General features: G+C 73.6%; 58 protein-coding genes and 1 riboswitch (2 of these 59 only partly in view). Of the genes, 26 read left to right on the top strand and 32 right to left on the bottom strand.

Translation table 11 applies throughout. From position 1 onward, the window contains the following. Positions 1-175, top strand: the 3' portion of a protein-coding gene (locus J4557_RS22950; protein ID WP_208268776.1) for an arginine deiminase. It extends 1,049 nt beyond the left edge of the window; only the last 175 of its 1,224 coding nucleotides appear in the window; its start codon lies beyond the left edge, outside the window; the stop codon is at positions 173-175. Positions 176-307: 132 nt separating this feature from the next. Here J4557_RS22950 and J4557_RS22955 read toward each other — a convergent pair whose 3' ends face one another. From J4557_RS22955 to J4557_RS22970, 4 genes are all read right to left on the bottom strand, one after another. Then, positions 308-853, bottom strand: a complete 546-nt coding sequence (locus J4557_RS22955) for an ATP-binding protein (RefSeq protein WP_307800142.1) — start codon at positions 851-853, stop codon at positions 308-310. Between the two features lie 398 nt (positions 854-1,251). Beyond that, complete coding sequence (locus J4557_RS22960) at positions 1,252-3,135, bottom strand: sensor histidine kinase (protein ID WP_208268777.1); 1,884 nt, start codon at positions 3,133-3,135, stop codon at positions 1,252-1,254. Positions 3,136-3,311: 176 nt separating this feature from the next. Beyond that, complete coding sequence (locus J4557_RS22965) at positions 3,312-4,682, bottom strand: purine-cytosine permease family protein (RefSeq protein WP_208268778.1); 1,371 nt, start codon at positions 4,680-4,682, stop codon at positions 3,312-3,314. Continuing rightward, positions 4,675-4,792: riboswitch (TPP riboswitch) on the bottom strand. (Overlaps the previous gene by 8 nt.) Positions 4,793-4,868: 76 nt before the next feature. Continuing rightward, positions 4,869-5,201, bottom strand: coding sequence for a rhodanese-like domain-containing protein (locus J4557_RS22970; protein ID WP_372442516.1), 333 nt, complete (start codon positions 5,199-5,201; stop codon positions 4,869-4,871). A gap of 49 nt (positions 5,202-5,250) precedes the next feature. Here J4557_RS22970 and J4557_RS22975 point away from each other — a divergent pair, with 49 nt between their 5' ends. Continuing rightward, complete coding sequence (locus J4557_RS22975; protein ID WP_208268779.1) at positions 5,251-5,712, top strand: SSI family serine proteinase inhibitor; 462 nt, start codon at positions 5,251-5,253, stop codon at positions 5,710-5,712. Positions 5,713-5,726: 14 nt separating this feature from the next. Here the strand turns inward: J4557_RS22975 and J4557_RS22980 are convergent, their stop codons facing one another. Continuing rightward, a complete protein-coding gene (locus J4557_RS22980) occupies positions 5,727-6,590 on the bottom strand; it encodes an Fpg/Nei family DNA glycosylase (RefSeq protein ID WP_208268780.1) in 864 nt (287 codons plus the stop codon). A 428-nt stretch (positions 6,591-7,018) separates the two neighbouring features. On the opposite strand from J4557_RS22980, the gene J4557_RS22985 reads away from it, so the two are divergent. The 3 genes from J4557_RS22985 to J4557_RS22995 are packed head-to-tail and all read left to right on the top strand — an operon-like array spanning position 7,019 to position 10,568. Further along, a complete protein-coding gene (locus J4557_RS22985) occupies positions 7,019-7,225 on the top strand; it encodes a heavy-metal-associated domain-containing protein (RefSeq protein WP_190851256.1) in 207 nt (68 codons plus the stop codon). Positions 7,226-7,273: 48 nt separating this feature from the next. Continuing rightward, positions 7,274-8,215: a DUF8832 domain-containing protein gene (locus J4557_RS22990; protein WP_208268781.1), complete on the top strand. Its 942-nt coding sequence runs from the start codon at positions 7,274-7,276 to the stop codon at positions 8,213-8,215. 31 nt (positions 8,216-8,246) lie between these two features. After that, the gene (locus tag J4557_RS22995) at positions 8,247-10,568 is read left to right on the top strand and encodes a heavy metal translocating P-type ATPase (protein WP_208268782.1); all 2,322 of its coding nucleotides are present in this window, start codon (positions 8,247-8,249) and stop codon (positions 10,566-10,568) included. A 99-nt stretch (positions 10,569-10,667) separates the two neighbouring features. Here the strand turns inward: J4557_RS22995 and J4557_RS23000 are convergent, their stop codons facing one another. The 3 genes from J4557_RS23000 to J4557_RS23010 all read right to left on the bottom strand — a co-directional run bounded on the left by J4557_RS23000 (position 10,668) and on the right by J4557_RS23010 (position 14,218). After that, positions 10,668-11,276, bottom strand: coding sequence for a TenA family protein (locus tag J4557_RS23000; protein WP_208268784.1), 609 nt, complete (start codon positions 11,274-11,276; stop codon positions 10,668-10,670). 237 nt (positions 11,277-11,513) lie between these two features. Beyond that, positions 11,514-13,670, bottom strand: a complete 2,157-nt coding sequence (locus J4557_RS23005; RefSeq protein WP_208268785.1) for a bifunctional polysaccharide deacetylase/glycosyltransferase family 2 protein — start codon at positions 13,668-13,670, stop codon at positions 11,514-11,516. A 2-nt stretch (positions 13,671-13,672) separates the two neighbouring features. After that, the gene (locus J4557_RS23010) at positions 13,673-14,218 is read right to left on the bottom strand and encodes a hypothetical protein (protein ID WP_208268786.1); all 546 of its coding nucleotides are present in this window, start codon (positions 14,216-14,218) and stop codon (positions 13,673-13,675) included. Between the two features lie 223 nt (positions 14,219-14,441). Here J4557_RS23010 and J4557_RS23015 point away from each other — a divergent pair, with 223 nt between their 5' ends. Genes J4557_RS23015 through J4557_RS23025 form a run of 3 tightly spaced genes read left to right on the top strand, consistent with a single transcriptional unit; the run spans position 14,442 to position 16,290 of the window. Next, positions 14,442-15,110, top strand: coding sequence for an RNA polymerase sigma factor (locus J4557_RS23015; protein ID WP_307800143.1), 669 nt, complete (start codon positions 14,442-14,444; stop codon positions 15,108-15,110). Then, entirely contained in the window at positions 15,107-15,850 is a 744-nt protein-coding gene (locus J4557_RS23020; RefSeq protein ID WP_208268789.1) for a hypothetical protein, read from the top strand. The genes J4557_RS23015 and J4557_RS23020 overlap by 4 nt, the downstream gene beginning before the upstream one ends. Positions 15,851-15,897: 47 nt before the next feature. Continuing rightward, positions 15,898-16,290 carry an OsmC family protein gene (locus J4557_RS23025; protein WP_208268790.1) on the top strand — a complete coding sequence of 131 codons (393 nt, stop codon included), beginning with the start codon at positions 15,898-15,900 and terminating at the stop codon, positions 16,288-16,290. On the opposite strand, the gene J4557_RS23030 is transcribed toward J4557_RS23025, so the two are convergent. Beyond that, positions 16,255-16,659, bottom strand: coding sequence for a phosphoribosyl-AMP cyclohydrolase (locus tag J4557_RS23030; RefSeq protein WP_206700012.1), 405 nt, complete (start codon positions 16,657-16,659; stop codon positions 16,255-16,257). The genes J4557_RS23025 and J4557_RS23030 overlap by 36 nt on opposite strands. A gap of 202 nt (positions 16,660-16,861) precedes the next feature. Here J4557_RS23030 and J4557_RS23035 point away from each other — a divergent pair, with 202 nt between their 5' ends. The 4 genes from J4557_RS23035 (at position 16,862) to J4557_RS23050 (ending at position 20,335) form a co-directional block, all read left to right on the top strand. Beyond that, on the top strand, positions 16,862-17,320 hold the full coding sequence (locus tag J4557_RS23035; RefSeq protein WP_208268792.1) for an ATP-binding protein: 459 nt from the start codon (positions 16,862-16,864) through the stop codon (positions 17,318-17,320). Between the two features lie 88 nt (positions 17,321-17,408). Next, positions 17,409-18,185 carry an ATP-grasp domain-containing protein gene (locus J4557_RS23040; protein ID WP_208268794.1) on the top strand — a complete coding sequence of 259 codons (777 nt, stop codon included), beginning with the start codon at positions 17,409-17,411 and terminating at the stop codon, positions 18,183-18,185. A 94-nt stretch (positions 18,186-18,279) separates the two neighbouring features. Then, positions 18,280-18,852, top strand: a complete 573-nt coding sequence (locus J4557_RS23045; protein ID WP_208268795.1) for an NADPH-dependent FMN reductase — start codon at positions 18,280-18,282, stop codon at positions 18,850-18,852. A 1-nt stretch (position 18,853) separates the two neighbouring features. Continuing rightward, positions 18,854-20,335 carry a DHA2 family efflux MFS transporter permease subunit gene (locus tag J4557_RS23050; protein WP_307800144.1) on the top strand — a complete coding sequence of 494 codons (1,482 nt, stop codon included), beginning with the start codon at positions 18,854-18,856 and terminating at the stop codon, positions 20,333-20,335. A 90-nt stretch (positions 20,336-20,425) separates the two neighbouring features. Here J4557_RS23050 and J4557_RS23055 read toward each other — a convergent pair whose 3' ends face one another. The 4 genes from J4557_RS23055 to J4557_RS23070 all read right to left on the bottom strand — a co-directional run bounded on the left by J4557_RS23055 (position 20,426) and on the right by J4557_RS23070 (position 24,524). Continuing rightward, positions 20,426-21,775 (bottom strand): FAD-binding oxidoreductase, encoded by a 1,350-nt coding sequence (locus J4557_RS23055; protein WP_208268796.1) that lies wholly within the window; start codon positions 21,773-21,775, stop codon positions 20,426-20,428. A 108-nt stretch (positions 21,776-21,883) separates the two neighbouring features. Continuing rightward, positions 21,884-22,690 carry an SDR family NAD(P)-dependent oxidoreductase gene (locus J4557_RS23060; protein WP_208268797.1) on the bottom strand — a complete coding sequence of 269 codons (807 nt, stop codon included), beginning with the start codon at positions 22,688-22,690 and terminating at the stop codon, positions 21,884-21,886. A gap of 110 nt (positions 22,691-22,800) precedes the next feature. Beyond that, on the bottom strand, positions 22,801-23,907 hold the full coding sequence (locus J4557_RS23065; protein WP_208268798.1) for an epoxide hydrolase family protein: 1,107 nt from the start codon (positions 23,905-23,907) through the stop codon (positions 22,801-22,803). Positions 23,908-23,930: 23 nt separating this feature from the next. Beyond that, a complete protein-coding gene (locus J4557_RS23070; RefSeq protein ID WP_208268799.1) occupies positions 23,931-24,524 on the bottom strand; it encodes a TetR family transcriptional regulator in 594 nt (197 codons plus the stop codon). Between the two features lie 107 nt (positions 24,525-24,631). On the opposite strand from J4557_RS23070, the gene J4557_RS23075 reads away from it, so the two are divergent. Then, positions 24,632-24,892: a putative antibiotic biosynthesis monooxygenase gene (locus J4557_RS23075; RefSeq protein WP_208268800.1), complete on the top strand. Its 261-nt coding sequence runs from the start codon at positions 24,632-24,634 to the stop codon at positions 24,890-24,892. Positions 24,893-24,898: 6 nt separating this feature from the next. Here J4557_RS23075 and J4557_RS23080 read toward each other — a convergent pair whose 3' ends face one another. Then, positions 24,899-25,813 (bottom strand): LysR family transcriptional regulator, encoded by a 915-nt coding sequence (locus tag J4557_RS23080; protein ID WP_208268801.1) that lies wholly within the window; start codon positions 25,811-25,813, stop codon positions 24,899-24,901. 117 nt (positions 25,814-25,930) lie between these two features. Here J4557_RS23080 and J4557_RS23085 point away from each other — a divergent pair, with 117 nt between their 5' ends. Continuing rightward, positions 25,931-26,434: a hypothetical protein gene (locus J4557_RS23085; RefSeq protein ID WP_208268802.1), complete on the top strand. Its 504-nt coding sequence runs from the start codon at positions 25,931-25,933 to the stop codon at positions 26,432-26,434. Continuing rightward, positions 26,427-28,103, top strand: coding sequence for a multicopper oxidase family protein (locus J4557_RS23090; protein WP_208268803.1), 1,677 nt, complete (start codon positions 26,427-26,429; stop codon positions 28,101-28,103). The genes J4557_RS23085 and J4557_RS23090 overlap by 8 nt, the downstream gene beginning before the upstream one ends. A gap of 4 nt (positions 28,104-28,107) precedes the next feature. Here the strand turns inward: J4557_RS23090 and J4557_RS23095 are convergent, their stop codons facing one another. Further along, positions 28,108-28,557, bottom strand: a complete 450-nt coding sequence (locus J4557_RS23095; RefSeq protein WP_208268804.1) for a MarR family winged helix-turn-helix transcriptional regulator — start codon at positions 28,555-28,557, stop codon at positions 28,108-28,110. A gap of 85 nt (positions 28,558-28,642) precedes the next feature. Between J4557_RS23095 and J4557_RS23100 the strand changes: the two genes are divergently transcribed. Further along, positions 28,643-30,073: an MFS transporter gene (locus J4557_RS23100; protein WP_208268805.1), complete on the top strand. Its 1,431-nt coding sequence runs from the start codon at positions 28,643-28,645 to the stop codon at positions 30,071-30,073. On the opposite strand, the gene J4557_RS23105 is transcribed toward J4557_RS23100, so the two are convergent. Together J4557_RS23105 and J4557_RS23110 are read right to left on the bottom strand one after the other, a co-directional pair. Continuing rightward, positions 30,063-31,658 (bottom strand): class I adenylate-forming enzyme family protein, encoded by a 1,596-nt coding sequence (locus J4557_RS23105; RefSeq protein WP_208268806.1) that lies wholly within the window; start codon positions 31,656-31,658, stop codon positions 30,063-30,065. The two genes, J4557_RS23100 and J4557_RS23105, sit on opposite strands and share 11 nt — an antisense overlap. Before the next feature lie 72 nt (positions 31,659-31,730). Continuing rightward, entirely contained in the window at positions 31,731-32,234 is a 504-nt protein-coding gene (locus J4557_RS23110) for a DinB family protein (RefSeq protein ID WP_208268807.1), read from the bottom strand. A gap of 216 nt (positions 32,235-32,450) precedes the next feature. Here J4557_RS23110 and J4557_RS23115 point away from each other — a divergent pair, with 216 nt between their 5' ends. Genes J4557_RS23115 through J4557_RS23125 form a run of 3 tightly spaced genes read left to right on the top strand, consistent with a single transcriptional unit; the run spans position 32,451 to position 35,557 of the window. Then, on the top strand, positions 32,451-33,329 hold the full coding sequence (locus J4557_RS23115; RefSeq protein ID WP_208268808.1) for a VOC family protein: 879 nt from the start codon (positions 32,451-32,453) through the stop codon (positions 33,327-33,329). 3 nt (positions 33,330-33,332) lie between these two features. Further along, positions 33,333-34,571: a carboxylesterase/lipase family protein gene (locus J4557_RS23120; protein ID WP_208268809.1), complete on the top strand. Its 1,239-nt coding sequence runs from the start codon at positions 33,333-33,335 to the stop codon at positions 34,569-34,571. Positions 34,572-34,576: 5 nt separating this feature from the next. Then, positions 34,577-35,557, top strand: a complete 981-nt coding sequence (locus J4557_RS23125) for an Lrp/AsnC family transcriptional regulator (protein ID WP_208268810.1) — start codon at positions 34,577-34,579, stop codon at positions 35,555-35,557. Positions 35,558-35,647: 90 nt separating this feature from the next. Here the strand turns inward: J4557_RS23125 and J4557_RS23130 are convergent, their stop codons facing one another. From J4557_RS23130 to J4557_RS23150, 6 genes are all read right to left on the bottom strand, one after another. Beyond that, positions 35,648-36,379, bottom strand: coding sequence for a dienelactone hydrolase family protein (locus tag J4557_RS23130; protein WP_208268811.1), 732 nt, complete (start codon positions 36,377-36,379; stop codon positions 35,648-35,650). 260 nt (positions 36,380-36,639) lie between these two features. Then, a complete protein-coding gene (locus J4557_RS23135) occupies positions 36,640-38,100 on the bottom strand; it encodes an FG-GAP-like repeat-containing protein (RefSeq protein ID WP_208268812.1) in 1,461 nt (486 codons plus the stop codon). Between the two features lie 243 nt (positions 38,101-38,343). Continuing rightward, entirely contained in the window at positions 38,344-39,078 is a 735-nt protein-coding gene (locus tag J4557_RS23140) for a histidine phosphatase family protein (RefSeq protein WP_307800145.1), read from the bottom strand. Continuing rightward, a complete protein-coding gene (locus J4557_RS51030) occupies positions 39,075-39,209 on the bottom strand; it encodes a hypothetical protein (RefSeq protein ID WP_279576143.1) in 135 nt (44 codons plus the stop codon). Before J4557_RS51030 ends, J4557_RS23140 begins: the two co-directional genes overlap by 4 nt. Before the next feature lie 41 nt (positions 39,210-39,250). Continuing rightward, positions 39,251-39,862: a glyoxalase gene (locus J4557_RS23145; protein WP_208268813.1), complete on the bottom strand. Its 612-nt coding sequence runs from the start codon at positions 39,860-39,862 to the stop codon at positions 39,251-39,253. 236 nt (positions 39,863-40,098) lie between these two features. Continuing rightward, positions 40,099-40,707: a TetR/AcrR family transcriptional regulator gene (locus tag J4557_RS23150; protein ID WP_208268814.1), complete on the bottom strand. Its 609-nt coding sequence runs from the start codon at positions 40,705-40,707 to the stop codon at positions 40,099-40,101. Positions 40,708-40,888: 181 nt separating this feature from the next. On the opposite strand from J4557_RS23150, the gene J4557_RS23155 reads away from it, so the two are divergent. The 5 genes from J4557_RS23155 (at position 40,889) to J4557_RS23175 (ending at position 45,869) form a co-directional block, all read left to right on the top strand. Next, positions 40,889-41,908 carry a hypothetical protein gene (locus J4557_RS23155; protein ID WP_208268815.1) on the top strand — a complete coding sequence of 340 codons (1,020 nt, stop codon included), beginning with the start codon at positions 40,889-40,891 and terminating at the stop codon, positions 41,906-41,908. 98 nt (positions 41,909-42,006) lie between these two features. Then, positions 42,007-42,417, top strand: a complete 411-nt coding sequence (locus J4557_RS23160) for a hypothetical protein (protein WP_208268816.1) — start codon at positions 42,007-42,009, stop codon at positions 42,415-42,417. Next, complete coding sequence (locus J4557_RS23165; protein ID WP_208268817.1) at positions 42,414-43,625, top strand: sensor histidine kinase; 1,212 nt, start codon at positions 42,414-42,416, stop codon at positions 43,623-43,625. Before J4557_RS23160 ends, J4557_RS23165 begins: the two co-directional genes overlap by 4 nt. Further along, positions 43,625-44,278, top strand: a complete 654-nt coding sequence (locus J4557_RS23170) for a response regulator transcription factor (protein ID WP_208268818.1) — start codon at positions 43,625-43,627, stop codon at positions 44,276-44,278. The genes J4557_RS23165 and J4557_RS23170 overlap by 1 nt, the downstream gene beginning before the upstream one ends. Positions 44,279-44,321: 43 nt before the next feature. Next, positions 44,322-45,869: a carboxylesterase/lipase family protein gene (locus J4557_RS23175; RefSeq protein ID WP_208268819.1), complete on the top strand. Its 1,548-nt coding sequence runs from the start codon at positions 44,322-44,324 to the stop codon at positions 45,867-45,869. A gap of 66 nt (positions 45,870-45,935) precedes the next feature. Here J4557_RS23175 and J4557_RS23180 read toward each other — a convergent pair whose 3' ends face one another. From J4557_RS23180 to J4557_RS23190, 3 genes are read right to left on the bottom strand one after another with little or no spacing between them, the layout of a single operon-like run. Beyond that, a complete protein-coding gene (locus J4557_RS23180; RefSeq protein WP_208268820.1) occupies positions 45,936-46,142 on the bottom strand; it encodes a 4-oxalocrotonate tautomerase family protein in 207 nt (68 codons plus the stop codon). 27 nt (positions 46,143-46,169) lie between these two features. Continuing rightward, the gene (locus tag J4557_RS23185) at positions 46,170-47,075 is read right to left on the bottom strand and encodes an SDR family NAD(P)-dependent oxidoreductase (RefSeq protein WP_208268821.1); all 906 of its coding nucleotides are present in this window, start codon (positions 47,073-47,075) and stop codon (positions 46,170-46,172) included. Beyond that, complete coding sequence (locus J4557_RS23190) at positions 47,075-47,809, bottom strand: SDR family oxidoreductase (protein WP_208268822.1); 735 nt, start codon at positions 47,807-47,809, stop codon at positions 47,075-47,077. The genes J4557_RS23185 and J4557_RS23190 overlap by 1 nt, the downstream gene beginning before the upstream one ends. 110 nt (positions 47,810-47,919) lie before the next feature. Between J4557_RS23190 and J4557_RS23195 the strand changes: the two genes are divergently transcribed. Continuing rightward, positions 47,920-48,624, top strand: coding sequence for a TetR/AcrR family transcriptional regulator (locus tag J4557_RS23195; protein ID WP_208268823.1), 705 nt, complete (start codon positions 47,920-47,922; stop codon positions 48,622-48,624). Between the two features lie 102 nt (positions 48,625-48,726). Here the strand turns inward: J4557_RS23195 and J4557_RS23200 are convergent, their stop codons facing one another. From J4557_RS23200 to J4557_RS23220, 6 genes are all read right to left on the bottom strand, one after another. Then, a complete protein-coding gene (locus J4557_RS23200; protein ID WP_208268824.1) occupies positions 48,727-49,878 on the bottom strand; it encodes a TolB family protein in 1,152 nt (383 codons plus the stop codon). Next, a complete protein-coding gene (locus tag J4557_RS23205) occupies positions 49,875-50,372 on the bottom strand; it encodes an RNA polymerase sigma factor (protein WP_208268825.1) in 498 nt (165 codons plus the stop codon). Before J4557_RS23205 ends, J4557_RS23200 begins: the two co-directional genes overlap by 4 nt. A gap of 165 nt (positions 50,373-50,537) precedes the next feature. After that, a complete protein-coding gene (locus J4557_RS23210; protein ID WP_208268826.1) occupies positions 50,538-52,130 on the bottom strand; it encodes an MFS transporter in 1,593 nt (530 codons plus the stop codon). Between the two features lie 325 nt (positions 52,131-52,455). Then, entirely contained in the window at positions 52,456-52,923 is a 468-nt protein-coding gene (locus J4557_RS23215) for an FAD-dependent oxidoreductase (protein ID WP_307800146.1), read from the bottom strand. Next, positions 52,920-53,162 carry an FAD-dependent oxidoreductase gene (locus tag J4557_RS51035; RefSeq protein WP_307800147.1) on the bottom strand — a complete coding sequence of 81 codons (243 nt, stop codon included), beginning with the start codon at positions 53,160-53,162 and terminating at the stop codon, positions 52,920-52,922. The genes J4557_RS23215 and J4557_RS51035 overlap by 4 nt, the downstream gene beginning before the upstream one ends. A gap of 268 nt (positions 53,163-53,430) precedes the next feature. Next, a complete protein-coding gene (locus J4557_RS23220; protein ID WP_208268827.1) occupies positions 53,431-54,555 on the bottom strand; it encodes a hypothetical protein in 1,125 nt (374 codons plus the stop codon). Positions 54,556-54,849: 294 nt separating this feature from the next. Between J4557_RS23220 and J4557_RS23225 the strand changes: the two genes are divergently transcribed. Continuing rightward, positions 54,850-55,443, top strand: partial view of an FAD-binding oxidoreductase gene (locus J4557_RS23225; RefSeq protein ID WP_208268828.1) — the beginning only. Its footprint extends 747 nt past the window's final position; only the first 594 of its 1,341 coding nucleotides appear in the window; it begins with the start codon at positions 54,850-54,852; its stop codon lies beyond the right edge, outside the window.

Below are 55,443 nucleotides of genomic sequence, written 5' to 3' on the forward strand. Positions count from 1 at the left end.
CAACACGCTCGCGGTCGCGCCCCGGCTGTGCGTGGCGTACGAGCGCAACATCGAGACGAACGCGCAGCTGGAGGCGTCGGGGATCGAGGTCATCCGGATCAGCGGCAGCGAGCTCGGCACCGGGCGGGGCGGCCCGCGCTGCATGTCCTGCCCGATCCTCCGCGACGCCCCCTGACGGGGCCCCGTGACGTCGAAAGGCCCCGGCGATGCCGGGGCCTTTCCCACGTTGGACGCTCGGGCGGTGTCGACGGGGGCACGACAGCGCCCGAGCTTGTTGAGGACCATACAAGGTGCGGCAGTGGTCCTTCTAGGCGGGGTATGCCCTACTTGGGGCCACCTCATTCCTCGTTCCGTTGTAGAAGCCTTCATTCGGTTCGTCCATGAGGTCCGGAAAGTCGGCGAGATCGGGCACGACGGTGTCGGAGTGCGCGGGCGAGACCGCGCCCTCGCCGCCGTTCGAGCGCGGCGTGCGCAGCACGGCCCACACGGTGGTGGCGCCGTCCTCGTGCCGGACGCCCCAGCCCTCCGACAGGGCCTCGACGATGCCGAGCCCGCGGCCGCCGAGCGAGGACAGCGTGCCCGGGCCGCGGCGCGGCTCGGTCATCGCGCCCCCGTCGCTGACCTCGAGCTCCAGGACGTCGCCGCGGCGCAGCCAGCAGACCCGGACCTGCCCGGAGGGCAGCGGCCTGGCATGCCTCAGGGCGTTGCTGATCAGCTCGCTGACGATGACGCTGGCATCGTCGACGACCGACTCGAAGACCCCCGAGGCGACCAGCTCGGAGCTGAGGCGCTTGCGGGCGACCGCGACGCTGGACGGCGCGTGCGGCAGCAGTACGACGCTCGACGCCCTCACCTCCCCGTGGTTCCGCTGTCTCGGACCAGCCCCGTCGCCGCTCTTCCAGTACGACCGAAATGCCCTGATGGCCTGGACCGGAAACCTGAGCGATTCAGTTTGCCACCTGCACAACGAGTCACCGGCCGTTCGGTCACGGTGATCACCCCCGTATGCGGCGTCGGAACCCGGTGCGGGACGGTGATCCCGTCACCAACGGCGACCAACCAAGGATCTATCCAGCCGGAGGACGGGTTACTCCTCGCGCGCGCGTTTCGTCCGTCACACCCGGTGGCCACCGCACTTTCCCGCACGGAGCAACAGTGCCACCGGCCAAGATCGCTCAAACCGCGGGCCACACCGGACTCACCCGGCCGCAGCCGGAGCGCTGTCCTCACGGTAAGTGACCGACCGGGCGGTCATTCGGCCGGCAGGACCAGCCGCATGCAGGTGCCCGGCCCGCCGCCCGTGCGGGGATGCGCGGAGATCGCCCCGCCCTGCGCCTCGGTCAGCCGCTTCACGATGTAGAGCCCGAGCCCGATGCCGCCGAACCGGCGCCGGTCCCCCGCCTCGCCCTGCACGAACCGCTCGAAGATCCGCTCGTGGTCGCCCGGCCGGATGCCGATCCCCTCGTCCTCGACCGCCACCGCGATCCCCGCCGGGCTCGCCTTCGCGCGGACCCGGACCGTCCCGCCGTCCGGGCTGTACTTGAACGCGTTCTCCAGCAGCTGCCCGAGCACGATGTCGGTCGCCATCGCGTCGCCCCGGCAGCGCGGCAGGTCCGGCTCGATCTCCAGCTCCACCCGGTGCAGCGGCGACAGCGACCGGAACCCCGCGACGACGCCCTCCAGCACCCGGGCCAGGTCGAACGGCTCCACCGTCACGGCCAGCTCGTCGGCGCCCGCGCGGGAGCCGAGCAGCAGGTGCTCCACCAGCCGGGCGAGCGACTGGGCGCGCTCGGCGATCGTCGCGACGGCGGCGCGGCGGTCGATGTCGGACAGCTCGTCCCACCGGTTGACCAGCGTCGACGCGAAGCCCTGCACGACCGTGATCGGGGTGCGCAGCTCGTGGCTGGTGGTGGCGAGGAACAGGTCCTTCGCCTCCTCCAGGGCCTTGGCCTCCGTCACGTCGCGGAAGTCGACGACCAGCTCGCCGGTCTCCTCGATCTCCGCGGCCAGCACGTTCAGCCAGACCCCGGACTCCAGCGGGAACGTCAGCATCTCGCCGAGCGCGGGCATGTCGAACGGCAGCGGCCGGCCGATCGCGTCCTCCGGCGGGACGCCGGTGAGGGCGTGCGCGGCCGGGTTCCACTGCCGGACGACGAGGTCGTGGTCCAGCACCGCGATGCCGTCCGCGCTGGAGTCGATCACCGCGCGCTCGTGCGCCCGCTGCCGGACGACCTCCGCGTACGCGACGGCGTTGCCGACCGCCACGCCGGCGTGCCCGGCGAGCAGCTCCAGCAGCTCCAGCTCGGTGTGCCCGATCTTGCGCCCGGAGAACAGCGCGTACAGCGCCCCGTACGGGCGGTTCTGCAGGTAGGACAGGCCGAGCGCGACGGTGTGCAGGCCGGGCAGCTCGGACCAGATCAGGTCGCCGAGCCGCTGCTCGCCGGTCGCGAGCTTGACCGTCTTGCCGGACCGCAGCAGCTCCCCGACCAGGCTCGGGCGCAGCTCGGCGGTCGTCCCGCGCATGTGCTCCGGCAGCCCCGACGTGCTGACCAGCCGCAGCCGCTGCCCCTCGATCCGGACGAACCCGCCCGCGTCCGCGCCCGTCAGCTCGATCAGCGCGGTCGTGATCCGGTCGAGCACGACGGCGAGGTCCAGCTCGGCGTTCAGGTCGGCGACGATGTCGTTGAGCCGCCGGACGAGCCGGGCCCGCTCCGTCATGTGGTGCTGGACGATCTCGTCGTCCTCCGCCGGGTGGTACACCCCGACCCAGCCGAGCGGGGTCCCGGCCGGGTCCTTCAGCAGGCTCGTGTCGATCCGCACGTCGATCAGCCGGCCGTCCCGGTGGAACCGGCGGGTCGCGATCGAGATCTGCCCGCCCTCCTTCTCGGACTCGCCCTCGCCGGCGCGCCGGGTGAGCAGCCGCTCCTGGACGGCGTTGTGCTCGGCCTTCAGCTCGTCCGGGACGATCGGCGGGACGCGCCCGACCATCTCCTCGGCGCTCCAGCCGAACATCCGCTCGGCGGCCGGGTTCCACACGGTGACGCGGTGCTTCTGGTCGACGGCCACGATCGCGTCGGCGGCGCTCTCGATGACGGCGCGCGCTATCGGGTCGTGGACGTGCTGCACGTCCTTCATCGTGCCACCGGAGCCCGGTGCGGCGCCGGGCAACCGGCGCCGAAAAGTTCCCACCAGGCGGCCCCCGCTCAGGGAGGAACGCCACTTCAGCGACCCGGGGACCTCGGGATCGGCCATCTCCGTCGTGCCTTTCGGGCGGGGCGCCGCGCATCCGCCGGCGCGCGGCTGCGGCAACCCTACCGTCGGGTAATACCGGGGCGGCGGGCGGCGCCCGCCCAGCCGATCAGCAGCGTCGCGGCCCCCGCGACGAGGAAGGAGAGCAGCGACGCGCTCATCCAGCTCTCCGGGGTGAAGTGCAGCGCGTCCCGCACGTGCTGCCACAGGTCCGTCCACCAGCCGATCGTCCCGGGGTTGATCAGCTGGTAGGCGACGATGCCGACCGCCCAGGCCGCGATCATGGCCCACCGGGACGGCGCGGTGCGGCTCGCGTCCCAGCCGCCGGCGCGGCCCCGTCCCAGGAAGAAGTCCGCCGCGAGCACGCCCAGCATCGGGACGAACACCGACCCGATCAGCGACAGGAAGCCCGCGTAGTCGTTGATGTCCAGCACCAGCGCGAGCACGGTGATCCCCGCGCCGAGCGCGACCGACAGGACGCGGCGGTCGGCGCGCGGCACCAGGTTCTGGATCGACACGGCGGTGGAGTACACGTTCGCGAACGACTGGTCGGCCTCCCGCAGCACGAACACCGCGAAGAACACCGCGCCCAGCGCGACGTGCAGGAACGGGTCGAACACCTTGGCCGTGTCGCCGCCCACGAGCGCCAGGGCCAGCAGCCCCAGCACGTACGCGACGATCTGGGTGACCGAGTACCCGACCGACGCCGCGCCGAAGGCGCCGCGCGCGCTCTTCGCGTGCCGCGTGTAGTCGGCGGCGACCGGCACCCACGAGATCGACACCGCCAGCGCCGCGTCCGCGCCGATCCAGAACCCGTGCCACGACCCGTGGTTCAGGTCCGGCAGCGGCTGCCGGACGAGCTGCACGTAGAAGTAGACCAGCGCGACGATCACCGCGACCGTCACGTACCGGCGCAGCAGCCGCACCGACCCGAGCGGCCAGATCGTCAGCACCGTCGTGAGGACACCGGCCGCGACCACGTAGCCCCAGCGCGGCACCCCGTCCCACAGCTCGCGCGCCGCGTCCGCGATCACGATCAGCTCGAACGTGCCCCAGCCGATCAGCTGCGCGATGTTCAGCACCGTCGGCACGTACGACAGCCGCGCGCCGAACAGCCCGCGCAGCAGCACCATCGCCGGCTGGCCCGTCCGGGCGCCCGGCGCGGCGGCGAGGCCGAGCATCAGCCCGCCCAGCACGGTGCCGACGATCATCGCGACGATGCCCGCCGCGATCGCCAGCGTCGGCGTCCCGGCGGCATCGGGCGCGAGGACGGTGTAGGCGCCGGAGAAGGCCAGCAGGCTGACCCCGAGGTTCGCCCAGAACGCGCTCTGGTCCCAGAAGCCGAGCACCTTCGGGGCCGGCTCGTCGAGCGTGTACGGGACCTCGGCCCGCGGGCTCTCGTGCGCGAGGGTCTTCTCGACGTCGGACGTCACGGGACACGCTCCCTACGCCGGCATTACCCGGACAGGTTCATGCGGTCGGCGACGCCAGGAAGGCCGCCCTCTCAGCCCGGCTCATGGCCCGAGCTCCCGCGGTTATCGGTCGGCACCGATCGTACAACCGCCCGCAACCCCGACAAAGGGGGTGATGTCTCCCCGGCCGTGCCGGGGGGCGGCCGGTCAGGCCACGTAGGGCTCGCCGTCCCCGCCGTTCTCCATCGGCCGGCCCGCCTCGGCCCAGCCCTTCATCCCGCCGTCCACGTTCTTCGCCAGCCAGCCCGCCTGGTTCAGCGCGACCGTCACCTGCGCCGACCGCGCCCCCGACCGGCAGATCACGAAGATCTCGCGGTCCCGCGGGATCTCCCCGGCCCGGTCGCCCAGCTGACCCATCGGAATGTGGACGGCGTCGGGCGCGTGCCCCGCGTCCCACTCGTTCTGTTCGCGCACGTCGAGCAGGTAGCCGCCCTGCGGAACGTCGGCGGCGACCACCGCCGGAACCTCGTCCCCGAAAATCATCACACCCCCATGGAACCGCGCGGAGCCCCGCCGCGTCGAATCATGCATGCGGTATCGGACGCTCATCCTCGCCTCGTCCGGGCTCGCCATGATCTTCTCACTGGCCGCCTGCGGCGACGAACACGCCAGGACCCTTCCCGCCGAGCGGCCCTCGGGCACCGCCACGGTGCGGCCCTCGAATTCCCCGGCCGACGACCTCACCATCCAGGTCAAGGCATCGGCCCAGGCTCCTGCCACGACCTACAGGCTGACCTGCGACCCGGCCGGCGGCGACCACCCGAAGGCCGCCGACGCCTGCGCCGCCCTCGCCAAGGCCAAGGACCCCTTCGCGCCCGTCCCCAAGGACCGGATGTGCACCGACATCTACGGCGGCCCCGAGGTCGCCACGGTGAAGGGCACCTGGCAGGGCAGGCCCGTCGACACGACCTTCAAGCGCAACGACGGCTGCCAGCTGCACCGCTGGAGCGAGATCGCCCCGGTCTTCGGCGCCGTCCCCAAGGTCCGCTGACCGCCCGCCGCGGATCATTTGAGCAGGCGGGACAGGCGGCGGTCGGCCAGGGGCTTGCCGCCGGTCTGGCAGGTGGGGCAGTACTGGAGGGCCGAGTCGGCGAACGACACCTCGCGGATCGTGTCGCCGCACACCGGGCATTTCTCGCCCTTGCGGCCGTGCACGCGGAGGCCGGTCTTCTTCTCGCCCTTGAGGTCCTGCGCTTCGAGGCCGCGCGAGCGCTCCACCGCGTCGCGCAGGGTCGTGACGATCGCCTCGTGGAGGGTCGCGACATCGTCGTCGGTGAGCGTCGCGGCGATCTTGAACGGGGACATCTTCGCCACGTGCAGCACCTCGTCGGAGTAGGCGTTGCCGATGCCGGCGATGACGCTCTGGTCGCGGAGCAGGCCCTTGATCTGCGTGCGCTTGCCCGCGACGATCTCGCGCAGCCGGTCGGCGGTGAACGACCCGTCCAGCGGGTCGGGGCCGAGGCCCGCCACGCCGGGCACGTCGTCCGGGTCGCGGACGACGTAGACCGCGAGCCCCTTCTTCGTCCCGGCCTCGGTGAGGTCGAAGCCGGAGCCGTCGTCCAGGTGGACGCGGAGTGCGAGCGGGTTCTTCCCGCCGGGGCGGGCGGGCCTCGTCGGCACCTCGTCGCGCCACCGGAGCCAGCCGGCGCGGGCCAGGTGGACGACCAGGTGGATGCCGTCGACGTCCAGGTCGAGGAACTTGCCGTGCCGGGCGGCACCGGTGACGGTGAGCCCGCCCAGCGCGGTGACCGGTGGGTCATAGGTCTTCAGCGCGGAGATCGCGAGGACGTCGACGCGCGCGACGGCATGGCCCACGACGCGCTCCCGCAGGAACGCCGCCAGCGCCTCCACCTCGGGCAACTCGGGCATCGGACCTCCACTCGCCGACCGTGACCCCTCCAAGGTAAACGCTCCGGCAGCCGTGCGGCGGACCTGCGCAAGAGGGCTGCTCCGGGGCGCGGAACGCGAGAGCATCGACGGGTGCGGCGTCCCGCGCCCGGCGGCGCGCCGTGGTTGCCCACAGGGCTGGGGAAGGTTGTGGAAAACCTTGTGCATGGCGCGCGGTTCGGCGCGCCGGCGGGGCGATCCGCGGTGAATACCTCCACGAATGTCGACAGATCGCCGCGCCGCGGCCCGCGGGGTCCTCTGGACAGGGTGTGGATAACTCCGCGCGGAGGGCTGTGACCCGGATCTCGAAATAACCCCTAGGGGGTACGGGTTGTGCGGGGCGTCGGCGTTATGGCAGCATGAGGCCACGGAGATACCCCCAGGGGGTACATGATGAGGGAGGACGAGAGATGAGCACCGCCACCTACACCGTCACCGGGATGACCTGCGGCCACTGCGTCGCCTCCGTGACCGAGGAGGTCGAGCAGGTCGCCGGCGTGACCGCCGTCGACGTCGACCTCAAGACCGGCCAGGTGACCGTCACCAGCGAGGCCCCCGTCGACGACGCCCTGATCAAGAGCGCCGTCGAGGAGGCGGGATACGCCCTGCAGGCCTGAGGCCTGCCGCCCTGCGAACCAGGGCCGAGACGAGTGGAGTGAAGGACGATGAACACCGCGACCAAGCTGGGCGCCTACGTGGCGGCGCTGGCCGTCGTCTTCGGCGGGGCCGCCGCGATCGGCACCGCGACCGGCCCGGTCGGCGAGGCCGACGACGGCGGTCATGGCGGGCACGGCTCGCACGGGTCCCACGGCGGGACGCCGGCGGGCGCGGCCGTCCCCGGCGGGCTGCAGGTCAGCCAGGGCGGCTACACCCTGCACCCGCAGACGGCCGACGTGCGGCCGGGCGTGCGGACCGACTTCCGGTTCACCATCGACGGTCCGGACGGCAGGCCCGTGACCAGGTTCACGCCGCTGCACGGCAAGCGGCTGCACCTGATCATCGCCCGCCGGGACCTGTCCGGCTTCCAGCACCTGCACCCGACCGAGGTCGGCGGCGGCGTGTGGGCGGTCGCGGTCGTCCTGCCGAAGGCCGGCGCGTACCGGTTCTTCACCGACGTCCAGCCGGAGGGCGCCAAGGAGGCGCTGACGCTGGGCGTCGACGTCGCCGCCGCGGGCGACTTCCAGCCCGTCCCGCTGCCGCGGCCCGAGCAGGTCGCGAAGGTGGACGGCTACGAGGTGAGGCTCGCCGGGGCGCTGGCCCCCGGCGCGTCGAGCAGGCTGACGCTGTCGGTGAGCAAGGACGGCAGGCCGGTCACGGACCTGGAGCCGTACCTGGAGGCCTACGGGCACCTGGTCGCGCTGCGGCAGGGCGACCTGGCCTACCTGCACGTCCACCCGGACGGCGAGCCGGGCGACGGCAGGACGAAGCCGGGACCCGACATCACCTTCTACGCCGAGGCCCCCAGCGCGGGGACGTACCGGCTCTACCTGGACTTCCAGCACGGCGGCAAGGTCCGCACGGCGGAGTTCACCGTGACGGCGGGGCCGTCGTCCGCGCCGGTCGAGCAGGGCGGCCAGGGCGAGGGCCACGGCGAGCACACCCACTGACATCCCGTACGGTCGAAGCGAAGGAGGAGCGATGACCACCGGCGCCGTGCCAGAAGCGGAATCCGGGCGGATCGAGCTGGCGATCGGCGGGATGACGTGCGCGTCGTGCGCCAACCGCATCGAGCGCAAGCTGAACAAGCTCGAGGGCGTCACCGCCACGGTCAACTACGCCACCGAGAAGGCCAGGGTCGAGTACCCCGCAGGGGTGTCTCCGGAGGACCTGGTCGCCACGGTGGAGGCGGCCGGCTACACCGCCGAGCTGCCCGCCCCGCCCAAGGGCGAGGACGCGCGGGGCGAGCAGGACGAGCCCGATGACGGGCTGCGCACGCTGCGGCAGCGGCTGATCATGTCGGTCGTGCTCGCGGTCCCGGTGATCGCGATGGCGATGGTCCCGGCGCTGCAGTTCGACAACTGGCAGTGGCTGTCGCTGACGCTGGCGTCGCCGGTCGTCGTCTACGCGGGCTGGCCGTTCCACAAGGCCGCGTGGACGAACCTGCGGCACGGCGCCGCGACGATGGACACGCTGGTGTCCGTCGGGACCCTCGCCGCGTTCGGCTGGTCGCTGTGGGCGCTGTTCTTCGGCACCGCGGGCGAGACCGGCCTCAAGCACGGGTTCGAGTTCTCCATGACCCGCTCGGACGGGTCGATGAACATCTACTTGGAGGCCGCGTCCGGCGTCATCGCGTTCATCCTGGCGGGCCGCTACTTCGAGGCGCGCTCCAAGCGCCGCGCGGGCGCCGCCCTCAAGGCGCTGCTGGAGCTGGGCGCCAAGGAGGTCTCGGTCGTCCGGGACGGCCGCGAGGAGCGCATCCCGGTCGAGAAGCTCGCGGTGGACGACGTGTTCGTGGTCCGTCCGGGCGAGAAGATCGCCACGGACGGCGTGGTGACCGAGGGGTCGTCGGCGGTCGACGCGTCGCTGCTGACCGGCGAGTCGGTCCCGGTGGAGGTCGCGCCGGGCGACGCGGTGGTCGGCGCGACGGTGAACGCGGGCGGGCGGCTGCTGGTCCGCGCGACGCGGGTCGGCGCCGACACCCAGCTCGCGCAGATGGCGCGGCTGGTGGAGGACGCGCAGACCGGCAAGGCGCAGGTGCAGCGGCTCGCCGACCGGATCTCGGGGATCTTCGTCCCGGTGGTGATCGCGCTGGCCGTCGCGACGCTGGGCTTCTGGGTCGGCACCGGCTCCGGCCTGGCCGGGGCGTTCACCGCGGTGGTCGCGGTGCTGATCATCGCCTGCCCGTGCGCGCTCGGCCTGGCCACCCCGACCGCCCTCATGGTCGGGACGGGGCGCGGCGCGCAGCTCGGCATCCTGATCAAGGGCCCGGAGGTGCTGGAGTCGACCCGCCGGATCGACACGGTCGTGCTGGACAAGACCGGCACCGTCACCACCGGCCGGATGGCGCTGGTGGACGTCCACACCGCCGACGGCGCGGACGAGGCGGAGGTTCTGCGGCTGGCGGGGGCGCTGGAGAACGCGTCCGAGCACCCGATCGCGCAGGCCATCGCCAAGGGCGCGGCCGAGCGGGTCGGAACGCTGGGCACCGTCGAGGACTTCGCCAACGTCGAGGGCCTGGGCGTGCAGGGGATCGTCGACGGGCACGGGGTCCTGGTCGGCCGGCCTCAGCTGCTCGCCGAGTGGTCGCAGCGGCTGACCCCCGGCCTGGAGCGGGCCATGTCGGAGGCACAGGCCCGCGGCCGGACCGCCGTCGCGGTCGGCTGGGACGGCGAGGCCCGCGCGGTGATCACCGTCGCGGACCAGGTCAAGCCGACCTCGGCGGAGGCGATCGCGCAGCTGCGGGCGCTCGGGCTGCGGCCCGTCCTGCTCACCGGCGACAGCGAGACCGTCGCCCGCACGGTGGCCGACGCGGTCGGGATCGAGGAGGTCATCGCCGAGGTCCTGCCGCAGGACAAGGTCGACGTCGTCAAGCGCCTGCAGGGCGAAGGGCGGACCGTCGCGATGGTCGGCGACGGCGTCAACGACGCCGCGGCGCTCGCCCAGGCCGACCTCGGCCTGGCGATGGGCACCGGCACGGACGTGGCGATCGAGGCGTCCGACCTGACCCTGGTCCGCGGCGACCTGCGGGCCGCGGCGGACGCGATCCGGCTGTCCCGGCGCACGCTCCGCACGATCAAGGGCAACCTGTTCTGGGCGTTCGCCTACAACGTGGCGGCGCTGCCGCTGGCGGCGACCGGGCTGCTCAACCCGATGATCGCGGGCGGCGCGATGGCGTTCTCCTCGGTCTTCGTGGTCAGCAACAGCCTGCGGCTCCGCCGGTTCAAGGCGCTGAACGGCGACCCGGCGCCGCCCCCGGCGGCCGCGGTCCCGGGCCGCCAGGAGGTCCGGGCGGCCCACTGACACCGCCGGCGAGCGCGCGGTCCCCTGCCCGGGGGGCCGCGCGCTCGCTGTTTCATGTGAAACCCGCACGCTCACAGGGGATCCGCGGGCCTCGGAGGGCTAGAGGGGGACGTCCCAGAAGGCGAGTTCGTGGCGCATGCCCTGGAGGAACAGGCTCTCCGCGCGGACGGGATCGACGCCGGACTCGTCGATCATCTGGGCGATGCGGCGGGTCAGCTCCGCGAATCCGGGGTCGGCGTAGGTGTCGACCCAGCGGCGGTAGCGCGGCTCCGCCGGCGGGTCCCCGGCGAGGCGGGCGCCCAGCGTCGAATAGCCCCACATGCAGGGGTAGAGGGCGGCGAGCCCGTCCCCGTAGGCGGCGGCGCTGTCCAGCAGGAACGCGGTGTAGGCGGCGCAGGGCGGCCCCTTCCGGGCCCCGTCCAGGTCGGCGCCGAACTCCGCGGACAGCGCCCGGTGCAGGTCCAGCTCGTCGTGGTAGGTCGCGTGCGCCAGGTCGACGAGATCGCCGAGATGCGCGGACGGCGCCTGCCAGGCGAGCCGGGAGAACACGCGGACGTAGTCGTGCAGGAACAGGTAGTCCTGTTCGAGCCAGGAGCGGAAGACCGCGTCGTCCAGGTCGCCGTTCGCGATGCCGGCGACGGTCGGGTGCTTCAGCTGCTCCTCGACCAGCGGGCGGCCGAGCTCCTCCAGATGCGCCGCGAGACTCATGAACGCCAGTCTGGCATCACCCCGGACACGACCAGGCCCCGCCGGGTCTTGCGGCCCGGCGGGGCCCTGGTCAAGCACCGGTGTGTGGGTCGCCTCTCGGCGAAAGGCTCAACACGGCTCCAGCCGAACGGTATTCCGTGAAGGCGATAGATGAGGCCCGGGGACACCAGGCACACCGGCTGTCATGTGTAACCGATGGGGCCCCCGGGATTGTTCCCGCCCGCCGGACCGGATCCGTCAGCCGGTGGACACGGGCTGCGGAGGGACGTCGGAGAACGTGCCGGTGCGGCGGATCGTGTGCCAGCCGAGCCGGGCCCCCAGCAGCGCCGTGACCACCGACTGGACCACGACCAGGTACATGAGCTGCCGGTACACGAACTGCTGGAGCGGCAGCGCCCACAGCGGGCGGATGCGCTCGCCGTCCAGCCAGAGCGCGTACGCGCCCGCGGCCGTCTGCGCCGCCACGAACCCGGCCCACAGCAGGATCGGCTCCACGGGGTTCAGGAACACCAGGCCGAACAGCGCGAACAGGTCGACGGCGGGCGCGAACAGCGGCAGCACCACCTGGAACACCGTCAGGTAGGTGAGGCAGCGGCGCCCGAACCGCCCCGACGCGCCGCGTTCCACCAGCGACCGGCGGTGCTTCCACATCGCCTGCATCGTCCCGTAGCACCAGCGGTACCGTTGCCGCCACAGCTGCCGCAGCGACGACGGCGCCTCCGTCCAGGCGATCGCCTTCTCCTCGTACACGACGCGGTACCCGGACCGGCAGATCGCCATGGTCAGGTCGGTGTCCTCCGCGAGGGTGTCGGAGGGGACGCCGCCGACCCGCGCCAGCACCGACCGGCGGAACGCGCCGATCGCGCCGGGGACGGTCGGCATGCACTGCAGCACGTCGAACATCCGGCGGTCGAGGTTGAAGCCGATCACGTACTCGATGTGCTGCCAGCGGCCGAGGAGCCCGCCCCGGTTGGCGACCTTGGTGTTGCCGCTCACCGCGCCGACCCGCGGATCGGCGAGCGGCCCGACGATGTGCCGGAGCGTGTCCCGCTGGAACACCGTGTCGCCGTCCACCAGCACGAGGATCTCCGAGCGCGCCACGGCCGCGCCCGTGTTCAGGGCGCTGGGCTTGCCGCCGTTGGGCTTGCGGACGAGCCGGACGCCCGGCAGGGCGAGCCCCTCAACGATCGCGGCGGTGCGGTCCGACGACCCGTCGTCCACCACGATCACCTCGAACGCGCCCGGATAGTCGGTGTCGAGGAGCGAGCGGACCGTCGCCGCGATCCCGGCCTCCTCGTTGTAGGCGGGCACGATGACGGAGAGGGCCGGGTACGGCCCGGGCGGCGCCGGGCCTGCCGGCGGCCCGCGGCGGGACGGCCGCCGGCGGGTCGGCCGCCGGACGCGCCGGACGTGCACGTGCGCGAAGACCAGCAGCAGCACGAGCCTCAGCACGTACAGGGCCCCGGCCACGCCGAACAGCCCGCCCAGCCAGCCGGTGAGCGCGGACGCGGTCCGCTGCGCGGCGACCAGCGTCCAGCCGATCGCCTTCTCCCGGCCCGGGACGGCGATGTCGGCGGCGGGCATCCGCATCGCCTGCGACAGCGTGGTGAAGCGGTAGCCGCGCGGCTGGAGCCGTTCGATGATCTGCTCGACGGCGGCGACGGTCTGCGCCCGGTCGCCGCCCGCGTCGTGCAGCATGACGACGGCGCCCTGGCCGCGCCGCTCGGCCGCGAGCGCGGTCTTGACGATCTCGGCGGTGCCGGGCCGCCGCCAGTCCTCGGTGTCGCGGTCGGTGAGCACGACGACGTACCCGTCGTCGCCCGCGCGGCGGGCCGCCCGCCACTCCGGCGCGGTCAGGCCGTCCGGGACGGAGGAGTACGGCATCCGCATCAGCCGGGTGTGGACCCCGGCCGCTCCCGCCAGCGCCCGCTGCGTGAGGTCGAGTTCCAGGCGCGCGCGCCAGGCCGGGGCGGTCGCGAGGTCGACGTGCGTGTAGGTGTGCGAGCCGATCTCGTTGCCCTCGCGCAGGATGCGGCGGGTCAGCCCCGGGTTCTCGGCGATGCGCGCGCCGACGGCGAAGAAGGTGCCGTGCGCGCCGTGGCGGCGCAGGACGTCGAGGATCCGCGGCGTCCAGGTCGGGTCGGGGCCATCGTCGAAGGTCAGCGCGATCGTCTTGGCCGGCGTCCGCAGCGAGTGCGGCGTCCCGCCGGCCAGGTTGAGCACCGGGCCGCCGGAGGTGATCGCGGACGGCGCGGGGGCGGGGTGCGCCGGGTCCTTGCGCGGCGCCTCGCCGACCGCGCCGTGCGCGTAGCCGTCCAGCAGCAGCAGGACGGTCAGCGCCAGGCCGCCGAGCAGCAGCAGGACCCAGTGGCCCCGCGGTTCGCCTCGCCTCATCCTCAGGCCGGCTTCTTGGTGTGCCCCCGCGCGGGCGGGGACGCGTGGGAGTTGCCCGGACGGCTCGTGGACGTGGTGGCCGAGGGCGTGGCGGTGGGCGCGGATGACGCGGCCGGCGCGGACGATGTGGACGGCCCGGCCGTCGACACCGGTTTCGACGTCGTGGAGGGCGCTTGTGGCGACGCACCCGACGTGCCGGTGCGTGGACGCTGGCTCGGCGACGCCCCACCACGCTCACCCGGCTTGCCGGCGCGCGCGCTGGCCGGCTCGTGCCCGCCCTTAACAGGATGCGTGGACGGCGCGTTCCACGGTGTCCCGGGCACCGCGGCGCCCGTTGCCGCACCGATGCCGAGCGCGCCGAGGAAGACGATGAGCAGTGCGCCCGCCAGCAGCCCGATCCGCCGTGCCATCCGGTGCCGCCGCCCGGTCGCGTCCACGAACACCGGCGACCCGTCCGGCCCGGTGGCCCGGGGATCGTCCGGGGGCGCGCCGCCCGGAGGCGGGGCGGGCCTCGCGGACACGGCCTGCGTCAGGGGCACGGTGTGCAAGGGGGGAACGGCATGCTTCGGGCCCCCGGCGCGGTCCGGTGCGGCACCGGGTTCCTCGTTCGGGCCGTGCCGGTGTGCAGGCAAATCGCGGATCATGTCGTCCATCACTTCGCGTCAGGGGACGAACGTCGCGCGCGTTCCGGCGAGCGGCCGTTCACAACGGTCAGCGCCGAGCACCTCGTACATGTCACACCACACCTGAATTGCCTGCACAATGACGCACGTGACGCGAGTGCGGCAGGAGGGCGCGGGCGGCGAGGACGACCTCGACCGCGCCCTTCGCGCGGCCCAGCAGGGGGACGAGGGGTCCTTCCGCGTGCTCTACCGCGACGTCCAGCCCCGGCTGATCCGCTTCGCCGGCGCGCTCGTCGGCGCGGACGCCGAGGACGTCACGTCCGAGGCGTGGCTGCAGATCGCCCGCGACCTGCCCGCCTTCCGCGGCGACATCGACGGGTTCCGCGGCTGGACCGCCACGATCACCCGGCACCGCGCGCTGGACCACCTGCGCCGCCGGTCCCGCCGCCCGGCCGCCGACGCGCCCGCCGAGGAGCTGCTCACGCTCGCGGCGCCCGCCGACACCGAGGCGCTGGCCCTCGACGGGATCGCCACCGAGGACGCGCTGCGGCTGATCGCCGGGCTGCCGCGCGACCAGGCCGAGGCGGTGCTGCTGCGCGTGGTGGTGGGACTGGACGCCAAGTCCGCGGGGAAGGTGCTCGGGAAGCGGCCGGGCGCGGTCCGCACCGCCGCCCACCGGGGCCTGCGCCGCCTCTCGGAGCGGCTCGCGGGGTCCGCCGGCGCGGTCTCCGGGACCGTTCCGGCGCCGCAGGCGGGCTCGCTGCCCGCCGCCCGAAGTGACAAAAGCGGCGGTACGGGCGCTGAAGGGGTGAGATGAGCGACCATCAGCGAGCCCGACGGCTCGATCAGCGCACTGCCGAGCGGCTGCTCGACGGAGCCCCGGCGAGCCGCGCGAACGGAGCCGCCGGCGGGCACGACGCGCTGCGCGCGCTGCTGTCGGCCGCCGCCGGTCCGCCGCGGCCGGGGGAACTGGCCGGCGAGGACGCCGCGGCCGCGGCCTTCCTGGCCGCCCGGGCGCGGCCCGAGGCGCGCCGCTCGCGCTGGTCCGCCGTGCCCCGCTACGCGACGGTCAAGGTCGCCGTGGTCGCCGCCACGCTCGCGGCGTTCGGCGGCGGCGTGGCGGTCGCGGCGAGCACCGGGCACCTTCCGGGGCAGTCCCCGGCGCCCGCGTCGTCCCGCCACCCCGCGCCGAAGCATTCGTGGAACGGCGGCGACCGCCTGCCGTCGCGGTCGCCGTCGCCGACCGTGGTCCCGCGCGCGACGCCGCCGCGGCATCCGAAGCCGAGCCCGTCGCCGAAGGGCAAGCCCCAGCACGCCCGGACGACGCCTCCCGGCCAGGCGAACAGCAGGTCCCCGAAGGCGAAGAAGACGCACTCGAACAACGGGCAGAGCAACGGCAGCAGCGGAAGCGGCAACGGAAGCAGCAGCAGCAGCAAGGGGAGCGGCGACGGACGCGTCCCCGACAAGGCGAGCGCCGGCACGAAGGATCACAGCCAGGGCCGGGGCGGCGGGAACGCTCCCCGGCAGCGCCGCCCGACACCCGCGCCGTCCACATAATGAGAATTGATTGCCAGAATGTGGACAGCGCGTCCTAGGCTCGCACCATGGTCACCGCAAGGGCGCTCCCGTCCCCCTACCAGGTCGAGTACCAGGCGGGCCCGAACACCGGCCGCGCGGACACGGTCAAGGACGGCCGCGGCGGCGACACCGCGCCGCGGCCGCACGAGCTGCTCGAAGCGGCCCTGGCCGCCTGCATCACGATGACCGCCCGCATGGCCCTGGACGAGCTGGGCCTCCCCGGCGTGTCCGTCACGGCGCGGGTCGACCTCGACCGGCAGGAGACGGCCACCCGCTTCCGCTACCGCGTGGCGTTCGACCCGGCCCCGCCCGCCGGCGTCCGGGAGACGGTCCTGCGCCGCGTGGAACGCTCCCCGGTCCGGCGGACGCTGAGCCGGCCCCTGTCATTCGTGGCGGAGGGCGCCCTCGCCGGTGATTGACCGGTAGTAGCAGGTCGGGCGCGCGTCGCCCGAGGCCGACTTCGTGTGGCACGCACCGCCGGTGGTCCGGTTGACCAGGTAGAGCAGCGAGTTCTGCTCGCAGTTGACGCGGACCTCGACCAGCTCCAGCACGTCGCCGGACGACGCGCCCTTGCGCCACAGCTCGTTCCGCGACGTCGACCACAGCACCGCGATCCGCTCGTCCAGCGTCGCCTTCAGCGCCTGCTCGTTCGCGTAGCCGATGAACAGCACGTCCTTGCTCGCGGCGTCCTGCAGCACCACCGGCACGACCTCCGAGCCGGTCGCCGCGACGGCGCGCAGCTTGCCGAAGTCGAGTGCGAGCCGCGTTCCCTCTTCGAGTTCGTTCACCACGCGATCCTCCCTGTGCCCCCGGGGCGACGGCAACCGAACGTCACCGTGCGCGTCGACGTCGGCACGTATCGTCGCACGTCCGGGCCCTGCATCTGCGTAAACGGCGAATGCGCGGCGCCCGGCTTGTCACCTCAGGCGATTGTGCGGCCGCATCGGCGGACCCATGCTGGCCGGAGCACTCACCTGAGGGAGCGATTCGATGACACGGGGCACTGTCCGGACGCGCGGTCCCATGCGACTCCTCGGCACCACCACCCTGCCCGGGGTCGCCCGGTCCGCCCCGGAGGCGCGCGCGTTCGTCCGCCGCGTCGCGCCGCACATCGACGCCGAGGCCCTCGCCGACATCACCCTGTGCGTGGACGAGCTGGTCGCGAACGCCTGCGAGCACACCGCCTCCGGCCTCGGCGGCCGGGTCACCGTCATCGTCAGCGCCGCCGAGGGGACGCTGCGCGTCACCGTCCTGGACGACGGCGGCACGGGCGGCGCGCCGTGCGTGCGCGACGCCCCGTGCGGCGAGGACGGCCGCGGGCTGCGGCTCGTCGACGCCCTGTCCACCGCGTGGGGCTCGCACGGCGCCCTCGGCGGCACGGCGGTATGGGCCGAGTTCCACGCCCCCGCCGCCCCCCGCACCCCTTGCAACCACCCCACCCTGCTCTGACCCCCGATCCCTCCTAAAGCCGGATGACACGGGCTCATGGAGGGCGGCATCCTTTGACGGCCCCGCCTGTCAGCCGTGGAGGTCCGTTGTGCCGACGCTCGTCCTGTCGCCCCGCTACTCGGAGGACTCGAAGGTGCTGCGGCTCGCCGCCGGGCGGGCCGGGTGGAAGGCCGAGCGCCTGGGCGGGTGGCGGGCTCCGGCGCGCCTGCGCGGACAGGACGTGGCGCTGTACGGGGAGCCGACGTTCGTGGAGGTCATCGCGGCGCAGCTCGACGTCGGGCTGATCGACGCGCCGCCCTCCTGGCTGCCCGGCCTGCCGGAGCGACATCTCCGTCGAAAAGTAGATATGTCGACATTCGCCGAGGTTCGCGGGTCGCTCGTCCGGCCGGTCTTCGTGAAGCCGGCGGACGGCCGCAAGGGCTTCGAGGGCCGGGTCTACGGCTCGCCCGCCGACCTCCCGGACGCGGTGCCCGGCGAGACCCCCGTCCTCGTCGGCGAACCGGTCGAGTGGGAGGTCGAGTACCGCTGCCAGGTACTGGACGGCGAGGTCGTCGCGATGTCGCCCTACCTGCGGGACGGCGAACTGGCGCTCACCGGCGACGGCCGCTGGGAGGCGCCCTGGGACGCGGAGGCCCGCGCCTACGCCGAAGTGCTCCTGGACGAAGTACCGCTACCGCCCGCGATCGTCCTCGACGTCGGCCTGGTCAAGGGACGGGGGTGGGCGGTCGTGGAGACGAACGCGGCCTGGGGCGCGGGTCTGTACGGGTGCGACCCGCAGGCCGTCCTGCGCGTTCTGGCCCGGGCGTGCGCGCCCGCGCCGTCCGACCGCGATTGGACGACCGCTCCCGTCCGGCTGGCCGACTGACGGAACCGCGCGGTAGCGAGGCGGATGCGGCCGGCTCGCCGACCAGTCGGGTGACAGATGCCCGGCACGTAGGGCCGTTCTTAGCGTCGAGGCCATGGAAAGCACACCTCTTCGCGTCGCCGTCATCACCGCCAGCACCCGCGCGGGGCGCTTCGGCCCGACCGTCGCCGCCTGGTTCGCCGAGCAGGCGGCCCAGCGGGACGACCTCGTCCTCGACCTGGTGGACGTCGCGGACGCGCCCCCGCCCAGCCGCCTCGGCACGCCCGCGCCCGACGGCTTCGACGAGATCACCCGCACGCTGCGGGCGGCCGACGCGTTCACCGTCGTCACCTGCGAGTACAACCACAGCTTCCCCGGGACGCTGAAGAACCTGATCGACACCCACTACCACGAATGGCGCGCCAAGCCGGTCGCGTTCGTGTCCTACGGCGGGGTGTCCGGCGGGCTGCGGTCCGTCGAACACCTGCGCGCCGTCTTCGCCGAACTGCACGCCGTCACGGTGCGCGACACCGTCAGCTTCCACGCGCCGTGGAACTGGTTCGGCGAGGACGGGCGCCCCGTCGACGCCGAGGGTGCCGAGGCGGCGGCGAAGGGCATGCTCGACCAGCTCGCCTGGTGGGGGCACGCGCTGCGCGACGCCCGCGCCGCCCGGCCCTACGGCGCCTGACGTGGCCACGGCGACGCAGGCCCCGCCGGCGGCGGGCAGCGGCGCGCGGCCGATGGCGGTCGCGCTGGTGCTGGTCCTCGGCTCGATCATGATCACCCTGGACCAGACCGTGGTGAACGTCGCGCTGAACCGGCTGTCGGCGGACTTCGGCGCGCCGCTCGGCACCGTCCAGTGGGTCGCGACCGCCTACGCGCTGGCGCTGGCCGGAGTGATCCCGTCCGCCGCGTGGGCGGTCGGGCGGTTCGGGGCGCGGCGGCTGTACCTGGCGGCGATCGCCGCGTTCGCGGCCGGGTCGGTGCTCGCCGGGCTGGCCTGGAACATCGAGTCGCTGATCGCGTTCCGGGCGGTGCAGGGGCTCAGCGGCGGCCTCGTGATGCCGGTCGGCATGACGATCCTGCTGCGCGCCGCCGGGCCGGACCGGCTCGGCCGGCTGATGAGCACGCTCGGGCTGGCGGTCCTGGTCGGCCCGCTCGCCGGGCCCGTCCTCGGCGGCCGGCTGGTCGACACGGTGTCGTGGCGGTGGATGTTCTTCGTCAACCTGCCGATCGCCGCGGCGGTCGTGGCGCTCGCCGCGCGGACCTTCCCCCGCGACGCCGCCGGGGCGCGCACCCCGCTGGACGTCCTCGGGCTGCTGATGCTGTCGCCCGGCCTCGCCGCCCTGCTGTACGGGGTGACGACCGGCGGCGACCGCGGCGACTTCGGCTCGGCCCGCGTGCTGGTCCCGCTGGCCGCGGGGGCGCTGCTGGTCGCCGGGTCCGTGCTGCGGGCGCTGACCGTCCGGCATCCGCTGATCGACCTGCAACCGTTCCGCGACCGGACGTTCGCCGCCGCGACCGGGACGCTGGCACTGTTCGCGACCGGCTACTTCGGGACGATGCTCCTGCTCCCCCTGTACCTGCAGGTCGTGCGGGGCGAGAGCGCGACGGTGGCGGGCCTGCTCGGCATCCCGTTCGCGCTCGGCTCCGGGACCGCGATGCAGGTCGCCGGGCGGATCGTCGACCGGGTCCCGCCGGGCCGGCTCGTGCCCGTGTCGATCACGACCGCGCTGGCCGGGTTCGCGCTGTTCACCGTCCAGCTGAGCGCCGACGCCCCGTACTGGGGGCTGTGCGCGGCGATGCTGCTGATGGGCGCGGGCGGCGGCGCGACGATGATGCCCGCGATGACGGCGGCGACCCGCGGGATGTCCCACGACCAGGCGCCCGCCGCGAGCACCACGGTGAACCTCGTCAACACCGCGTCCGGCGCGATCGGGACGGCGCTGGCGTCGGTGGTGCTGTCCACGCTGATGAGCGGCCTCGTCCCGGGCGATCCGGACGGCGGCGGCGCGCTCCAGGCCGTGCACCGGCTGAGCCCGCGGGCGCACGAGGCCGTCGCCGGTCCGCTGGCGGACGCGTTCCGGCACACCTACGCGTTCGCACTCGTCCTGCTGGCCCTGGCGCTGGTCCCGGCCCTGCTCCTGCCGCGCCGCACCCCGCCGGAGTGACACGCCGAGAACCCCCGCTCCGGCGTCCGAAACGGGGGTCCTGGGCGTGAGGGCCCGGAGGGCGCGGCGGCCTTGCGGGGCCTCGCGTCCCTATCTCGCGGGCGGGATGTTGTGGTTCAGGCGGAACAGGTTCGCCGGGTCGTAGCGCGCCTTCAGCTCGGCGAGCCGCCGGTAGGTCTCCGGCTCGTACGCGGCCCGCACCCGCTCGGGCGTCGCGTTCGCGCCGAACAGGAAGTTCAGCACCTGCCCGCGCGACCGCGCGGCGAGCAGCCCGCCGAACCGGTCGTGCAGGGCGCCGGCACCGGTGTCGTCCGTGCCGAGCTTGGACAGCAGGCCGACCAGGTACCCGGCGTCGCGGTTGCCGACCGCGTTCGGCACGGCGGGCGGCTTCGCCATCGCCCCGCCGAGGTGCCGGACCTCCACGATCGCCCGGTCGGGCGCGCCCGGGCCGGCCAGGCCGAGCAGGTCGCGGACGAGAGCGCCGTCCAGGTCGCCGACCGCGACGTTCGTCGCCCGGTACGCCATCGGGACGGGCGGCTCGTTGTGGATGAGACCCGAGTCGGTGTAGGGCATCTCGCCGACCGTGTCGACCAGCCGCGGCCCGACCGCCCGCAGCGGCGCGATCAGCCGCTCGCCCTCCGCCTCGTCCCCCGTGTACGCGATCCGGACGTGGGCGACGTGGCGTCCGCGCAGCGGTTCGGGGAACACCGGGACGTCGGGCACCGGCATCAGCGCGACCGACGAGGTCATCTCGTCCGGGACGGTCTCCGTCCACCGCCGCCAGGTGTCCATCACCTCGGGGATCAGGTCGGCGTCGAAGTACAGGCCGCCGCCGTACAGCCGCCCGACCGGGAGCAGCCCGATCTCCAGGGCCGTGACCACGCCGAAGTTGGCGCGGCCGCCGAGCAGTGCCCAGAACAGGTCCGGGTCGCTCTCCGGCGTGACGTGCCGGAGCCGCGCGTCCGCGGTGACCACGTCGACCGACCGGACGTGGTCGGCCGCGAACCCGTACCGCCGCGACATCAGGCCGATCCCGCCGCCGAGCGTGTACGACACCGCGCCGACGCCGGGCGACGACCCGCTCAGCGGCGCCAGCCCGTGCGGCGCGGCCGCCGCGACGACCCGCGCCCACCGGACGCCCGCCTCGATCCGCGCCGTCCGGGCCTCCGGGTCGATCTCCACGCCGGTCATCGTCCGGGTGGCGATCAGCAGGCCGCCGCCGGCGGGGAGCGGGAGGCCGTGCCCGGTGCTCTGCACGGCGACCGGCATGCCCCGCGCGGCGGCGTGCTCGACGGCGGCGCGCACGTCACCGGCGTCCTCGGCCACGACGATCGCCTCGGGACGGTGCGGGTCGGCGGTCTGGAAGCCGGTCCGCTCCGCGTCGTAGCCGTCGTCGCCCGGCGCGAGCACCGCGCCCCGCACCGTCCCGTACGCGCTCATCGTGGCCCCTCTCAGGTCGCTCCCCGTCGCTCACCGTCCATCCTGGTCATCGGGTTTCCATACGTCAAAGAGATGGATCTTCTGATCTCAAGCAGGATTGCTTATGGCTCAGATTTCCTTGAGGAAGCCCGAGTCGACCACCACGTCCGCGCCCGTCGTGCTCGCGGAGCGCGGCGAGGCCAGCAGCGCCACCGCGTCCGCGACCTCCTGCGGCTCGGCCATCCGGCCGGTCGTAAGGCTCATCATCTCCGCCGCGCCGCCGTTCAGCACCGCGTCCCGGTCCGAGCCGGTGGCCTGCGCGATCACGTCCGCCGCGCCGCCCTCCTCGGTCCACCAGGCCGTCCGGACCGGGCCCGGGGACACGGTGTTCACCCGGACGCCCTGCGGCCCGAACTCCTCCGACAGGCCCTTCGCCAGGTTGTTCAGCGCCGCCTTCGCCGCGTTGTAGTCGAAGTTCATCGGCCCCGGGCGCCGCCCGTTCACCGACGACACGTTGACGATCGCCGCCGCGTCGCTCTCCAGCAGGTGCGGCAGCGCCGCCCGGACCGCCCGGACCACGGCGAGCACGTTGAACTCGAACACCTCGCGCCAGTCGTCGTCGGTCAGCGTGCCGAACCCGAACCGGGGCATGACCGCGCCGGGCGGCGGACCGCCCGCGTTGTTGACCAGGACGTCGAGCCGGCCGAACGCCTCCACGGCCCGCTCGACGGCGAGGCCGGGCGCGGCCGGGTCCATCAGGTCGGCGGCCACGTGCACCAGGTCCGGCCCGGCGAGCGCGTCGAGCTCCGGGCCGGGCTTGCGGGAGACGGCGACCACGCGGGCGCCCTCGTCCAGCAGCGTCCGCACGATCGCCAGCCCGATGCCCTTCGAGGCGCCGGTGACGACCGCGACCCGTCCGGTGAGGCGCAGGTCCATGGGTTGTCCTTTCGTCGGTGCGCACGCCCCGTCCGGGCGTGCGGCACCCCATGAACCCCGCCTCGCGGCCGCCGGTTGCACCGCCGTGCGACGGTGCGGCGGTGCGCGGTTCAGCGGAGGTCGCGGAAGAAGGCGGTGATGTCGTCCGCGAGCAGCTCCGGTTCCTCGTGGGCGGCGAAATGCCCGCCGCGCGGCATTTCCGTGTACCTGGTCACGTTGTAGATCCGCTCGGCCCAGCTGCGGGGCGGATGCGTGAGGTCGGCGGGGAACAGGGCGACGGCGGTCGGGACGTCCACGCGCTCCACCCGCCGCGTCAGGCCCGAGGCGTACTCGTAGTAGGGCCGGAACGACGTCGAGATCGTCTCCGTGAACCAGTAGAGCGACGCCTGCGTCAGGAGGAAGTCGTCGCTGAACCGCGACGACAGGTCGCCGCCGGAGTCGCTCCACGCCCGGTACTTCTCCACGATCCAGGCGAGCAGCCCCACGGGCGAGTCGGCGAGCCCGTAGCTCAACGTCAGCGGGCGGGTGCTCTGCTCGTGCTGGTAGCCGCCCTCCTGCGCGCTCCACGCGGCGACGGAATCCAGGTACGCCTGCTCGTCCGGGGTGACGTCGCCGTAGGCGGCGGGGCTCGCGACCGCCATCAGGTGGATGCCCGCCAGCGCCTCCGGGTGCGCCTCCGCCAGCCGCGAGGTGATGCCGGCGCCGAGGTCGCCGCCGTGCGCCGCGTACCGCTCGAAGCCCAGCTCGCCGTGCATCAGCCGGTGCCACAGCTCGTGCGTCTGCTCCCGGTCCAGGGACGGCCGCTGCGGCGAGAACCCGAACCCCGGCAGCGACGGGACGATCACCGTGAACGCGTCGGCGGCGTCCCCGCCGAACCGCGACGGGGCCGCGAGCCGCTCCGCGAGGCCGGTCATCTCGAGGAACGAGCTGGGCCACCCGTTCGTCAGCACGATCGGCAGCGCCCCCGGACGCTCGCCGTCGTACCGCAGGTAGTGGACGGGAGTCCCGTCGATGTCCGCGAAGTGCGAGGGCAGGGCGTTGATGGCGGCCTCGTGCGCCCGCCAGTCGTAGCCGCGCGCCCAGTAGGCGACGAGGCGCCGCAGCTCACCGGCGTCAGTGCCGGTCTCCCATGCCCCGGCGGGCCAGGCGGCCGGCCATCGCGTCCGCTCCAGCCGCGCGCGCAGCTCGTCCAGTTCGGCATCGGAAACCGTGATCACGCCGTGATCTCCTCGGTGGGCGGTCATCGCTCGGTGTCTCCCAGGATCCGGACGAGGCGGACGAGCGCGGCGCGCTGCCCCGCCGGGTCGTCTTCGAGGCCGGGCATCAGCATGCGGCGCAGCTGCGGGGTGGCGAACCACCAGCCTGCCAGGACGATGACCGCGTACAGCAGCTCCTGCGGGGCGAGCCCGGCGTTCAGGTTCCCCGCCTCCTGCGCCTTGGCCAGGGCGGCGATCTTCTCGGCGTAGTGCGCGGTCCGCTCGGCCTCGGCCGCGACGGGCTCGCCCTCGGCGGTGTGGAGGCCCTCCCAGTGCAGCAGCCGGACGAAGTGCGGGTGCTCGCGGTGGTAGTCGAAGACCCGGCCGGCGTACTCGCCCAGGTCGGCGGCGACCCGCTCGTCCAGCGGGACGGCCTCGGCCAGGCGCTCCAGCTCCGTGGTCAGCACGATCGCGAACATCTGCCGCTTGTTGCCGAAGTGGGAGTAGATGCGCTCCTTGTTCACCCCGGCCGTGGCGGCGATCCGGTCCATCCGGGCCGCCTCGGGCCCGTGGGCGGCGAACTCGCCGACCGCGGCGTCGAGGATGAGCCGCCTGGTCTTCTCGGTGTCCCATGCCATGGCGTCGAGCCTACGCCAGATTCCAACTCTTGGGTTGGAATTGTGGCGCGGCTGTGGCAAACTCCAACTCACGAGTTGGAGTTGCTCGGAACGACCAAGGAGACGACATGACACCGATCCGCCCCGCCGCCCCAGCGCCCTCGGTCCACCTGCGCGCCGCGTTCACCTGGCTGGCCGTCTACTTCATGATCATGGCCACGCAGATCCTGCTGGGACCGCTGCTGGGCGCGCTGTCGCTCCCGGTCCGCACGCTCGTGGTGACCGGCGTCGTCGTGCCGACCGTCGTGTACGTGCTCGTCCCGGCGATCCTGCGGACCTACGCCGCGCTGCGCCACCGCACCCGGCAGGCCCCGGCCTGCCCCCGGTGACCGCCGCTACGCGCCCGGCGGGGCCTCAACGGTCGTCGAGGCCCCGCCGGAGGTCCAGTCCCAGTCGCCGAGCGTGGCGCGCATCAGGCGGGCGGCGGCCGGCAGGTGGCCGCCCGCACCCCAGTACAGGGTGAGCGTGCGGCGGCAGTCGGGGCCGTCGACGGCGATCCACGCGACGGGCGCCGAGGCGGCCGAGCGCCGGGCGAGGTCCGGGACGAGGCCGAGGCCGAGCCCCGCGATGATCAGCTGGGCGATCGCGCTCACCTCGTCCCCCTCGCAGACGATCTTCGGAGTGAGGTCGCGGGCCGCGAACAGGCGGTCAAGGAGCCGGCGCTGCCAGTGCCCCTTGTGGGCGGTGATGAAGGGCTGGCCGGCGAGCTCGTCGACGGTCACGGAGGTGCGGCCCGCCAGCGGGTGGTCCGGCGGCGTGGCCAGCCACACCGCCTCGTCCAGCAGCGTGAGCGATTCCAGGCCGTCGGCGCGGAGCGGCTGCGAGGCGACGCAGAGGTCGACGTCCTGGGCCGCCAGCGCGCGGGCCATGTCCGCGGCCGGCATCTGGTGCAGCTGGACCTCGACGCGGGGATGAGCGCGCTTGTACGCGGCGAGCGGCCCGGTGAAGGTCAGGAAGGTCTCCGACGCGAGCCGGACGGTGCCGAAGCCCTCGCCGTCGGCCTCGGCGACGGCCCGCCTTCCCGCGTCGAGCTCCCCGAGGGCGCGCTCGACGTGACCGCGGAACAGCCTCCCGGCGTCGTTCAGCCGGAGCCGCCCGGCCCGATCGAACAGCGGGGTGCCGAGTTCGCCCTCCAGCCGGGCGATGGTGCGGCTCAGCGACGGCTGCGCCACGCGGAGCTCGTCGGCCGCGCGGCTGAGGTGCTCCAGCCGCGCCACCACGAGGAACTGCCTGAGCGTGTGGAGATCCACGGCCCTCCCGTCATGCCTCGCGGATCATAACGTCATAGCGATATTGATCTTAGACAGGATAACTCCCCGGTCATAACGTCGTGGTCATCGCGCATCGAGAGAGCGAGGGGGCGCCCCATGGTCACCGCGGCCGACGAGTTCCGCCCGGCCGTGCCGGCCCGGTCCGGAACCGCACACCGGACGAGACCGTCCGCATGGACTTTCCGGGCCGTCGTCAGCGCGCACGTGGTCGCGATCTCCGGCCAGCCGGTGTTCGCGGGCGTGTTCCTGAGCGGCGACTACGAAGGGCTGCGCCTCCACGAGGCGGGCGCCAACGTCACCACGTCCATCGGCTACGTCCAGCTGATCGCGGCGATCGCCGTGTGGGTCCGGCTGCGGCGGGCGGGGCCGTTCCTCGCGACGCTGGCCCTGGTGGCGGCCGAGACCGTCCAGTACTTCGCCGGCATGGACGGCGCGCTGTGGCTGCACCTCCCGCTTGGCGTGGCGACCATCGCCGCGCTCGTCGTGCAGTTCGTCGACGTGTGGCGCCGGCCGCTCGGACGGCGCCCGGAGGCCCGGCGCGAGCGGGCGCGGGCGCGGGTCGCGGCGGAGCGCGAGCGGCAGGAGACCGGCGATGAGTGAGCACGAGACCGGCCGGCCGGAGCCCGCATGGCCCGGCCGTGCCCGCGGCCTGGCCAGGCGGCACGTCCTGAGCATCGGCGGCGCGCTCGGGCTGGTGGCGTTCACGGGCCTGACCACCGCGCACGCGCTGGCCCGCCGCCCGCCGCGCACCGGCGCCGAACTGCGCAGCGAGGTGCCGCTGCCGCCCCCGTTCCAGGTGCCGCTGCCGATCCCGCCCGTCCTGAAGCCGGTCGCCACCGCGGGCGGCATCGACCGGTACGAGGTGACCCAGCGGGAGGCGACCGCCGAGATCCTGCCCGGGGTGCGGACACCGCTGTGGACGTACGAAGGCGTCTTCCCCGGGCCGACGATCGAGTCGCGGCGCGGCCGTCCCGTCACCGTCCGGCACCGCAACGAGCTGCCCGTGCCGACCGTCGTCCACCTGCACGGGGGACGGACCGCGGCGACGTCCGACGGATACCCGACCGACCTCGTCCTGCCGGACGGCTGGCCGGGCACCGCGCAGGGCATGCGGGGCGGCCACCACGCCATGGCCGGGATGCACGGCATGAGCGGGACGCACAGCACGGGCGGGATGCGCGACCCCCGGGCGGTGGAGACCCGGCTCACGCGCGACTACACGTTCCCGCTGGACCAGCGGCCGACGCTCCTCTGGTACCACGACCACCGCATGGACTTCACCGCCCCCGCGATCTGGCGGGGCCTCGCCGGCCTGCACATCGTCCGCGACGACGCCGAGGAGGCGCTCGGCCTCCCCTCCGGGCACCGCGAGCTGCCGCTCATGATCGCCGACCGGGCGTTCGACGCCGGCGGCGCCCTCGCCTACCCCGCGCTCGACCCCTCGCTGCGCGACCGGCCGGGCGTCGAGGAGCCCTACCTCGCGGGCGTCCTCGGCGACGTGATCCTGGTCAACGGCGCGCCGTGGCCCGTGCACGAGGTCGACGCCGCCCGGTACCGGCTGCGCGTCCTCAACGCCTCGAACGCCCGGCACTACGAGCTGGAGGCGGTCACCGACGACGGCCGCCGCCTCGACCTCGTCCAGGTCGGCGCCGACCAGGGCCTGCTCGCGGCGCCGGTCGCCCACCGGACGCTGCCCATCGCGCCCGCCGAACGCTACGACCTGGTCGTCGACTTCTCGGACGTCCCGGTCGGCGGCCGCGTCAGGATCGCCAACCGGCTGGGCTCCGGCCGGACGCGCGACGTCATGGCGTTCCGGGTCGCGCGCACGGCGCGGGACGGCAGCCGCGTCCCGCGCGTGCTGTCCGCCGACCTGCCGTCCTGGCGCCGGTCCGACGCCGTCCGGGTCCGGGACCTCTCGTTCCGCGCCGGGCGCATGGACGGCGGCCACGGCTGGCTGATCGGCGGGAGGGCGTTCGACCCCGCGCGCACCGACGTCACTGTCCGGCTCGGCGACATCGAGGTGTGGCGGCTGGTCGCCGACGTCCACCACCCCGTCCACCTGCACCTGGCCGGCTTCCGGGTGCTGTCGCGCGGCGGCCGGCGGCCCCTGCCCCGCGACGCCGGGCTCAAGGACACCGTGGCGCTCCGGCCCGGCGAGGCCGTCGAGATCATCGCGCGTTTCGACGGCTACCGCGGCCGCTACCTCTTCCACTGCCACAACGCCGAGCACGAGGACATGGGGATGATGGCCAACCTCGACGTCGTCTGACGCCTCACCCGCCGCCGCGGCGGCGCTTGGCGTCGACGTTGCCGGTCAGGGTGCCGAGGAGGGCGGGCAGCTCCGCCACCGTCGCGGCGGGCAGGCCGGCCACGGTCTCCTCGGCGAGGTCGCACCACAGCCGTTTGACCCGGTCGGTCACGGCCCGGCCCGCGTCGGTGAGCTCGACGACGGTGGCGCGCTGGTCGCCGGGCGCGGGCGCGCGGCGGATGTGGCCGGCGGCTTCGAGCTTGCGGGCCATGAGCGTGACGCTGGGCCGCTCGACGCCGAGCGCCGCGCTCAGCTCGGCCTGGATCATCGGGCCGGTCCGGGCGAGTTCGAGCAGCAGCGCCTCCTGGCCGGGGTGCAGGCCGAGCGGGGCGAGCAGCTCGGCGGTCCGGGCCCGGTGGCGCAGGCTCAGCAGGCGGATCGCCTGGTTGAGGGCGTCGGCTCGGTCGAAGTCCACGGGCGCTCCTTGACACACTGGTTATGTGGATAACTATTATGCGGCTAACGTTATCCGCATAACTAATCCTAACCAGGGAGCCGTCATGACCGCGAAGAACGCCGTCACCCGCGGCGGCGCGACCGGGACCCCGCCCGCCGGCGCCACCGGACCCGCCTGGCTCGTGCTGGCGCTGGCGTGCGCCTGCCAGTTCATGGTGATCCTCGACTCGTCCATCGTGAACGTCGCCCTGCCCTCGGTCGACCGGGACCTCGGCTTCTCGCCCGCCGGGCTGGCCTGGGTGGTGAACGGCTACCTGCTCGCCTTCGCCGGGCTCATGCTGCTCGGCGGCCGCGCCGCCGACCTGTTCGGCCACCGCCGGACGCTCTCTTCCGGCCTGCTGCTGTTCTCCGCGTCGAGCCTGGTCGGCGGCTTGGCGACGGTCCCCGCGGCCCTCGTGGCGGCCCGCGTCGCGCAGGGCATGGGCGCCGCCCTGCTGGCCCCCGCGACGCTGGCCGTGATCAACACCGGCTTCGCCGCGGGCCGCGAGCGCGCCCGCGCGTTCGGCGCCTGGTCCGCCGCCGGCGGCGTGGGCGGGACGGCCGGCGCCGTCGCGGGCGGCGCCCTCACCACCGGCCTGTCCTGGCGGTGGGTCTTCCTGATCAACGTGCCGATCGGCGCGGTGCTGGTCGCGGTCGCCCTGACGACGCTGCCCGGCAGCCGCACCGGCCGCCGGGAACCGCTGGACCTCGCCGGCGCCGCCACCGGGACCGCCGGCCTCGCCGCGCTGATCTACGGGGTCATGCACGGCACCGACCACGGGTGGACGTCCCCTGCCGTCATCGCACCGGCCGCGGCCGGGCTGCTCCTGCTCGCCGCGTTCGTCCTCGTCGAGGCGCGGTTCGCCGCCCGGCCGATGATGCCGCTGCGGCTGCTGCGCGTCCGCGGGGTCGCCGCCGGCAACGGCATGCTGCTGCTCTTCGGCGGCATCGCCATCGCGATGTGGTACTTCACCTCGCTGTTCCTGCAGGACGTCCTCGGCTACGGCGCGCTGCAGGCCGGGCTCGGGCAGACCCCGGCGGCGGTGACGTTCGTGGTGACCGCGCGGCGGGCCGCCGGGCTGCTGCCGCGCACCGGCGTCCGGCCGCTGATCCTCTCCGGCTGCGCGTCCTTCCTTGCCGGTTTCGGGTGGCTCTCTCAGGCCGATGCCGGCTCCGCCTACGTCACCGGCATCCTCGGACCGACCCTGCTCATCGCGGTCGGCATCGGGCTGACCTTCCCCACCCTCATGGCCGCGACGACCGCCGGCGTCCCCGAGGCCGACGCGGGCACCATCGGCGGCCTCGCGCAGACCGCGAGCCAGGTGGGGGGATCGGTCGGGCTTGCCGTGCTCACCACCGCCGCCGGCACCGCGACGCGGGCCGCAGGCTACGAACGGGTCTTCCTCATCGCAGCCGGATTCGCCCTTGCCCTCGCGCTGACCAGCCTGCTCCTTCCGCGTCGCAGGGACGCCCTGGTACCCGAGGTCAGCGGGTGAGGCGGCGGCGGATGTCGGCGCGCAGCTCCCCCTTGGCGACCTTGCCGCCGGACGAGCGGGGAAGCCGGTCGAGCACGACGAGCCGCTCGGGATGCCACTCGCGGGAGACGCCGCGCTCCGCAAGGTGGCCGGTGAGCGCCTCCAGGTCCAGCTCGGCGCCCGGGCGCAGCTCGGCGTAGACGCACACGCGCTCGCCGAACACCTCGTCGGGCATCGCGACGGCCGCGGCGAGCGCGACCGCCGGGTGGGTGCTCACCTCCGCCTCGACGGCCGCGGCGCTGATGTTCTTGCCGCCCCGGATGATCAGGTCGCTCTGCCGGCCGACCACGCGCAGGCACCCGGCCTCGTCGATCTCGACGATGTCGGCCATCAGCATCCAGCCGTCCGGGGTGAACAGGGCGCGGTCGGCTGCGGGGTCGTCGTAGTAGCCGGGCGACGTCGCCGGGCCCTTGCAGCCGGGCTGCCCGGGACGGCCGCCGCCCGTGATGTCGGACCCGTCGGCGGGGTCGAACAGCCGCACCCGCATCTCCGGGATGACGCGGCCCGCGGTCCTCAGCCGCACCTCGGGAGGGTCGTCCAGCGTCGTGCGGCTGAGCGCGCCGGTCTCGTTCGAGCCGTAGAACTGCAGCACCTTCGCGCCGGTGGCCTCCTCGAACCGCGCCGCCCGCTCGTAGGGGACGGCCTCGCCGCCGGTGAACATGCAGAGCAGCGACGACAGGTCGCGCCCCCTCTCCTCCTGGGCGTTCAGCAGCATGATGAACTGCGTGGTCACGCAGTGCAGAACGGTGACCCGGTGCCGCTCGATCAGGTCGAGCGCGGCGTGCGCGTCGAACCGCTCCATCAGCACGGTCGGGATCCCGAGCACCGCCGGGCAGAAGTGCGCCGTCCACAGCCCGAACCCGAACGGGGCGGGGACGGCGCCCATGAACACGTCGTCCGATGTCAGCGCCCCCGCCTGCCGCGCGAGCTCGCTGAAGTAGAACCAGCGGTTCTGGGTGTGCGACACGCACTTCGGCAGCCCCGTCGTGCCCGAGGTGGAGTTGATGAGGGCCAGCTCATCGGGGCCGAGCGCGCGGCCGGTCAGGTCGCCCTCGCGCGGGTCGTCCGGGAGCCCGAGCCGGTCCACGACGACGTGGCGGGAGAGGTCGACGCCGTCGGCGCGCAGCTCCGCCACCAGGTCGGCGGACGGCTCGCCGCGATGCTCGCCGAGGGTCACCAGGGCGCGCGCGCCGGTCCGTTCCAGCAGATGCCGCAGCTCGCGGCGGCCCGCGCGCGCCCCCACGCCGACGAGCACCAGCCCGGCCTTCTCCGCCGCCACGGCGGTCACGTGCCAGGCCGGCCCGTCCGGCAGCAGCGCCGCCACCCGCTCGCCCGGCTCCAGGCCCAGCCCCGCGAAGTGCCCCGCCAGCCGCGTCGAGTGCTCCTCGTAGCCGGACCACGGCAGCGTTCCGTCCGCGGTGATGTACGCGGCGTCTTCCGGCCGCCGCGCCGCGTGCCGCCGGACGTACCCCGCCACGGTCTCCGATCCCCACCAGCCGGCGGCCCGGTACGCCGCGACGGTCTCCCGGTCGAAGGGACTGGTCACAGGTGCCTCCTCGGGCGTCGACGGCTGCCCGAAAGATCCCACAAACCGGAGGGAACGCGATCGGCGACGAGGTCAGCGGCCGGTCGCGCCGTCGATCAGTTCGCGGAGGATGTCCGCGTGGCCCGCGTGGCGGCCGGTCTCCTCGATCATGTGGGCGAGCGCCCAGCGGACGCTGGGCGCGGAACGTCCTCCCGCCCGCGGCCGCGGGACGGGCGCGCCGAGATCGGCGCACCCGTCGAGCACCTCGTTCGCCCGCCGCACCGCCTCCCGGTAGCGGCCGACGACGTCGCCCGCGCCGTCCTCCGGCGCGGCCCGGAACGTCGCCTGCCAGTCGGTGACCTCGTCGCCGACGAACATCGAGCGTTCGACGAAGGTCAGGTGGTTGAGCAGGCCGAGCAGGTTCGTGCCCGACGGCACCGCGGCGGTCCGCACCTGCGGCTCCGGCGCGCCGTCGACCTTCGCGGCGATCGAGGTGCGGAGGTAGTCGAGGAACCCCCGCAGGGTCTCGATCTCGCTGCTCCCCGTCCGGGGCGGCGGTGTGTCGCCGCGGTGCTTGCGACGCGCGGTGCTGGGCATGGCGGCCTCCAGGTCAGGCGGTGCGGCGGATGGTCGATGACCTGGCCAGTGTCAGTGGGCACACCACGATCGGCACGGTTTTTTGCCGTTCCGGCAAGAGCACCACGCGTCCTGCGTGGGGAGGGAAACCCACACCATCGACCGTCAGATGTCGAAATCCGTCAATCGCGTACGGGTGGCTGGAAGAGATCAGGGGGCGGCACCAGCCTGAAGGGCATGACCGCTCACGACGTCGACAGGATCGACCACTCCGTCCTCTACACCACCGACATGGACGCCACCGCGGCGACCTACGAGGCGCTCGGCTTCACCCTGAGCCCGCTGTCCATGCACATGGGCTCCGACCGCCCCGGCGGCGAGCGCCGGCCGATGGGCGCCGGCAACCGGTGCGCGCTGTTCGGCCGGACGTACCTGGAACTGCTCGGACTGTTCGGGGACGGCTCGGTCGACCCGTGGAACATCCGCCCCCTGATCTCCCGGTACGAGGGCCTGCACGGCTGCTCGTTCGGATGCGGCGACGCCGAGGCCGTCGAGGAGCGGCTGCGCGAGGCGGGGCTGTCGTCGTCGGGAGTGCTGCCGTTGCAGCGGGACGTGGAGACACCCGGCGGGACGGCGACGGCGCGGTTCGAGGCGGTGCACCTCGACCGCGCGCTCACCCCCGAAGGGCTGATCCACATCGCGCGCCACCTGACCCCCGAACTGATCCACCAGCCCCGCTACCTGGACCACGCCAACGGCGCCACCCACCTGCACAGCGTGCTGCTGGTGGTGGACGACGCCGACCTGGAGGCCACCGTCGCCCGCTACGCCCGCATCCTGGGCGTCGCGCCGATCACCGAAGGCCCCCGCAACGTCCTCCCCCTCGACGCGGGGCGGATGGAGATCGTCGCGGTGTCCGCGTTCGGGGAGGTGCTGCCCGGCGAACCGGTGCCCGCGCTGCCCTACCTCGCGGGGCAGGCCGTGGCCGTCAAGGACGCCCGCGCGGCCCGCGCGCTGGTGGAGGGCAATGGATTCACCGTCCGGGAACTGCCGGACGGGTTCTTCGTCGGAGCCGCCGAGGCGCGCGGCGCCGCGATCGCCTTCCTGGAGGTCTGAGCGGTGACCGGCCTCGTCCACGCGCCCGCCGGAACGCTGCGCGGCGGCTCCACCGGCGCGGTCACGGCGTTCCTCGGCATCCCCTACGGCTGCGCCGAGCGGTTCGCCGCGCCGCGGCCGGCCCCCGCCTGGCCGGGGGTGCGGGACGCGGGCCGTCCGGGCCCGGCGTGCCCGCAGCCGCCCTCCCGGCTGGAACGGGTCATGGGACCCGGCAGCGACCTGGACCAGGACGAGGACTGCCTGTCGCTGAACGTCTGGACTCCGGGCGGCACCGGGCTGCCGGTGCTGGTCTGGCTGCACGGCGGCGGCTTCACCAGCGGCTCTGGCGCGGAGGCCTGGTACGACGGGGCCCTGCTCGCCGAGCGCGGCCGGATGGTGGTCGTGACGGTCAACCACCGGCTGGGCGCCCTGGGGTACCTGTACCTGTCTCCCGGGTTCGGTCCGGCGAACGTCGGCCTCCTCGACCAGATCGCCGCGCTCGGCTGGGTCCGGGAGAACATCGCCGCGTTCGGCGGCGACCCCGGCCGCGTCACGCTGGCGGGCCAGTCCGCCGGGGCGCTGTCCGCGCTCGCGATGCTGGGCCATCCCGCCGGCTCCGGCCTGTTCCAGCAGGTCGTCCTGCAGAGCACGCCGACCGGGGTGCCGCCGTACGGCCCGCGCGATGCGGCCCTGATCGGCCGGCGGCTGCTGGACGTCCTCGGCCTGCGCCCCGGCGAGGCGGACCGGCTGCGGACCGTGCCGGTCCCGCGCCTGCTGGCCGCCCAGGGATTGGTCGCACGCCGGACGGCCGCGCCCTTCAAGGTGACCCCGCCGTTCCAGCTGGTCGCCGACGGCGGCGTCCCCGCCGACCTGCTCACCGGCGTCCCCGACGGCATGCCGGCACTGATCGGGACGACCCGCGACGAGGCACGGGCGTTCTTCCCCGGAGCCCCGGCGGAGGCGACCGCCCGGCTCTTCGGCGCCGGTGCCCTGCTGCAAGCCGGGCGGAGCTTCGCCTTCCGGTTCGACTGGTCGCCGCCCGGCAGCCCCTTCGGCGCATGCCACTGCGTCGAGCTGCCGTTCGTGTTCGGCGGCCCGGACGCCTGGCGCGCGGCGCCGATGCTGGCCGGCGCCGACCCCGCCGACCTGAGGCGGCTGACGGACGAGGTGCAGAACGCCTGGATCGGCTTCGTCCACACCGGTTCGCCCGGCTGGCCGCCGTTCCCGCACGTCAGGCACTTCGCCCGGGCCCCGCTACCCTGACGCGCGTGAGCGCCCCGGTCCTGGACGAACTCGACCGCCGGATCGTCCACGCACTGCACATCGACGGGCGCGCGCCGTTCAGCCGCATCGCGTCGGTGCTGGGCGTGTCCGACCAGACGGTCGCGCGGCGCTACCGCGGCCTCCGGTCCACCGGATCCCTCAGGGTGGTCGGCCTGCCGAACGCCCGGCGGCTGGGATGGGTGGAGTGGTTCGTCCGGATCCAGGTGACGCCCGACGCGGCGGTGCCCGTCGCCGACGCGCTCGCCCGCCGGCCGGACACCTCCTGGGTCTGCCTCACCTCGGGAGGAACGCAGATCGTCTGCGTCACCCGCGCGCGCAGCCCGCACGAACGCGACGCCCTGCTGCTCGGGCAGCTGCCGAGGACGCCGCGGGTCACCGGCGTCACGGCGCACTGCCTGCTGCGCGTCTTCGCGGGCGGCCCGTCCGGGTGGCACGGCAGAGCCGACTCGCTCGCTCCCGGGCAGGCCGCCGCCCTCGCCCCCGAGCCGCCGCACGAACCGCGAGGGCGGGTCGTCCTGCGGGAGGGCGACGAGCACCTGCTGGCCACGCTGGCCCGCGACGGCCGCACGACCTATCCCGAGATCGCGCGGGCGACCGGGTGGTCGGAGATGACGGCCAGGCGCAGGCTGGCGCACCTGCGCGGGCACGGCGCGCTGTTCTTCGACGTGGACGTCGATCCGCTGCTGCTGGGGTTCGAGACCCTCGCCATCCTCTGGCTGACCGTCCATCCGGCCCGGCTGCGGCGGACGGCCGAGGCCCTGGCCGCGCATCCCGAGGTCGCCTTCGCCGCCGCGACCACCGGCCCGACGAACCTGCTGGTCTTCGCCGCCTGCCGCGACGTGGACGCCCTGTACGACTACCTCGAGCGCGGGATAGGGACCCTGCCGGGAATCCGCGAACTGGAGAGCGCACCCGTCATCCGCAACAGCAAGCGCGTAGGAGCCGCGCAGACGCCCGGCCAATAGGCGCGCTGCTCCGGGCGGGCCGCGCGTGACCCGCCCCGGCGCCGGGGCGGGTCACGCGCGGCCGAGGGTCTCAGCGCCGACGGTCCGGCCTCACTTCAGGTGCCGGGCGAAGAACCGGTTCCCGTCGTCCCCCTCGTGCTGCGGGACGCCGGTGTGCCCGCCCATGTTGGCGTGCAGTGTCTTCTCCTTGGAGGCGAAGGCGTCGAACAGGTCCAGGGCCATCTGCCGGTCGTTCCCCTCGTCGTCCCACTGGAGCAGGACCAGCAGCGGAATGGTCACCTGCCGGGCCTCCTCGAAGATGGCGCGGGGCACGAAACTCCCGGCGAACAGGACGGCGGCCGAGATGCGCGGCTCGACCACCGCCAGCCGGACGCCGATGGAGATCGGCCCTCCCGCGTACCCGGCCGGGCCGCCGATCTCGGGCAGCGCGACGAGGGCGTCCAAGGCGGCCCGCCATTCCGGGACCGCCGTGTCGACCAGCGGCAGGACGAGCCGGTCCACGATCTCGTCGGCGACCGGCTCGCTGGCCTCCAACGCCCGGCGCAGGTCGGCGCGGGCCTCGTCGACGGCAGCTATACGGGGCCGGTCGCCGCTGCCGGGGAGCTCGATGGTGGCCGCGGCGTAGCCCTCCGCCGCGGAGTGCCGGGCCCGGGCCGCCAGCCGGGGGTACATCCTGCCCAGTCCGCCGGGGTGGCCCATCAGGATCAGCGGGGCCGGCGCGGACGCGGACGCGGGCGTCCACAGGATGCCGGGGATCTCGCCGAGGGTGAATCCGCGCTCGAGGACGCCGTCGTCGAGGCGCTGTTCGGAAGTGAATCGCATGGTCGTGCCTTTCGGGAGTGCTCGCGAACGGCGCTCCCGGACGACCTATCGCCCGACCGTGACCCCTGAGGGGAGCACCCATGTCGTCAGGTTCACGGGTACCACCTCCTCGGTCTTTCGCACGGCCTCCGGCAAGGTAGCAGCGGCCGCCGCGTCCCGCCAAAGGGTTTTCGAGAGGCCCCCGAACGCGATCGCGGCGCGGCGCGCAAAGGCCCCGCGCCGAGGATTCGGCGCGGGGCCATGGTGCCTGCGGAAGAGGGTCAGCCGTTCCAGCCGGACGTGAGCTGCACACGCGCGGCGAACCCGGTCGAGCGGCCCGCGTAGACGTACATCACGCCGGTGTTGCTCTGCACACCGATCAGGTCGGGGACGCCGTCGCCGGTGATGTCACCGGTGTAGGTGAGCGAGCGGATGCCGCCCCAGCCGGAGCCGAGCTCCTTGCGGGTGCCGAGCGCCTTCGACGCGCCGGGGTAGACCCACAGCGTGCCGTCGGAGATCCGCACCGCGATCATGTCGGGCTTGCCGTCACCGGTGATGTCCCGGACGCCGACCAGCTTGTTCATGCCGTTCCAGCCGCTGTTCCCGATCTTGATGCGGCTGCCGAGCGCCTTCGACGCGCCGGGGTACAGCCACAGCGTGCCGTCGGACTTCCTGGCCCCGATGAGGTCGGGCCTGCCGTCACCGGTGAGGTCGCCGATGCCGGTGAGGTCCTTCATGCCGTTCCAGCCGCCGGTCCCGATCTTGATGCGGGTCCCCAGGGCGTTCGTGCCGCCGGGGTAGAGCCAGAGCGTCCCGTCGGACTTCTGGGCGGCGATGAGGTCGGGCTTGCCGTCACCGGTGAGGTCGCCGATCCCGGTGAGCTCGGTCATCCCGTTCCAGCCGCCGGTCCCGATCAGGCGCCGGTCCGAGGCGGCCAGCTTCGGGCCGGGGTAGAGCCACAGCTTCCCGGTCGCGCGGTCGACGCCGGCCAGGTCGGCGGTGCCGTCACCGGTCAGGTCGCCGACGCTCGCCAGGTCTGCGTCGGTGTGGCCGGTGACCTTGAACATGCCGCTGGGCTGCATGTCCGCGGCGAGCTTCGCGGCGCTGATGGTGTGCGAACCGCCGGTGGGCTTCCACGGGTCCCAGACGGTGATCGTGCCGGCGCTGGTGCTGTAGCCGTAGGCGATGATCGCGTGGCCGACCTTGGAGCCGCTCATGCCGGCGTTCCAGGGCAGCTTCTCCATCCACACGCCGAGGACGGGGGCCCGCTTGAGCACGCCGACGTCGTAGGAGACCTGCGCCATCATCGTCGACGCCGTCGAGGCGCTGGAGAAGCCGTAGCTGTAGCCGAGCGGGTCGGTGTACCCGTTCATGACGGGCAGCGCCTGGCTTCCGCTGGTGCCCTTGGCCGCCGTCGTGCCCATCTTGGAGGCCAGGGTGTCCTGGCTGACGGACACGCCGAACGTCGACAGGCTCATCGACGCCGAGGTCGGCACGCACTTGTAGTTCGTGTTCTGGTACTGGCCCGTCAGCGACAACTTCGCCGAGGCGGGCGCCGCGGCGGCCGCCGAGGCGGCGACCTTCGGCGCCATGAGCGAAGGGGCCGCCTTGACGAGCGCGTCGCCGCGCGGCGGGCGGGGGGCCGCGTCCGCGGTCCCTGCCGTTCCCACGACTCCGACGGCCGCCAACGCGAGCGCGGCCACCGGGGCCGCCAAGGGCAGGCGCCGGCCGGACGATTTCATGGAGGTCTCCTCGCGTTCGGGGGGAGCAGCCTGTTCTCCCGGTCACCGGGAAGGAGGCCACGCCTTGGGGGGACACCCGGCGGCCTCGAAGGCCGCCGACCAAGATCTTTGACGCCGTCGCGCGGGAAACGGTTTCCCATCGTTTGCGGGCGGGCGCACCGGACGGCGCGAACGGCGGCCGGCACGGTGGACCCGGCGTCGCCGCCGCCCAGCCCCGGCGGAAGGAATCGTACCGAATGAAGATCAATTACGGCAGTCGAGCCGGGGGCCGGCGTTGTGTTCGACGAGCCGCCAGCCCCTGCGGCCCTCCTCGAGGATGGACCAGCAGCCGTTGGAGAGCCCGACGGAGCGGCCGATCACCGCTCGCCCGACACGAAGCCGGCCCGGTCTTCTCGATGATCTCCAAACGATACGAAGCAGGGTCCCTACCGCCGACCGGCCGCGAAGCCGAGCCGGCCCCAGGCTCCGGCTCCAGAGTTCCTCCGGGAAGCCGAGCCAGTGCAGCATGCCGATGCGTATGGCGGCCCCGTGCGACACGACGACGAGGACGCCTCCGTCGGGGACGCGCTCCAGGGCCCTTTCGAGGGCGGCACTGAACCGTTTGGCGACCTGTTCCTCGGTTTCGCCGCCGGGGGGCTGCCACGTGGCGTGCTCGTCGGGGTAGCGGGTGCGGATCTCGTCGCCGGTGAGCCCTTCCCATGCTCCGCCGCCGCGCTCGATGAGGTCGGAATCGCACGTGACGGTCAGGCCGGTGGCGTCGGCGAGGGCCTGGGCGGTGTCCGCGGCGCGTTGCATCGGAGAGGAGACGATCGCGGTGGGCCGGAGGGCGGCGAGGAGCCGGGCGGCGCTTGCGGCCTGCTGGACCCCGACGCTGTCCAGCGGGACGTCGGTCGTGCCCTGGAAGCGGCGCTGGACGTTCCACACCGTCCGGCCGTGCCTCATCAGGACGATCTTGCGGGATCCGCCCTCCGCCTTCACGGGCCCTCCCCGGCGCGTACGCGCGGTCCTTCCGCGGCTGCGAGACCGGCGGCAAGGCCGCCGTGCCCGATGCTCGGACGCCACAGCGCGATGGTGCCGATCTCGCACGCCCGCACAGCACTGCCGATCATGGCGGCACCCTACCGGCCTCCCGGCCGCCGGCGGCATGCCCTCAGACGGACGCGGTCTCCCACACGAAGCCGTCGGGGTCGGTGAACGGGGCGGCATCGCCGCTGATGACGATGCGGTGCGATCCGCCGCCCTCCTGGGGGACGCCGATGTCCTTGGCGAGGGCGCGGCGCGGGTAGAGCGCCAGCGTGACCGCCGACGAGGCGGTGTCGAACTCGACGTACTTGCCACCGAAGCTCTTCGCCACCGCGAGGCCGCGGCCGACGTAGAACCGCTTGCTCGCCTTGACGTCCGCGACTCCCAGCAGGAGCGCGACCCGGTCGATCTCCCGGGTGACGGGACCGGTGTCCTTCTTCTTCGAGGTCGCGATCTTGCAGATCGTCCCGTCCGGGGCGCGGACGGCGCCGCCGTACCCCCAGAAGCCCTTCGTGGCCGGCTTCAGCGCCGTGGCGCCGGCGTCGAGGGCGGCGTTCATGAAGGCGTCGACGTCGCCCGGCTGGGACACCACGAGGGACAGCGCGAACCCGCGGAAGCCGTCGGCCGGCGCGTCCGAGGCGCGCACGTCCACGTACGGGCCCAGCCCGAAGGACTCGTAGAAGTCCTTCGCGGCCGCGGGGTCGGCGACTTCCAGGGTGACGGATCCGAGGGAGGTCATGGCATTCCCATCCAGTGCGTTCGGTGAGGCCGGTAGGGGCGTCTGATGACCGGCCGCCGCGTCGCGGGCGGCCCGTCGTTCAGGTGCCCACAGCCTGTCGCCCGGCCCGCCCTCCCCACATGCGTGCCGACCACGGATTCGCCTACGTAACGGGGACACGGAGCGCTACTCGGTGGCCGCCACGGCCCGGCGTTGGTGGGCCGCCCGCGCTGAGCGGCAGGCGGCCGGAGTTCGGGTCAGGGGGTGAGCGCGTCTTCCAGTGCCGCCCGCGCACCGCGCAGGGCGAGGCGGAGCTGGTCCGGTGAACGGCGGACCTGGGCCAGCAGGAGGCCGCCCTGGATCGCGGCCATGGTGAGGTCGGCCAGCTCGGTCACGTCCACGTCCGGGCGCAGCTCGCCCGACTCCTGCATCCGGCGCAGGCCCGAGATGAGGGGGGCCTCCCAGCGCGCGAAGGCGTCCACGAACGACTGCCGGGTGAGGTCGTCGCTGCCGCTGAGCTGGCTGGCCAGCGAGCCGATCGCACAGCCGCCGACCGCGTCCTGCCGCGTCCCGTTGGCCACGATCGCGTCGAACCAGCGGTCGATGCCGGCCGGCGAGTCGACCTGCAGGAGCAGCGGTTCCTGCGCGGCCAGCACCGTGTCCACGGTGCTGTGGACCACCGAGCGGATGAGGTCGTCACGGTCGTCGAAGTAGTGGTAGAGCTGGCTGCGGCCGACCCCCGCGGCGCGTTCGACGTCGTCCAGCGTCACCGCTGCGACGCCGCGGCGCTGGATGAGGTCCGCCGCCGAATCGAGGATGCGCTTCCGGGTCGCGCGACCCCGCGTGGTGGTCGGTGTGCGCCCCATGGACCGCCTCCATGTTCTGTACTACGCAGTACAACCTCTTTGTATTGCCTGATACAGTCTGCCGCAGAACTTTTGTACTGAGCGATACAGTCTGGCGGGGAGGCGGAGGAAGCGCCGCGCCCGCGATCACGGTCGGCGCCATCGGCGCCCTTCCGCGTCCCCCACGACGGAGAGGAAAGCCATGCCCCTCGACCGACCCGCCGGGGTGCGGCGGCGCGCGACCACGCTCGGTCTCGTCGGCCTGCTCGCCGCGCTCGCCACGGCCCCGGCGGCGCTGGCCGCCCCGGTCCCGGCCACCGTCCCCGCAGCCCCTGGCACCGCGGCCGGCACCCGCCTGGACGACGTGCGCGTCCTCGCCCACTTCGACCGGGCCGCGGGCCAGGTCGCCGAGAGCATCGCCCCGGAGCCCGGCGGCAGCGTGGTCATCGGCATGATCTCCGCCCGCCAGGTGGTGCGGGTCGCGCGGAACGGGGCCCTCCAGGTGCTCGCCACCATGCCGCCGCCTCCGGGCGGCGGCACCACCACACCGGTCGTCGGGGCCCCCGATGTCACCGGGGTCGCCCGGTCGGCGAGCGGCGCCGTGTACTTCCTCTACTCCTCCGGGCGGGGCGGGCTGACCGGGATCTGGCGGCTCCGTCGCTCCGGCGGGCCGCGGCTCGTGGTGCCGCTGCCCGCCGACACCTTCCCGAACGCACTGGTCATCGACGGTGGGCGGCACCGCTTCCTGGTCACCGACTCCGCCGGCGGGCGCATCTGGCAGGCCTCGCTGAGCGGCGGCAAGGCCTCCGTGTGGTCGGCGGACCCGGCCCTGGCCCCCGCCGGCTTCTTCGGTGCCAACGGCATGAAGATCCACGACGGCGCCGTCTGGGCGACCAACTCCGACCGCGGCACCATCGTCCGCGTCCCGGTGACCGAGGACGGCGGCTCCGGCCGAGCCGAGGTCCGGGCCACGGGCCTGGAGGGCATCGACGACTTCGACTTCACCGGCCGGGGCACCGAGATCCTCGCCGCGATCAACCAGGGCAGCGAACTCGTGCGGGTGGGCGCGGACGGCGGACACGAGACCCTGCTGGACGCCGATGACGGCATGCAGGGGACCACGGCCGTCATCGTCCGAGGAAGCCGGGTCTATGTGACCAACGGCGCGAACCTCGCCGGAGACGACCCGACCCTGATGCTCGCGAGGCTGCAGCGGCGCTGACGCACCTGCGCGGGATGGGCCAAGTGTCGACCAAAGTGGGGGCCGGTCCCATCCTTCGCGGGCAGCGGCGCCCCGGTCCCGGGCGGCAGCCTGAACGCATGGACGAAATCGACGCGCCCTTGGCGCAGGCGCCATACATCGGCTGCACGACGGAGGAGCTGCGGGCGCGCAGGAAAGGCGACCGGATCGCCGCAGGTGTCGACCAGAGCGTGCTGTTCCCGCGACGCGGCGAGGCGACGCTCCATGATGACCGGCTCGTCCTGGGAGCATGGGGTGACGACGGCGATCTGGTGCTGCGACCGGGCGAGGTGACGTCCGTCGCCAACGAGTACACCAAGCTGTACGGGCGGTTCATCGGCGGGCTGCTGAACGCCGGCAAGCCGCTGATCCTGGGAACCGTCCCCGCCGGAGAGATCTACCTGATGATCGATCACAGGACGTTCATGGAGACCACCGACAACCGCAGATGGGCGGGACTGGTCAGGACGTGGCTCAGCAGCGCCGCATGAGCGACGAGGCGATCGGCTCCGTCCGGCGTGCGCCGCACGCCGCTCCCGGGGTGGCCGGCGGGGGCGGCGGGGGCGGCGGCCCGCGCACCGCCCGCGATGTCGCTGTGGACATCGCCGCGATCGTGGTCGCGGTCGTGCTGGGAGCCGTCAACGCGTGGCCGCGCTACGGGGGCATGCCGCACGCGGTGGCGGCCGCCGACGCGGGCGTCGGTCTGCTGGCGAGCGCGGCGCTGTGGGGCCGGCGCCGGTGGCCGGTCGGGCTGGCGCTGGCCACGGTGACGCTGTCGGCGGTGTCGCCCGCGGCGGGCGGTGCGGCGTTCGTGGCGACGCTCTCGGTGTCGGTGCACCGCCCGCTGCCGGTCGCGGTGTGGGTCGGCGGCCTCGGCATCGCCACCGAGCTGGTGATCGCGGCGGTGCTCCCCGATCCCCGGGTGCCCTACGCCGCGACCGTCACGATGGGCGCGCTGCTGACCATCGGGACGGTCGGCTGGGGGCGCGCGATCCGGGCGCGGCGGGGTCTGCTGCTGTCGCTGGAGGAGCGGGCGCGTCGCGCGGAAGAGGACCGGCGAGCACGGGTCGCGGAGGCCCGGCGCATGGAGCGGGTGCGCCTGGCCCGCGAGATGCATGACGTCCTCGCGCACCGGATGTCCCTGCTCAGCGTGTACGCGGGGGCGCTGGAGTTCCGTCCGGGCGCGCCCGAGGAGGAGATCGCCCGGGCGGCCGGGATCATCCGCAGCGGCGTCCATCAGATGCTGGTGGACCTGCGCGAGGTCATCGGACTCCTGCGGGAGGACGATGTCGTCGACCCGGACGAGTCGGCGCGTCCCGCGCTGGCACGCCTCGCGGGGCTCGTGGACGAGGCGAGGACGGCCGGGACGCGTGTCCACCTCGACCTGCGCGTCACCGAGCCGGACGTGGTGCCGGCACTGGTCGCAGGCACCGCGTACCGGATCGTCCAGGAAGGTCTGACGAACGCCCGCAAGCACGCGCCCGGCATGCCGGTGACGGTCACCGTCGACGGCGCGGCCGGACGCGGGCTGGCGGTGCAGGTGCGGCAGCCGCTCGCGATGGGGGACGCGGGCATCCCCGGCTCCGGTGTGGGGCTGACCGGGCTGGCCGAGCGCGCCACGCTCGCCGGCGGGGTCCTCGAGCACGGGCCCCGGGACGGCGAGTTCGTGCTGTGCGCGCAGCTGCCGTGGGAGGGGTGATGGGTCCGGTCAAGGTGCTGCTCGTCGACGACGAATGGCTGGTGCGCGCGGCATTGCGCACCATGCTGTCGGGCCTGGACGACATCGAGGTCGCCGGGGAGGTCGCGGACGGCGCCGCCGTCCCGGAGGCGGTCCGCTCGACGGGCGCCCGCGTCGTCCTGATGGACATCCGGATGCCCGGGACCGACGGCCTCACCGCCACCGAGCGTCTCCGCGCCAGGCCGGACGCCCCCGAGGTCATCGTGCTGACGACCTTCGACACCGACGACATGGTGCTGGGGGCGCTGCGCGCCGGGGCGGCCGGCTTCCTCCTGAAGGACACCCCGCCCGCCGGGATCGTGGAGGCGATCCGGCGCGTCGCCATGGGCGAGCCGATCTTGTCCCCTTCGATCACCCGCAAGCTCATCTCGCACGTCCGGACGCTGCGCGGCGACGACACCGCACGCGACGCCGCACGTACGCGACTCGCCGCGTTGACCGGCTCGGAGCGCCGTGTCGCGGCCGCCGTCGGGCGCGGCCTCTCCAACGCCGAAGTAGCGGCCGAGCTGCACATGACGGTGGCGACCGTGAAGTCCTACCTGTCGAAGATCATGCGCCGGCTCGACCTCAACAACCGCGTGCAACTCGCCTTGCTCGTCCAGGACGCACAGTAGCGCTCGCGTCCACGGACGAACACGCTCAGTGAAGGTGGTCTTCATGGATTTCACCTCCGACCTTCCGCGTCTGGTCGCGGCCGCGGTCGTCGTGGTCGGGGTCGGCGCCTGCTCCCCGCACGCCACATCGATCATCGAGGCCAGACAGGCCCTCCGCGGTCCGCAGGGTCCGCAGGGTCCGCAGGGTCCGCGGGAGACCGTCGAGACCGACAAGGGCCGGGTCAAGGGCGTCGCGGCCGACGGGGTCATCAGGTTCCAGGGCATCCCGTACGCGGCGCCTCCCATCGGCCGGCTGCGCTGGCGGCCACCGGCCGCCGCGGCCCCGTGGAAGGGCGTGCGGAGCGCCGCGGAACCCGGACCGATCTGCGCGCAGCCGGGAGCGAAGGGATCCTCGGAGGACTGCCTGTACCTCGACGTCACCGCACCGGCTCGGGCCGGCAGGCGCCCCGTGGTGGTGTGGTTGCACGGCGGTGCCTTCAGCTCCGGTTCCGGTTCTGAGTACGACGCGGCCCGGATGGCGGAGAAGGGCGATGTGGTGGTGGTGACCGTCAACTCGCGGCTGGGTGCTCTCGGCTTCTTCGCCCACCCCCGGCTGCGGGACTCGGGTGACTACGGTCTGCAGGACCAGCAGGCCGCTCTGCGGTGGGTCCGCGCCAACGCCGCGGCGTTCGGTGGCGACCCGGGCAAGGTGACGCTGATGGGGCAATCTTCCGGCGGCGCGAGCGTCTGCGCCCAGCTCACCTCGCCGCAGGCGGCCGGCCTGTTCCACCGTGCGATCATCGAGAGCGGTTCGTGCCTGCAGAACTGGCCCAGGAACATGCTCGCCCCCGGCGACGCCGCCTCCCGGTACTGGGCACCGGTTACGGAACTCGCGGCCAAGGGCAGGACGGCGCTGGGCTGCCGGACGCTGGGCTGCCTGCGCGCGAAGCCCACCGCAGAGGTTCTCTCCCTCAACGGGGCCTTCCACCAACCCGCCTACGGCACCGCCGTCCTTCCCAAGAACCCCGTCGCGGCTCTGGCTGAGGGCGCATTCCATCGGGTGCCCGTGCTCCAGGGCAACACCAAGGACGAACATCGGCTGTTCGCCGCGCTGTTCACACTCGACAGGCCCATCACGGCGGCCCGTTACCGCCGTCTGCTGACCGAGACGTTCGGTGAGCAGCAGGCGGCCCGTGTCGCCCGGCGGTACCCGCCGGGACGCTCGGCGAGCCTGGCCTGGGCGGCGGTGGGAACCGACCGGGCCTGGACGTGCCCCACGCTCGCCGCTGACCGCCTCCTGGCGAGGCACGTGCCCGTGTACAGCTTCGAGTTCGCCGACGAGCGCGCCCCGGCGCCGGATCTCAAGCCCGGCTTCCCCATGGGCGCCTATCACGGCTCGGAGCTGCCCTACCTGTTCGGCATGGCGAACGTCCGCCTGGCCCCTGCGCAGGTCCTGCTGTCCAACCGCATGATCGCGGCGTGGACGAGGTTCGCCCGGACCGGTGCCCCGGGCGGAGGCTGGCGACCGTTTCCGGAGACCATGCAGCTGACCCCGGGCCGCGACCTGCCTGTCGATGCCGGCGCCGAGCACCACTGCGCGTTCTGGCGGTGACCTGGCGACGCCGACCGGACGCCGGGCCGGGGCGATCGGCCGCCCCGGCCCGGCGCGGCAGACGGGTCAGCTGCGGCCGAGCATCTCAGCGGTGAGGACGTTGCCGCCGATCCCCCAGCCGCCATCGGGAACCTCGTCGACGAGGACCAGGGTGGTCGCCCTGGCGCGCTCGCCGTACACGTCGGCGTAGGCGTCGGTGACGGCGTCGATGAGCTTCTTCTTGGACTCGGGGGTCAGGGTGTCGGCCGGGACCTTGAGGTTGGCGAACGGCATGATGACGACCTTTCTCGTGATGGTGATTCAGAGTGAGGCGGTCGAGGACAGCAGGTCCTCGATGCCCACGCGGTGGTAGAACTCGGCGCGGATCCGGTCGGCGACGATGGAGACCACCTCGCTGCCGTCCTTACTGGGGTCGACGTGGCTGCGGAACGGCCGCCGGCCCGCCGGGAGGCCGACGATGCGGACGATCTCGCCGGCGACGGACTCCGCCCTCGCGTCCGGTGGGATCAGGCGGTTCAGCCGGCCGGTGAGGCCGGCGCGGAGCTCGCCGTAGGGCTCCTCGTACGCCTTGTCGCGGACCGCGTCCGATGGTCCGCCCGCGTTGGCGAAGTGGTTGGTGCCCGAGGTGAAGGCGCCGGGGACGACGATGGAGGTATCGATGCCGAACCGGATGAGCTCGGCGGCGTAACTCTCCGCGAGGGCGTCCATGGCGGCCTTGGCCGCGAAGTACGGGGCGAGGAACGGCGGGTGGCCGCCTCGGGTGGAGGAGCTCCCCACCCACACCAGCAGTCCGGAACCCTGGCCGCGCAGGTGCGGCAGCGCGGCGCGGTTGACCCGCTGGGCGCCGAGGACGTTGACGTCGTAGACGGCGGCGAGGTCCTCGGCCGTGAACGCCTCGGCCGGCCCCAGGACCATGTGCCCCGCGTTGTGGACGACGGCGTCGAGGCGGCCGTACCGGTCCAGGACGGTGCCGACGGCCAGGTCGGCGGACTCCTGCGACCGCACGTCCAGTTCGACCGCCGACAGCGCGAGGTCCTCCTCGGCGGCGAGCCGGTGCAGGGCGGCGACGGCGGGCGCGTTGCGGTCCGCGGTCCGCCTCATGCCGGCGGCGACGGCGTGCCCGTCCCGTGCCAGGGCCACGGCCGTCAGCCGGCCGAACCCGCTGGAGGCCCCGGTGACGACGATGACCTGTCGCGCGGCGGCCATCAGATGATGCCGCCGTTCGCGCGCACGACCTGCCCGTTGACCCAGTGCCCGGCCGGGCTCGCCAGGAAGGAGACGACCTCGGCGATGTCCTCGGGGGTGCCGAGCCGCTCCAGCGGCGGCTGCTTGGCGAGATGCTCGATCGTCGCCTCGTCCTTGCCGTCCAGGAACAGTTCGGTGGCGGTCGGGCCGGGCGCGACGGCGTTGACCGTGATGTCGCGTCCGCGAAGCTCGCGGGCGAGCACCAGCGTCATCGCCTCGACGGCACCCTTGCTCGCGGCGTACGCCCCGTAGGCGGGGAACTGAAGGCCGACCACAGAGGTGGACAGGTTGACGAGCGCGCCGCCGTCGCGCACGCGGCGCGCGGCCTCCCGGGCCATCACGAACGCGCCGCGGATGTTGGTTCGGTGCAGGGCGTCCAGCTCGTCCAGATCGAGGTCGGCGATCGGGGACAGCGCCAGCCGTCCCGCCGAGTTGACGACCACGTCGACCCCGCCGAAGGACTTCTCGGCGGCGTCGAACATCTCCGCGACGGCGCCCTCGTCGGCGACGTCGGCCTGGACCGGGATCGCCCGGCCGCCGGACGCCGCGATCTCCTCCACCACCCGCGCCGCGGCGGAGGCCGCCCCCTGGAACCCCACCGCGACCGCGAAGCCGCGTGCCGCCAGCGCCGCCGCAATGGCCTTGCCTATCCCGCGGGAGCCGCCGCTGACGACGGCCACACGCTGATCACTCATGGCGAAACCCCCTGCTCTTATCGTCGATACGGAACATTCATATCGACGTTATGACCTCACCGTAGCACAGGTTCGTAGCATCGTTAGCGGATGGCGGTATCATCGATCTCATGGCAGAGACGGACCCGCTCCGCGCGGCGATGATCGAGGCCGCGGAGCGGCAGCTGGCGTCGTCCTCGGACCACGAGATCGCGACGCGTGCGGTCTGCGAGGCCGTCGGCGTGAGCCAGCCCGTGCTCTACCGGCTGTTCGGTGACAAGCGCGGGCTGCTCGACGCCGTCGCCGACCACGGGTACGAGCGGTACACCGCGCTCAAGGCCGCCCAGGAGCAGACCGGCGACCCGGTCGCCGACCTGCACGCCGGCTGGGACGGCCACATGGCGTTCGCCCAGGAGAACCCGGCCCTCTACCAGCTGATGTTCACGCCGCGGCCGTGGTCGCACTCGACGGCGCGAGAGCGCGTGATGGACCTGCTGGTGGCCGCGCTCACACGGTGCGCGGCGGCGGGCGCGCTGAGACTGGAGCCGCGAACCGCCGGTCAGCTGATCCTGTCGGCGAACGTCGGGACCGCCCTGGACCACATCGCCCACCCGGCCCTGTTCGAGGACCCGGCGCTCTCCCACCGCATGCGGGACGCCGTGTTCTCGCACGTGCTGACCACCACGACCGCTCAGGACGGCGCCGACCCGCTGCACACCGCCGCGCTGCGCCTGCACGCGCAACTCGACCTCACCGGGACCGAGGCCCTGGAGCCGGTCGAGACCGCCCTCCTGCGGCGATGGCTCGAACGCATCACGCAACCCGGCCACCGGTGACGGCGGGCGGATCCGCCGGGGCAGGTCGTCGAGACCGCCCTGAGGGCTCTGGACCCGCCGCACCCCGCCGCCCAGCGTGATCACCGGCAGCCGGGTGGAGCGTCACCAGGTGTAGACGACGCCGGGCCGGGTGCTGTCGGCGGGCAGGGAGAAGGCGGTGCGCCTGCCGGTCTGGAGATCCAGGCGCGCCCAGCCATCGCCTCGCCGGTAGAAGACGTGCCTGCCGGTCGCGTCGGCAGCCGGCAGTTCGAGGAAGGCGGGGACGTCCTTCCACTCGTCCAGGGTCCGGGCGCCGCCCCCATCGGACGGCAGCAGCACGAGCCTGACCTCCTGCCTCGTCTGCCGCAGGGCGAGCCGGTCGCCGCTCGGCAGCAGGACGGCCCCCAGCGGATCACCGGCGGCAGGCACGTCCCGGCCCGCCGGGAGCGCCCCCTCCCTGCTCTGGACGGCCAGGTCGCCGGCTGTGCCGTCGGCCGACCAGTGCACCTGGCGGCCGTCCTCGCTCCAGGAGATCGCGTCGAGGCCGGAGCGGCTGCTCCAGGCGCGCTCCTTGCCGGTGCGCAGGTCACGCACCACGAGCACGTCGCCGCCGTGTCCACTGAGCGCCAACGCGAGGCGGGTGGCGTCCGGCGACGGCGCCAGCGCGGTGACGCTCGGCCAGGCAGAGGGCGCCTGCGTCGTCTCCGGCGCGGGCGAGGCCGCAGGCAGGTCCCGGGACCGGGGGACGCGGGCGACGAGCAGCGCCTTGCCGGGACGTCCCTTCTCGTCGACGCGGGTCCGGGCGACGAACTGCGGCGACGAGGCGCCCCCGCCCTTGGCCTTCACGGTGAAGAACAGCGTGCGGTTGTCGGTCGCGCTGGTCAGGCCCGCCCAGTCCTGCACGTAGCCGGCCGGTGGTTCGACCGTGCCCAGCGTCCGGCCCGTCGCCGCCTGCACGACCCGGGTCGGGGACTCGCCGTCGCTGCGGAACAGCAGCGTCGGGGACGCGGCCGGCCGGATCGGCGTCACCGCGCCGATCGTCAGGCCCGGTTCGTCCGCCTGCCCGCCGTGGCCTCGCGCCGTGAGCACGGCGGCGAGCAGCACGGCCGTACCGGCGGCCGCCAGCGCCGGAAGCAGCAGACGGGGACGGCGAACGCGGCGGCGCCGGGTGCGGGGGGCGGGCGCGGTGTCCCAATCCGGTTCGCACGGCGCCGGTACGGCGGCGGTCCTGGCCTCGAACGCGGCACGCAGCCGGTGCTCGATGTCCGTCGTCATCGCTGTCCTCCCAGCAGGTCTTCCATGCCGCGCAGCGCGCGGGAGATCGTGGACGAGACGGTGCCGCGGCTCACACCGAGCGCGGCCCCGATCTCGGCGTCGTCCAACCCGAGATAGAAGCACAGCACGAGCACCTCGCGCTGCCGCCGGCTGAGCCGGTCCAGTGCGGCGAGCACCGCGGCGTGCTCCTCGCGGCGCAGCGCCTCGGCGTCCGCCGCGCTCTCGGGCACCGGGTGCAGCCTCCGGGTCCGCGCGGCGGTCCGGCGGCGGCGCAGCGCCGACCGGCAGCCGTTGACCACCGACGTGCGCAGATACGCCTCGGGACTCTCGGGCGGACCCTTGCGCTTCCAGCGGCGATACAGGCCGATGTAGGCCTCCTGCACCACCTCCTCGGCGAGCCCCTCGTCACCGACGAGCAGCACGGCGATGTGCACGAACTTGCGGGCGTGGCTCTGGAACAGCGCGGACAGAGCGTCCGCCGGCCGATCCGCCATGTGCGGATCGGACAAGGGCACTGTCGTCGGCACGTGTGGGGCCGCCTTCCCTAGGGGCTTTACCAACAAAGACGTCCGGCCGGCCCGGCTGCTGAATCCAGAACCCCGCAACGCATCTCCGAAGCCCTGAGCCACCAGCCGGCCCCCAGGTCGCCGTTCATGCGGTCATCGGGCGGCGACGGTCTCGGTGTCCTCCGCCTCGTCCGGCGCGGCCGCGGGGGCGGTGTTCTTCGGGCCGCGCAGGGCGATGTAGACGAGCAGCACGGCCATGACGGCGACGCCTGCCCACATGGACTGCTGCCATCCGTCGACGTAGGACTGCCTTGCGGCGTCGACCAGGGCCTGCGCGTGCGATCCTGCGCCGGCCGAGACCTGGAGGGCGTTGGCGATGCCCTCCCGAGCGGTGTGCGCGGTCTCCTGGGGGATGCCGTGCAGCCTGTCGTCGATGGCGTTGCGGTAGCCGGCCGTCAGGATCGCGCCGAGCATGGCGACGCCGAGTGCGGTGCCGAATTCTCGGGTGACGTCGTTGAGGGCGGAGGCCACGCCCTGTTTCTCGCGCGGCAGGGAGCGGGTGATGGCCTCGGTGGAGGGAACCATGGCCAGGGCCAAGCCGATGCCCATGACGATGATGCCGGGCAGGATCGACAGGTAGCCGCCGTCGACGGAGACGAACAGGGCCATGAGCGCCAGGCTGCCGCCGGTCAGCGCGATCCCCGCGGCCATCGTCGCACGTGGGCCGATCCGCGCGGCCAGCCTGGGGGCCAGGCCGGACGCCACCATCATGGCGATGGCCAGGGGCATCAGCGCCGCCGCGGACCGCAGTCCCGACCAGCCGAGCACGGCCTGCAGGAACGGGAAGAGGACCACGGAGATGCCCGTCTGGACGCCGAAGACCACGACCAGCGTGATCGAGCCGCCGGCCAGGCCGCGCTCACGGAACAGGCGCACGTCCAGCAGCGAAGCGTCCCGGCGGCGCAGTTCCCAGGACACGAAACCGGCCGTGGCGGCGAGGCCGACGGCGAGGCTGACCAGGGTCCTGGCCGCGGTCCAACCGCGTTCCGGGCCCTCTTGCAGGACGAAGATGAGGGCGGCCACGGCGACGATGGACAGCAGCGCGCCGACGGTGTCGAAGGCGTGGGGCGAGCGCTCGCGGGAGTTGGGAACCGCCTTCAGCGCCATGACCAGGGCCACGACGACCAGGGCCACGGGCAGGACGAACAGCCAGCGCCAGTCGGCGACGTCCACCAGGAGCGCGGACAGGAACATGCCCAGGATGCCGCCGCCTCCGGCGACACCGGTCCACACGCCGATCGCCTTTCCGCGCTGCTCCTCGGGAAAGGTGGAGGTGATGACGGCCAGGGTGACGGGCATGATCGTTGCCGCGCCGGCACCGCTGACCGCGCGCGCGGCCAGCATCACCGCGGCGTTCGGAGCCAGGCCCGACGCAACGCTCGCGACGCCGAAGACGGCCAGCCCGGCGATCAGCATGGGCCTGCGGCCCAGGCGGTCACCGATCGCACCGAGCGGCAGCAGCAGTGCGGCCAGGACAAGGGTGTAGACGTTGATGATCCACAGGACCGTGCCCTGCGAGGTGTCGAAGTCGACGGCCATGTGCGTCTGGGCGACGATCAGCCCGGACACCGACGCGATGACGGCCATCAGCGCGATCGAGACGGTGGTCAGGATCGTGCGCAGCTGACGCGCGTCCGGCGCGTCCCCGCCGCTCTCCCCGGCCGCTTGTGCAGCGTTCGTGCTCATGGATTCCTCTCAGAAGGGGCGTGCGGAATCGGCGCCTAGACCAGAAGCGGCGGCAGGGCGCTGATGTGGGAGGCGACCAATCGCCGGCCGCGGCGGACGCGCCGGCTGACGCGGTCAGGTCGATGGCGGTGCCGGTCGGCCGAGAACGCCGATGCGATGCTTCATGTGAGGCTCCCGTCGGTTCGCTTGCCCTCGGCGACTTGAGCGGGACAGCGCCCCGATTCCTGACAGGAACCGCATGTGGCATGGGTCATAGCGCCGACGACGGGCGGCACGTGCCGGCGGTCGGCCGGAGCGGTCACCGATGGCCCGGCTGGGCGGCCCGTCAAGCGGTGGCCGGCGCCCCGCCGCGCTCGGCCCGCGACAGCAGCTGCCGCCGGTGCTTGATCCGGGCCAGCACGGTGTCGGCGGAATGCGCGCCCAGCTGGTTCGCGGACTGGCAGCTCATCCGCAGCGGCAGGCCCGACGGTGCCGCCGAGTCCCCGGCCGCGACGATGCGCGCGTCGTCCACACTGGTCAGGGTCTCGTCGGTCAGCAGGCGGCCGGCGGCGTCGGTGCTCAGCCCGCTGCGCGCGGCCAGGTCCGGCACGCCGAACCCCGCGGCCCAGATCGTCACCTGGCTCGGCAACTCGCGGCCGCCACTGAGCCGGACGGCGTCGCGGGTCACCGCCGTCACCCTCGTGTCCGAGCCGTCGAGCACGGTCACGCCCATCTCGGCCAGCCGCCTGGCGACCGAGCGCCGAACCCGGGGATGCAGGTACCGGCCGAGCACTCCGCCGCAGACCAGGGTCACGGTGCGGCCGCCTCCGCCAGTTCGGCGGCGGTCTCGATGCCGAGGACCCCGCCCCCGACCACCGTCACCGCGGCCGTGGCGGGCGCGGCGCCGAGGATCGGCCACAGCCGCTGCGCCGCTTCCAGGGTGGCGATCGGGTAGGCGAACTCGGCCCCGGGCACGCCTGGATCAGCGCTGCCACTGCCCGCCGCGTAGACCAGGTAGTCGTAGCCGACGGTGCGACCGGACGCCAGCGTCACACCGCGCTCGGCCGCCTCGATCCGGGACGCGGTGTACGCCGATCACGACCACCTCGGTGCTCGCCCTCATGGTGTCTCCTTCGCTCGATGCGGGTTCGGCATCAAGACACCGCGTGGCCGAAGGTCCTGACAGCCTGTGAGGCAGATCACTCGCGGGAGCGGTCTCCGCGAAGCAGTGGTTGATCAGCGTCATCCTCCAAGAGGGCCGGCGCCCGGCCCCTGGGCGGGTTCTTCCCTGGGGGCGGGCGCCGGTTCGGTCACCTCGGCGTCACCTGCTGTGCCAGTGCGCCAGGTCGAACCACCGGGTCGCGACGGTGGTGGTGCGACCGACCGCCCACACGGTACGGGTGCCCGGGCGCAGGGCCAGCGCGGTCGCGGTGACCGTGGTCCCCGCGGGCTTGGTCAGCGTCTGGCCTGACCAGGCGCCCGCCGCGGTGCGGTGGCGCATGGCGCCGCCGTACGCGGAGACCCAGATGCCGCCGGCGCCGTCCGAAGCGACCTTGTCCAACGAGGTGCCGAGGGCGCCGAGGACGGTGGTCCACTTCGTGCCGTTCCAGTGCGCCAGCATCGACCGGCTGACGGTCTTGCCCGTCCCGTCCGACACCTCCGCCGTGCCGACCGCCCAGACGCTGTTCTCCGAGGCGGCGTACACGTCGGTCAGGGTCGACGCGACCTCGCCCCGGACGGTCCCGGCGACCTTCGGGAACGCGACGGTGGTCCACTTCGCGCCGTTCCAGTGCGCGGTGGCGGGCTGCCCCTCCCCCGCCCAGCCGACCGCCCACGCGCTGGTGGGCGAGACGGCGGCGAGCGCGCTGGGCTTGATGCCGATCGGAGTGTCGGCCCAGGACGTGCCGTTCCAGTGCTTGGCCTGCGAGTAGCCGACCACCCACGCGCTGCGGCCGCCGGTGGTGGCGATGTCCTGCGGCTGGAAGCTCAGCGGGACCTTGAAGGTCCTCCAGGCCGTGCCGTTCCAGTGCAGCACGGCATTGGAGTCACCCGAGGTGTTGAGTTGGGCGGCCAGCCACAGGTTCGACGCCGACGTGGCCGCGGCGGCGCTGAAACGGTACGGGCTCGCGGCGGCGGGCAGTGCCACGTCGCTCCACGTGCCGCCGGTCAGCCGCTGGAGGATCGGCTTGCGCACCGAACTCGTCTGCCGGCCGCCGGCGGCCCACATGGTGCCGTCCGGCGCCGCGGCCAGACCGTTGAGCTGGGTGCCGCCGTCGGCCTTGGGGGTGCTCTGGACGATGGGCCACGCCGTCCCCTCGGCCGCCGCGACCGACGACGCCGCACGCTTCTCGTCCGAGCCCGCCGTAGTGGTGATCGCGGCCGTGACCGCCGCCGCGCCCACCGCGACGGCCGCTCCCGTGACCGCCACCTTCCTGCGTGTCTTCACCCTGCTCCTTCACCGCTCGAATCGATCTTGATGAAGGGCAGAAGCTAACAGGGCCGTACGCGCACCCGCGGAACAATCGATGATCTTCCTGGCGGTGATCGCCTTTCCGGGTGGACGCCCGTCATGGCTTTCGGCCTGGTCGGCGTGTTCGGAGATCATCCCTCGGCCATGGCCCGCGAATACTTGTGGCATACATCACATGAGCACATTTGTCACAGGGACCGGGTCGTCGGCGTCTTGTGTTCGTCCACCGCAGCAAGCAGCAACACTATTCCGCTTTGTGGAAGGAATGTCGTGAACTCAGCACTTGAGAACCTTCGCCGTGACTTCGGTGGAGACATCATCGAACCGGGCGCAGCAGAGTATGAATCGGCCAGCCGCTCGGTATTGACTCTGGGCAGCCCGGCCTTTGTCCTGCGGGCCGAGAACGTCGGGGACGTTCAAGCGGGTGTCAGGTTCGCCGCCGACACGGGGCTCTCGCTGTCCGTGCGAGGCGGCGGCCATGGCTTCCCGGGCTTCGGCACCAACGACGGCGGCGTCGTGATCGACCTCGGCAGGCTCTCGGACGTGCGGATCATGGACAAGGACCGTCACCTCGTACGGATCGGGGGCGGCGCCACCTGGGGGCAGGTCTCGGCCGCCCTGGCCCCGCACGGCCTGGCGATCTCCTCGGGCGACACCAGGAGCGTCGGCGTCGGCGGATTGACGTTGACCGGCGGCATCGGCTGGAAGGTCAGGAAGTACGGCCTGGCCTTGGACAACGTGGTCGCGGCGGAAATGGTCACCGCCGGCGGGCAGGCCGTGCGGGCGAGCGCACGGGAGAACCCGGAACTGTTCTGGGCGATCCGCGGCGGCGGCGGCAATTTCGGGATCGTGACCGCCTTCGAG

Source organism: Actinomadura nitritigenes (assembly GCF_017573545.1).
GTDB lineage: Bacteria > Actinomycetota > Actinomycetes > Streptosporangiales > Streptosporangiaceae > Spirillospora > Spirillospora nitritigenes.

Coding starts and splice junctions, on each gene's coding strand:
- J4557_RS22985 (WP_190851256.1), top strand. CDS start 7,019: ATGAGCACCGCCACCTACACCGTCACCGGGATGACCTGCGGCCACTGC.
- J4557_RS23115 (WP_208268808.1), top strand. CDS start 32,451: ATGACCGCTCACGACGTCGACAGGATCGACCACTCCGTCCTCTACACC.
- J4557_RS23130 (WP_208268811.1), bottom strand. CDS start 36,379: ATGCGATTCACTTCCGAACAGCGCCTCGACGACGGCGTCCTCGAGCGC.
- J4557_RS23145 (WP_208268813.1), bottom strand. CDS start 39,862: ATGACCTCCCTCGGATCCGTCACCCTGGAAGTCGCCGACCCCGCGGCC.
- J4557_RS23160 (WP_208268816.1), top strand. CDS start 42,007: ATGGACGAAATCGACGCGCCCTTGGCGCAGGCGCCATACATCGGCTGC.
- J4557_RS23135 (WP_208268812.1), bottom strand. CDS start 38,100: ATGAAATCGTCCGGCCGGCGCCTGCCCTTGGCGGCCCCGGTGGCCGCG.
- J4557_RS23185 (WP_208268821.1), bottom strand. CDS start 47,075: ATGGCCGCCGCGCGACAGGTCATCGTCGTCACCGGGGCCTCCAGCGGG.
- J4557_RS51030 (WP_279576143.1), bottom strand. CDS start 39,209: ATGATCGGCAGTGCTGTGCGGGCGTGCGAGATCGGCACCATCGCGCTG.
- J4557_RS23175 (WP_208268819.1), top strand. CDS start 44,322: ATGGATTTCACCTCCGACCTTCCGCGTCTGGTCGCGGCCGCGGTCGTC.
- J4557_RS23180 (WP_208268820.1), bottom strand. CDS start 46,142: ATGCCGTTCGCCAACCTCAAGGTCCCGGCCGACACCCTGACCCCCGAG.
- J4557_RS22990 (WP_208268781.1), top strand. CDS start 7,274: ATGAACACCGCGACCAAGCTGGGCGCCTACGTGGCGGCGCTGGCCGTC.
- J4557_RS23170 (WP_208268818.1), top strand. CDS start 43,625: ATGGGTCCGGTCAAGGTGCTGCTCGTCGACGACGAATGGCTGGTGCGC.
- J4557_RS23005 (WP_208268785.1), bottom strand. CDS start 13,670: ATGAGGCGAGGCGAACCGCGGGGCCACTGGGTCCTGCTGCTGCTCGGC.
- J4557_RS23150 (WP_208268814.1), bottom strand. CDS start 40,707: ATGGGGCGCACACCGACCACCACGCGGGGTCGCGCGACCCGGAAGCGC.
- J4557_RS23085 (WP_208268802.1), top strand. CDS start 25,931: ATGGTCACCGCGGCCGACGAGTTCCGCCCGGCCGTGCCGGCCCGGTCC.
- J4557_RS23155 (WP_208268815.1), top strand. CDS start 40,889: ATGCCCCTCGACCGACCCGCCGGGGTGCGGCGGCGCGCGACCACGCTC.
- J4557_RS23035 (WP_208268792.1), top strand. CDS start 16,862: ATGACACGGGGCACTGTCCGGACGCGCGGTCCCATGCGACTCCTCGGC.
- J4557_RS23200 (WP_208268824.1), bottom strand. CDS start 49,878: ATGACGACGGACATCGAGCACCGGCTGCGTGCCGCGTTCGAGGCCAGG.
- J4557_RS22980 (WP_208268780.1), bottom strand. CDS start 6,590: ATGCCCGAGTTGCCCGAGGTGGAGGCGCTGGCGGCGTTCCTGCGGGAG.
- J4557_RS22960 (WP_208268777.1), bottom strand. CDS start 3,135: ATGAAGGACGTGCAGCACGTCCACGACCCGATAGCGCGCGCCGTCATC.
- J4557_RS23195 (WP_208268823.1), top strand. CDS start 47,920: ATGGCAGAGACGGACCCGCTCCGCGCGGCGATGATCGAGGCCGCGGAG.
- J4557_RS23210 (WP_208268826.1), bottom strand. CDS start 52,130: ATGAGCACGAACGCTGCACAAGCGGCCGGGGAGAGCGGCGGGGACGCG.
- J4557_RS23100 (WP_208268805.1), top strand. CDS start 28,643: ATGACCGCGAAGAACGCCGTCACCCGCGGCGGCGCGACCGGGACCCCG.
- J4557_RS23045 (WP_208268795.1), top strand. CDS start 18,280: ATGGAAAGCACACCTCTTCGCGTCGCCGTCATCACCGCCAGCACCCGC.
- J4557_RS23165 (WP_208268817.1), top strand. CDS start 42,414: ATGAGCGACGAGGCGATCGGCTCCGTCCGGCGTGCGCCGCACGCCGCT.
- J4557_RS23025 (WP_208268790.1), top strand. CDS start 15,898: ATGGTCACCGCAAGGGCGCTCCCGTCCCCCTACCAGGTCGAGTACCAG.
- J4557_RS23190 (WP_208268822.1), bottom strand. CDS start 47,809: ATGAGTGATCAGCGTGTGGCCGTCGTCAGCGGCGGCTCCCGCGGGATA.
- J4557_RS22995 (WP_208268782.1), top strand. CDS start 8,247: ATGACCACCGGCGCCGTGCCAGAAGCGGAATCCGGGCGGATCGAGCTG.
- J4557_RS22975 (WP_208268779.1), top strand. CDS start 5,251: ATGCGGTATCGGACGCTCATCCTCGCCTCGTCCGGGCTCGCCATGATC.
- J4557_RS23055 (WP_208268796.1), bottom strand. CDS start 21,775: ATGAGCGCGTACGGGACGGTGCGGGGCGCGGTGCTCGCGCCGGGCGAC.
- J4557_RS23020 (WP_208268789.1), top strand. CDS start 15,107: ATGAGCGACCATCAGCGAGCCCGACGGCTCGATCAGCGCACTGCCGAG.
- J4557_RS23205 (WP_208268825.1), bottom strand. CDS start 50,372: ATGGCGGATCGGCCGGCGGACGCTCTGTCCGCGCTGTTCCAGAGCCAC.
- J4557_RS23000 (WP_208268784.1), bottom strand. CDS start 11,276: ATGAGTCTCGCGGCGCATCTGGAGGAGCTCGGCCGCCCGCTGGTCGAG.
- J4557_RS23070 (WP_208268799.1), bottom strand. CDS start 24,524: ATGGCATGGGACACCGAGAAGACCAGGCGGCTCATCCTCGACGCCGCG.
- J4557_RS23090 (WP_208268803.1), top strand. CDS start 26,427: ATGAGTGAGCACGAGACCGGCCGGCCGGAGCCCGCATGGCCCGGCCGT.
- J4557_RS23060 (WP_208268797.1), bottom strand. CDS start 22,690: ATGGACCTGCGCCTCACCGGACGGGTCGCGGTCGTCACCGGCGCCTCG.
- J4557_RS23075 (WP_208268800.1), top strand. CDS start 24,632: ATGACACCGATCCGCCCCGCCGCCCCAGCGCCCTCGGTCCACCTGCGC.
- J4557_RS23110 (WP_208268807.1), bottom strand. CDS start 32,234: ATGCCCAGCACCGCGCGTCGCAAGCACCGCGGCGACACACCGCCGCCC.